The sequence below is a fragment of the Pseudovibrio exalbescens genome, assembly GCF_028737195.1.
Lineage (GTDB): Bacteria > Pseudomonadota > Alphaproteobacteria > Rhizobiales > Stappiaceae > Pseudovibrio > Pseudovibrio zosterae.
In genome coordinates, this window is record NZ_JAQZAJ010000010.1 from 1 (window position 1) to 57,671 (window position 57,671).

At 55.1% G+C, this 57,671-nt stretch carries 50 protein-coding genes (1 of these 50 running past the window's edge); 24 read left to right on the forward strand and 26 right to left on the reverse strand.

The genetic code is table 11. The annotated features are described in order from the left end of the window. Window positions 1-576 (forward strand): energy transducer TonB (locus PUV47_RS19260; RefSeq protein ID WP_274220231.1); only part of this gene is annotated, 576 nt, incomplete at its 5' end. Between the two features lie 18 nt (window positions 577-594). On the opposite strand, the gene rirA is transcribed toward PUV47_RS19260, so the two are convergent. Next, window positions 595-1,065, reverse strand: a complete 471-nt coding sequence (gene rirA, locus PUV47_RS19265; RefSeq protein ID WP_274220232.1) for an iron-responsive transcriptional regulator RirA — start codon at window positions 1,063-1,065, stop codon at window positions 595-597. A 209-nt stretch (window positions 1,066-1,274) separates the two neighbouring features. Beyond that, window positions 1,275-2,483: a zinc metallochaperone GTPase ZigA gene (zigA, locus tag PUV47_RS19270; RefSeq protein WP_274220233.1), complete on the reverse strand. Its 1,209-nt coding sequence runs from the start codon at window positions 2,481-2,483 to the stop codon at window positions 1,275-1,277. Between the two features lie 230 nt (window positions 2,484-2,713). On the opposite strand from zigA, the gene PUV47_RS19275 reads away from it, so the two are divergent. From PUV47_RS19275 to PUV47_RS19285, 3 genes are all read left to right on the forward strand, one after another. After that, window positions 2,714-3,607, forward strand: a complete 894-nt coding sequence (locus PUV47_RS19275; protein WP_274220234.1) for an aldo/keto reductase — start codon at window positions 2,714-2,716, stop codon at window positions 3,605-3,607. A gap of 375 nt (window positions 3,608-3,982) precedes the next feature. Continuing rightward, window positions 3,983-5,368: a cytochrome ubiquinol oxidase subunit I gene (locus PUV47_RS19280; RefSeq protein ID WP_274220235.1), complete on the forward strand. Its 1,386-nt coding sequence runs from the start codon at window positions 3,983-3,985 to the stop codon at window positions 5,366-5,368. An 8-nt stretch (window positions 5,369-5,376) separates the two neighbouring features. After that, window positions 5,377-6,384 (forward strand): cytochrome d ubiquinol oxidase subunit II, encoded by a 1,008-nt coding sequence (locus PUV47_RS19285; protein ID WP_274220289.1) that lies wholly within the window; start codon window positions 5,377-5,379, stop codon window positions 6,382-6,384. Between the two features lie 61 nt (window positions 6,385-6,445). Here the strand turns inward: PUV47_RS19285 and PUV47_RS19290 are convergent, their stop codons facing one another. The 9 genes from PUV47_RS19290 to PUV47_RS19330 form a co-directional block, all read right to left on the reverse strand. Further along, window positions 6,446-6,778 (reverse strand): GYD domain-containing protein, encoded by a 333-nt coding sequence (locus PUV47_RS19290; RefSeq protein ID WP_274220236.1) that lies wholly within the window; start codon window positions 6,776-6,778, stop codon window positions 6,446-6,448. Beyond that, window positions 6,778-7,212 (reverse strand): OsmC family protein, encoded by a 435-nt coding sequence (locus PUV47_RS19295; RefSeq protein ID WP_274220237.1) that lies wholly within the window; start codon window positions 7,210-7,212, stop codon window positions 6,778-6,780. Before PUV47_RS19295 ends, PUV47_RS19290 begins: the two co-directional genes overlap by 1 nt. 18 nt (window positions 7,213-7,230) lie before the next feature. After that, window positions 7,231-8,520, reverse strand: coding sequence for a TRAP transporter large permease (locus PUV47_RS19300; RefSeq protein ID WP_274220238.1), 1,290 nt, complete (start codon window positions 8,518-8,520; stop codon window positions 7,231-7,233). 31 nt (window positions 8,521-8,551) lie between these two features. Continuing rightward, entirely contained in the window at window positions 8,552-9,067 is a 516-nt protein-coding gene (locus PUV47_RS19305; protein WP_274220239.1) for a TRAP transporter small permease, read from the reverse strand. Window positions 9,068-9,092: 25 nt separating this feature from the next. Beyond that, entirely contained in the window at window positions 9,093-10,100 is a 1,008-nt protein-coding gene (gene dctP / locus PUV47_RS19310) for a TRAP transporter substrate-binding protein DctP (RefSeq protein ID WP_274220240.1), read from the reverse strand. 280 nt (window positions 10,101-10,380) lie between these two features. Further along, a complete protein-coding gene (locus PUV47_RS19315) occupies window positions 10,381-11,559 on the reverse strand; it encodes an NAD(P)/FAD-dependent oxidoreductase (protein ID WP_274220241.1) in 1,179 nt (392 codons plus the stop codon). Between the two features lie 109 nt (window positions 11,560-11,668). After that, window positions 11,669-12,757, reverse strand: coding sequence for a TRAP transporter substrate-binding protein (locus tag PUV47_RS19320; protein ID WP_274220242.1), 1,089 nt, complete (start codon window positions 12,755-12,757; stop codon window positions 11,669-11,671). A gap of 90 nt (window positions 12,758-12,847) precedes the next feature. Further along, the gene (locus tag PUV47_RS19325; RefSeq protein WP_274220243.1) at window positions 12,848-13,426 is read right to left on the reverse strand and encodes a TetR/AcrR family transcriptional regulator; all 579 of its coding nucleotides are present in this window, start codon (window positions 13,424-13,426) and stop codon (window positions 12,848-12,850) included. Window positions 13,427-14,022: 596 nt separating this feature from the next. Beyond that, window positions 14,023-15,231, reverse strand: coding sequence for a TIGR03862 family flavoprotein (locus tag PUV47_RS19330; RefSeq protein WP_274220244.1), 1,209 nt, complete (start codon window positions 15,229-15,231; stop codon window positions 14,023-14,025). Between the two features lie 499 nt (window positions 15,232-15,730). Here PUV47_RS19330 and PUV47_RS19335 point away from each other — a divergent pair, with 499 nt between their 5' ends. Then, window positions 15,731-16,735, forward strand: a complete 1,005-nt coding sequence (locus PUV47_RS19335; RefSeq protein ID WP_274220245.1) for a crotonase/enoyl-CoA hydratase family protein — start codon at window positions 15,731-15,733, stop codon at window positions 16,733-16,735. 9 nt (window positions 16,736-16,744) lie between these two features. Here the strand turns inward: PUV47_RS19335 and PUV47_RS19340 are convergent, their stop codons facing one another. Then, window positions 16,745-19,348: a hybrid sensor histidine kinase/response regulator gene (locus PUV47_RS19340; RefSeq protein WP_274220246.1), complete on the reverse strand. Its 2,604-nt coding sequence runs from the start codon at window positions 19,346-19,348 to the stop codon at window positions 16,745-16,747. A gap of 23 nt (window positions 19,349-19,371) precedes the next feature. Further along, on the reverse strand, window positions 19,372-21,522 hold the full coding sequence (locus PUV47_RS19345; protein WP_274220247.1) for a GGDEF/EAL domain-containing response regulator: 2,151 nt from the start codon (window positions 21,520-21,522) through the stop codon (window positions 19,372-19,374). A gap of 416 nt (window positions 21,523-21,938) precedes the next feature. Here PUV47_RS19345 and PUV47_RS19350 point away from each other — a divergent pair, with 416 nt between their 5' ends. After that, window positions 21,939-23,021, forward strand: coding sequence for a glycosyltransferase family 4 protein (locus PUV47_RS19350; protein WP_274220248.1), 1,083 nt, complete (start codon window positions 21,939-21,941; stop codon window positions 23,019-23,021). On the opposite strand, the gene PUV47_RS19355 is transcribed toward PUV47_RS19350, so the two are convergent. The 7 genes from PUV47_RS19355 to PUV47_RS19385 form a co-directional block, all read right to left on the reverse strand. Then, window positions 23,002-23,946, reverse strand: a complete 945-nt coding sequence (locus PUV47_RS19355; protein ID WP_274220249.1) for a glycosyltransferase family 2 protein — start codon at window positions 23,944-23,946, stop codon at window positions 23,002-23,004. The genes PUV47_RS19350 and PUV47_RS19355 overlap by 20 nt on opposite strands. Continuing rightward, window positions 23,831-24,733, reverse strand: a complete 903-nt coding sequence (locus PUV47_RS19360) for a glycosyltransferase family 2 protein (protein ID WP_274220250.1) — start codon at window positions 24,731-24,733, stop codon at window positions 23,831-23,833. The genes PUV47_RS19355 and PUV47_RS19360 overlap by 116 nt, the downstream gene beginning before the upstream one ends. 157 nt (window positions 24,734-24,890) lie before the next feature. Further along, window positions 24,891-26,027, reverse strand: a complete 1,137-nt coding sequence (locus tag PUV47_RS19365) for an ABC transporter ATP-binding protein (RefSeq protein WP_274220251.1) — start codon at window positions 26,025-26,027, stop codon at window positions 24,891-24,893. Window positions 26,028-26,045: 18 nt separating this feature from the next. Then, a complete protein-coding gene (locus tag PUV47_RS19370; protein ID WP_274220252.1) occupies window positions 26,046-27,710 on the reverse strand; it encodes an alpha-glucosidase family protein in 1,665 nt (554 codons plus the stop codon). A 5-nt stretch (window positions 27,711-27,715) separates the two neighbouring features. After that, window positions 27,716-28,555 carry a carbohydrate ABC transporter permease gene (locus tag PUV47_RS19375; RefSeq protein ID WP_274220253.1) on the reverse strand — a complete coding sequence of 280 codons (840 nt, stop codon included), beginning with the start codon at window positions 28,553-28,555 and terminating at the stop codon, window positions 27,716-27,718. Continuing rightward, window positions 28,555-29,517, reverse strand: coding sequence for a carbohydrate ABC transporter permease (locus PUV47_RS19380; protein WP_274220254.1), 963 nt, complete (start codon window positions 29,515-29,517; stop codon window positions 28,555-28,557). The genes PUV47_RS19375 and PUV47_RS19380 overlap by 1 nt, the downstream gene beginning before the upstream one ends. A gap of 114 nt (window positions 29,518-29,631) precedes the next feature. Further along, window positions 29,632-30,897, reverse strand: coding sequence for an ABC transporter substrate-binding protein (locus PUV47_RS19385; protein WP_274220255.1), 1,266 nt, complete (start codon window positions 30,895-30,897; stop codon window positions 29,632-29,634). A 497-nt stretch (window positions 30,898-31,394) separates the two neighbouring features. Between PUV47_RS19385 and PUV47_RS19390 the strand changes: the two genes are divergently transcribed. The 9 genes from PUV47_RS19390 to PUV47_RS19430 all read left to right on the forward strand — a co-directional run bounded on the left by PUV47_RS19390 (window position 31,395) and on the right by PUV47_RS19430 (window position 41,265). Continuing rightward, entirely contained in the window at window positions 31,395-32,414 is a 1,020-nt protein-coding gene (locus PUV47_RS19390) for a LacI family DNA-binding transcriptional regulator (protein WP_274220256.1), read from the forward strand. Between the two features lie 279 nt (window positions 32,415-32,693). Continuing rightward, the gene (locus tag PUV47_RS19395) at window positions 32,694-33,860 is read left to right on the forward strand and encodes an acetyl-CoA acetyltransferase (RefSeq protein WP_274220257.1); all 1,167 of its coding nucleotides are present in this window, start codon (window positions 32,694-32,696) and stop codon (window positions 33,858-33,860) included. Between the two features lie 298 nt (window positions 33,861-34,158). Next, entirely contained in the window at window positions 34,159-35,622 is a 1,464-nt protein-coding gene (gene cysG / locus PUV47_RS19400) for a siroheme synthase CysG (RefSeq protein ID WP_274220258.1), read from the forward strand. An 11-nt stretch (window positions 35,623-35,633) separates the two neighbouring features. After that, the gene (locus tag PUV47_RS19405) at window positions 35,634-35,939 is read left to right on the forward strand and encodes a DUF2849 domain-containing protein (protein WP_274220259.1); all 306 of its coding nucleotides are present in this window, start codon (window positions 35,634-35,636) and stop codon (window positions 35,937-35,939) included. Window positions 35,940-35,951: 12 nt separating this feature from the next. Next, a complete protein-coding gene (locus PUV47_RS19410) occupies window positions 35,952-37,610 on the forward strand; it encodes a nitrite/sulfite reductase (protein ID WP_274220260.1) in 1,659 nt (552 codons plus the stop codon). Next, window positions 37,597-38,355: a phosphoadenylyl-sulfate reductase gene (locus PUV47_RS19415; RefSeq protein ID WP_274220261.1), complete on the forward strand. Its 759-nt coding sequence runs from the start codon at window positions 37,597-37,599 to the stop codon at window positions 38,353-38,355. The genes PUV47_RS19410 and PUV47_RS19415 overlap by 14 nt, the downstream gene beginning before the upstream one ends. Before the next feature lie 7 nt (window positions 38,356-38,362). Next, complete coding sequence (locus PUV47_RS19420) at window positions 38,363-38,878, forward strand: DUF934 domain-containing protein (RefSeq protein WP_274220262.1); 516 nt, start codon at window positions 38,363-38,365, stop codon at window positions 38,876-38,878. Window positions 38,879-39,017: 139 nt separating this feature from the next. Continuing rightward, window positions 39,018-40,493, forward strand: coding sequence for an aldehyde dehydrogenase family protein (locus tag PUV47_RS19425; protein WP_274220263.1), 1,476 nt, complete (start codon window positions 39,018-39,020; stop codon window positions 40,491-40,493). A 19-nt stretch (window positions 40,494-40,512) separates the two neighbouring features. Further along, window positions 40,513-41,265: an SDR family oxidoreductase gene (locus tag PUV47_RS19430; RefSeq protein WP_274220264.1), complete on the forward strand. Its 753-nt coding sequence runs from the start codon at window positions 40,513-40,515 to the stop codon at window positions 41,263-41,265. 7 nt (window positions 41,266-41,272) lie between these two features. Here the strand turns inward: PUV47_RS19430 and PUV47_RS19435 are convergent, their stop codons facing one another. Beyond that, window positions 41,273-42,535, reverse strand: coding sequence for a diguanylate cyclase (locus PUV47_RS19435; protein ID WP_274220265.1), 1,263 nt, complete (start codon window positions 42,533-42,535; stop codon window positions 41,273-41,275). Window positions 42,536-42,799: 264 nt separating this feature from the next. Next, the gene (locus PUV47_RS19440) at window positions 42,800-44,200 is read right to left on the reverse strand and encodes a glutamine synthetase family protein (protein WP_274220266.1); all 1,401 of its coding nucleotides are present in this window, start codon (window positions 44,198-44,200) and stop codon (window positions 42,800-42,802) included. 493 nt (window positions 44,201-44,693) lie between these two features. Between PUV47_RS19440 and PUV47_RS19445 the strand changes: the two genes are divergently transcribed. The 7 genes from PUV47_RS19445 (at window position 44,694) to PUV47_RS19475 (ending at window position 51,787) form a co-directional block, all read left to right on the forward strand. Continuing rightward, window positions 44,694-45,743: a polyamine ABC transporter substrate-binding protein gene (locus PUV47_RS19445; RefSeq protein WP_274220267.1), complete on the forward strand. Its 1,050-nt coding sequence runs from the start codon at window positions 44,694-44,696 to the stop codon at window positions 45,741-45,743. A gap of 232 nt (window positions 45,744-45,975) precedes the next feature. Continuing rightward, window positions 45,976-47,067, forward strand: coding sequence for a polyamine ABC transporter substrate-binding protein (locus tag PUV47_RS19450; protein WP_274220268.1), 1,092 nt, complete (start codon window positions 45,976-45,978; stop codon window positions 47,065-47,067). A gap of 109 nt (window positions 47,068-47,176) precedes the next feature. Further along, window positions 47,177-48,328, forward strand: coding sequence for an ABC transporter ATP-binding protein (locus PUV47_RS19455; protein ID WP_274220269.1), 1,152 nt, complete (start codon window positions 47,177-47,179; stop codon window positions 48,326-48,328). Window positions 48,329-48,342: 14 nt separating this feature from the next. After that, window positions 48,343-49,272 (forward strand): ABC transporter permease subunit, encoded by a 930-nt coding sequence (locus PUV47_RS19460; protein WP_274220270.1) that lies wholly within the window; start codon window positions 48,343-48,345, stop codon window positions 49,270-49,272. Then, window positions 49,272-50,099, forward strand: coding sequence for an ABC transporter permease (locus PUV47_RS19465; RefSeq protein WP_274220271.1), 828 nt, complete (start codon window positions 49,272-49,274; stop codon window positions 50,097-50,099). The genes PUV47_RS19460 and PUV47_RS19465 overlap by 1 nt, the downstream gene beginning before the upstream one ends. A gap of 351 nt (window positions 50,100-50,450) precedes the next feature. Then, a complete protein-coding gene (locus PUV47_RS19470; RefSeq protein WP_274220272.1) occupies window positions 50,451-51,146 on the forward strand; it encodes a CoA transferase subunit A in 696 nt (231 codons plus the stop codon). A gap of 11 nt (window positions 51,147-51,157) precedes the next feature. Next, window positions 51,158-51,787, forward strand: coding sequence for a CoA transferase subunit B (locus tag PUV47_RS19475; RefSeq protein WP_274220273.1), 630 nt, complete (start codon window positions 51,158-51,160; stop codon window positions 51,785-51,787). A 683-nt stretch (window positions 51,788-52,470) separates the two neighbouring features. On the opposite strand, the gene PUV47_RS19480 is transcribed toward PUV47_RS19475, so the two are convergent. Together PUV47_RS19480 and PUV47_RS19485 are read right to left on the reverse strand one after the other, a co-directional pair. Continuing rightward, on the reverse strand, window positions 52,471-53,031 hold the full coding sequence (locus PUV47_RS19480; protein ID WP_274220274.1) for a DUF805 domain-containing protein: 561 nt from the start codon (window positions 53,029-53,031) through the stop codon (window positions 52,471-52,473). A 5-nt stretch (window positions 53,032-53,036) separates the two neighbouring features. After that, window positions 53,037-53,228 (reverse strand): hypothetical protein, encoded by a 192-nt coding sequence (locus PUV47_RS19485; RefSeq protein WP_274220275.1) that lies wholly within the window; start codon window positions 53,226-53,228, stop codon window positions 53,037-53,039. A gap of 614 nt (window positions 53,229-53,842) precedes the next feature. On the opposite strand from PUV47_RS19485, the gene PUV47_RS19490 reads away from it, so the two are divergent. Both PUV47_RS19490 and PUV47_RS19495 read left to right on the forward strand, forming a co-directional pair. Beyond that, window positions 53,843-54,217: a RidA family protein gene (locus PUV47_RS19490; RefSeq protein ID WP_274220276.1), complete on the forward strand. Its 375-nt coding sequence runs from the start codon at window positions 53,843-53,845 to the stop codon at window positions 54,215-54,217. 77 nt (window positions 54,218-54,294) lie between these two features. Beyond that, entirely contained in the window at window positions 54,295-54,921 is a 627-nt protein-coding gene (locus tag PUV47_RS19495; protein ID WP_274220277.1) for a LysE family translocator, read from the forward strand. A 141-nt stretch (window positions 54,922-55,062) separates the two neighbouring features. Here the strand turns inward: PUV47_RS19495 and PUV47_RS19500 are convergent, their stop codons facing one another. Continuing rightward, window positions 55,063-56,817 carry an ABC transporter permease gene (locus PUV47_RS19500; protein ID WP_274220278.1) on the reverse strand — a complete coding sequence of 585 codons (1,755 nt, stop codon included), beginning with the start codon at window positions 56,815-56,817 and terminating at the stop codon, window positions 55,063-55,065. Between the two features lie 7 nt (window positions 56,818-56,824). Next, window positions 56,825-57,671, reverse strand: partial view of a Fe(3+) ABC transporter substrate-binding protein gene (locus PUV47_RS19505; protein WP_274220279.1) — the 3' portion only. The gene runs 185 nt beyond the window's last position; 847 of the gene's 1,032 nt are visible here — the last part of the coding sequence; its start codon lies off the right edge, out of view; its stop codon occupies window positions 56,825-56,827.

Here is a 57,671-nt window from a genome sequence, read left to right on the forward strand (position 1 = left end):
GAGCCAGAGCCAGAGCCAGAGCCAGAGCCAGAGCCAGAGCCAGAGCCAGAGCCAGAGCTAGATGTCCAAGTCACAGAGCAGGAGGCGCCAGTCGAGATAGTGCAGGCGGTGCCGCGTCCTGCACCTCCGCGCCCGGAAAAGCCGGTTGAGCGTCGTTCTCAGGCTGCCAAGCAGGCGGGGGCCGAGTTCAACTCACGCCGTGGGTCGATCAGCTCTCAGGCTTCGGAAAACACGGGAACCGTGTCAGGACGGGGCGATGTGAGTTCTGAAGAAGGCAACGCGGCCCGAGAAAACTATCTGGGCAAGGTGGTGCGCAAGCTCTACCGTGAAGCGCAACGCAGCTATCCGTCGTCAGCACGCCGCAAGCGCATTGAAGGCGCGCCGCAAGTGTCCTTCGTGATTGGCCAGAGCGGCCAGATTCAAAGCTTGCGCATCTCAAAGAGCAGTGGCCACAAAGAGTTGGATGAAGCCGCTTTGAAAGCTGTCAGGCGGGCAGCGCCATTCGCCAGATTGCCAAGCGTCATGGGCAGAAAAGCCCTGCCAATCCGGGTGCCTATCAGATTTTCTTTGAGGTGAGGATCGTAGAACGGCTGCTCAGGCGTGAGCAGCCGCGCTCGGTTGCAGCGCGATATCTTCCATTTGCAGAAGATAGCGAATGTTGGAGCGGTTTTCTGCCAGCTCAGCGATCGTGCATTTGTCCAAAACAGCCAAAAAGGCTTGAAGGGCTTCGTGCAGAACACTGTTAAACCCGCAGTGATTGACCAAGGGGCAATCCTGCCGACCGCTGTCAAAACACTCTGCCAATACAAAAGACTCTTCAGTTGCTCGTACGACCTGACCGACAGTGATTTCCTCGGCTGGGCGTGGCAAGACAATACCACCATTCCGGCCGCGAATGGTCTTCATGAGGTCGGCATCCACCAGCACCTTCATGATTTTGAAGAGGTGTGTCTCCGACATGGAGTAGGCGGCTGCAATGTCAGCGACTTTGCTTGGCTTGTCCGGATTAGCCGCGCAGTACATAAGAGCGCGCACCGCGTAATTGGTCTGTTGCGTCAGTCTCATAGTTAAATCTATGTGCCCTCAATGAGGTATCGTCAACATAAAAGTTGCAGGTGAAACTCAACAATAGACGATTGCTAGTTTAGAGTCATTAAAAAAATGGGCTAGAACGGCCCTGTGTGCAACTATTTAATTTCGAGGCAGAGCGTAAAGGCCAATCTCATTCGCCGTCAGGCCTTGCCACCAAGGCCTGAGGCTATCTCGAATGGATGCTAGGCAGCTTGTCGGTCCCAAGAAGGGAATGGGTCAGGCAGATCGGTCCAGAGATCGGGGGTGAATGCGGCTGATGACACAAGGCAGGCGTCGAGTGTGGCTCTGATGCGGGCCTCATCCATGGGGTCACATCCGATGAATACCAGTTCCTGTCGGCGGTCGCCCCACATCGGATCCCAGTTCGCTTCCATGGTCTTGCGGAATTCCGGGTTTTCTGGCCAGTACTCTTTCGGAGCGGCTGCCCACCAGAGCCCGCATTTCTCAGTGCGCACCAACGCACCTGCTTGGCTCAGTTCGCCTACATACTGTGGCCGCGTTGCTAACCAGAAGAACCCTTTGGCCCGCACAACGCCGGGCCATGAAGTGTTGATGAAACGCTGCAGTTTGGCAGGTTCAAATGGTCTCCGCGCGCGATAAACAAAGGAGCGGATGCCGTACTCTTCTGTTTCCGGAACATGGTCCTTAAATCCATAGAGCTCCTTGTACCAAAGCGGATGCTCATGGGCTTTGTCAAAATTGAAACGGCTGGTTCCAAGGACCTCGGTTATCGGTACCTGCGCAAAGTCTGCTTCAATAATATGAGCTGAAGGGTTCAGGGATGCGATGATTTTGCGCGCCGCATCCAGATTACCCGGGCCAGCTGAAGAGACCTTGTTGAGTACGATCGTATCCGCGAATTCCATCTGATCAACCAGAAGGTCGACCAGTGTTCGCTCATCGTGATCTCCCAAGGATTCACCGCGGTCTTGCAGAAAGTCGGCAGAACTGAAGTCTTTGAGCAAACTGGCCGCATCCACAACTGTAACCATGCTATCCAAGACAGAGACATCAGAAAGGCTCTGGCCATCTTCATCAACGAAGTCGAAGGTCGCAGCCACAGGCAGCGGCTCAGAAATGCCCGTGGATTCGATCAGCAAATGATCAAAGCGACCCGCTTCGGCCAGCATTCGAACTTCTTGCAACAGGTCATCGCGCAAGGTGCAGCAGATGCAACCGTTTGTCATCTCAACCAGTTTTTCGTCGGTTCGGGACAGATTGGCGCCGCCTTCCCGCACCAAGCTGGCATCAATGTTCACCTCGCTCATGTCGTTTACAATGACCGCAACGCGTATGCCCTCTCTATTGTTGAGGATATGATTGAGGAGGGTTGTCTTGCCTGCTCCAAGGAACCCGGAGAGAACGGTTACCGGTAATTTATCTGGCTTCACGTCTGCGCTCCACTTCGTAGGTGTGATACGTAATAACATTACGATATAAAGACCATGCCATTCACCCCTGTCAATCCAAACTGTGAAGAAGTGGGCCTGATTGCTCTGTGTAACGCCCGTCACATACCGGTGATCGGGCTTTTGTTATGAGCTAGCCTCCCTAAACTGAAGCCATGATCAATGGCGGATTGCCGCACATCTGTCTCACTCACCCGCATAGGATGAAATGCATGGAACGTATTGAGTTGAAGGAAGGCTTGGGTTTGAGCCGGCGTGTCTATGGCATGTGGCGACTGGGAGACGACGCGGACCGAAGTCCCGCACATGTGCAAAGGAAGATCGAGTTATGTCTCGAACAGGGCATCACCACATTCGATCAGGCCGATATCTATGGAGACTATGAAAGCGAGCAGGTTTTCGGTGAAGCGCTCAAAGCGTCCCCCTCTTTGCGCAAAGAGATGGAGATCGTCACAAAGTGCGATATCAAGCTGCTGAGCAGCAAATATCCTGAACGCCGTGTCAAATACTACGACACCTCAGCAGAGCACATCCGTGCTGCCGTCGACACCTCTTTAGAGCGCATGAAGACAGATTATGTGGATGTGCTGCTGATCCACCGTCCTGACCCGCTCATGGACCACAGGGAGACGGGAGCCGTTCTTGACGAACTCATTGCATCCGGCAAGATCCGCGCTGCGGGTGTTTCGAACTTCAAGCTGCACGATTGGACGCTGCTCCAGTCTGCCATGTCCAACAAGCTGGTCACAAACCAGATCGAAGCCAGTCTTGTTTGCACCGAGCCGTTTGTGAATGGCGATATCGCCTATCTCCAAGAGCGCGGCATTCCTCCAATGGCATGGTCACCTCTTGGTGGAGGGCGGTTGGTGCCAGGCCAAGCAACGCCGTTGGGCCGGGCCCTTGCTCGTGTGGGGGCGGAGTTTGGCGTTGATGCCAGCGCTGTTGCGGTTGCATGGCTTTTGAAACACCCAGCAAACATTTTGCCTGTGCTTGGCACCAATGCGCTGGATCGCATTGCCAAGATCTCCGATGCCCTGAAAGTGGAGATGGACCGGGAAACGTGGTTCGAACTCTACACACTTGCGAACGGCTACGACGTTCCTTGAAACCGGCGCTCGCTAGGCAGGTTGGAGCAGGTCAGGGGTTGGCCTGCTTTGGCCCCGCGAACTGGAGTGCTCCTGATCAAAACTTGAAACTGGTTTAGCTAGATCAGACGAGCCAATTTATTGATATATTACATGGCCTTGGCAATGTGTGGGGCTTAACGATACCGGCCTGACCGCAAAGCCTCCGCCAAAGTGCCCTAGGGGATTCAAAGGTGAAGCAGAATGCTCTGCGGTGCCTTGTCGCAGAACTCTGTTTCGGTTCGGAATGCTACCTATAATCATTCTCAAAAGCACATAACCCAAGACGGGAAACAATGGTAATGCCGACGCTAGAAATCGGCAGTTTCGCGTCACAACAGTGTTTGAGGAAGGTACATGGACACCCTGATCCTCTCGCGTATTCAGTTTGGCGCGAACATCTCGTTTCACATCTTGTTCCCGACCATCACAATTGCGCTCGGCTGGCTGCTGCTGTTCTTCAAGCTGCGGTTCAACTCGACGCAAGATGGCAAGTGGATGGAGGCCTATCAGTTTTGGGTCAAAATCTTCGCCTTGACCTTTGCGCTGGGCGTGGTGTCAGGCATTACGATGTCGTTTCAGTTCGGCACCAACTGGCCTGGCTTTATGGAGAAGGTCGGAAACATCGCGGGGCCATTGCTTGCCTACGAAATCCTGACGGCTTTCTTTCTGGAAGCTGTGTTTCTGGGCATAATGCTCTTCGGCTTTTCAAAGGTTCCGAATTGGCTGCATACCGGAGCAACCGTCTTGGTGGCTTTCGGAACGACCATGTCTGCATTCTGGATCTTGGTGCTGAACAGTTGGATGCACACACCCGCAGGCTTCGAGTTGCGCGACGGCGTTGTACACGCAACTGACTGGATGGCCATCATCTTCAACCCTTCCATGCCATACCGTCTAGGTCACAAACTTCTGGCCTCTGGTTTGACTGTTGCGTTCCTGGTCGCAGGTATCTCCGCATTCCGCATGCTCATAGGTGATCGCGGCGCGTCCGTACGGGCCACGTTCAAAACCGCTGTTGTTCTTGCTGCCGTTCTTATGCCGCTTCAGATTTTGATGGGCGATAAGCATGGCTTGAACACCCTTGAGTATCAGCCGCAGAAGGTCGCGGCCATGGAAGGCAATTGGGAAACGCAAGGAAACGTACCTCTGGTACTCTTCGCAATTCCGGATGAAGAGACCCGGGAGAACCATTTTGAGGTTGCAATTCCAAACGTTGCTTCGCTCATTCTCACGCACTCGTTTGACGGTGTCGTGCCGGGTCTTAATGACTTCGTGGCTGAGGACGGTACGAAGATGCATCCTCCGGTCGCTCCTGTGTTCTACAGCTTCCGCATCATGGTAGGCATCGGCTTCCTGATGTTGGCGGTCAGTTGGGCGGCGGTCTTCTTCATGCTGCGCAAGCGCCGCGGCGTTGAAGGTGTTCCCAAGCTCATGCTCTGGGGTTTCCTTGGCATGACCTTCTCAGGTTGGGTTGCAACACTGGCCGGTTGGTACACAACCGAGATTGGGCGCCAGCCTTGGCTCGTGGAAGGTGTGCTCACCACCGCAGCCGCAGTTGGGAACGTGCCGCCGTCAATGGTTCTTAGCTCGTTGATCGGTTACTTGGTCATCTATGCGGTGCTTCTGGTCGCCTACATCAGCGTGATCTTCTATCTGGCCCGCAAGGCGTCCAATAAAACCGGCGAAACCCTCTGGGCGCAGCTGAAGCCAACCGCCCCAATCAACCAGCCTGCGGAGTAGTGCCCATGATGATCTTTGGCGACCCGACCATCTCATTGCCCATCATCTTTGCGGTGCTATTGGGTTTCTCCATCTTGGTCTACGTGGTCTTGGATGGCTTTGACCTCGGAGTGGGCTTGCTAAGCCCACTCACTCAAGAAGTGCATCGGGACAAAATGATTGCATCCATTGGACCGTTCTGGGATGCAAACGAAACCTGGCTGGTTCTCGCTGTGGGTTTGTTGCTTGTCGCGTTCCCCGCCGCCCATGGCACTATTCTCACTGCACTCTATGCCCCGGTGTTCATCCTGTTGCTGGGGTTGACCTTGCGTGGCGTGGCCTTTGAGTTTCGGGCCAAGGCGCCTGCTCACAAGAAGAAGGCGTGGGACGCAGCCTTTTTTGCCGGCAGTTTGATGGCCTCTTTGTCCCAAGGCTTCATGTTGGGCCTTTACATCATGGGCCTTCAATTCACTCAGGTGTCGCTGGCGTTCGCGTGCTTGACCGCGGTGTTTCTCACCGTTGGATACAGTTTCATCGGTGCGACTTGGCTCATCATGAAAACAGCGGGGGAGCTGCAGCTGAAAGCAATCCGCTGGGCGCGTCAAGGTTTGTGGGGCGTTGGCTTGGGGCTGATTGCAATCTCGTTTGCAACTCCTTTCGCGAGCGAGCGTATCTTCTCAAAGTGGCTGGAGTTTCCGGAGGCAATCTTGCTAGCACCGCTTCCGCTCATGTCGCTGGCGCTTCTTGCCATGTTGTGGCTTGCCCTGCAGCGTCTGCCAACCAGTAATGACAGTTGGGCTTGGGCACCATTTGCGTTTGCCACCACGTTGTTTTTCTTGGCTTTCTGTGGGCTGGCATATTCCTTCTACCCTTATGTCGTCCCAGAGAAGCTGACCATCTATGAAGCTGCTGCTGCACCTGAAAGCCTCTTCATAATCTTGGTGGGTGCCTGCGTGGTGATGCCGATCATCTTTGCCTACTCGGCACTGTCCTTCTTCATTTTCCGGGGCAAGGCAACCGAGCTAAGATACGATTGATGCAATAAAAAAGCGCGGAGACAGGCTCTCCGCGCTTTTACCGGGTGTTCGGTTTGCCGGTCTATTCCCCGTCACCAAATTTCTGATAGGCGTGCTTGCCCGCAAGGCGCATTGCTTCCACCCCATCTTCAAAACTCATAAGTGGTGTGCATTCGAATGCCCGAAGCCCGCCGCCCGCCATGCACATCATCTCAAAGGCCTTCATGGTCACATTATCGGGCATCTCAATGATCGCTGTTGAGTTGAACTTCCCGAAACTCAACCATGACCCAACAAAACGGCCGCCCATTTGTTCAACCAGCGGAATCATTGTCGAAAGACGGTTCTCGGGTTTGTCGACCAACGCTTTCATGGAGTCTGCGGTAAAGGCAACTTGGATCAGATAGTGCGCCATTATTCGCCTCCCTTGTCGGCATCGCGGTGCAGAGAAAGTGTTATCTCCGCATTGAGTGTGTTGCTTACCGTACACATTTCCTTGGCGAGATTCAAAAGGCCAAGGGCGACCTCGTCATCCTCGATGCCGTCCAGTGCGACCGTCACGTCAAACCTGCCGAACCGGCTTGGCAGGTCTTCAGCCTTGGCCGCATTCACGGTGATGTCGATGTTCCCCGGTTCCAGCTTCTTTTGCTTTGCAGCCATTTCCAACGAAACACCAACACATGAGCCGAGCGCAGCCATGATCAGGTCGTAGGGCGCGCTTACCTCGGCCGTTGCTGGCGCGCCGCTCAGTGAGACATTGCCAGCATCCGTGGTTGTCGTATAAGAACCGTCGCCATTTGAACTGAGTGTCAGTGGGCCAAAGGACTTCGGTTTGATTTTGATTGCCATTTGGCTTCAAGCCTCCGGTTAGAAGAAGTGCGCCGGCAACACCAGCGCGATTTGTGGGAACAGGGTCAAGATTACCAGGGCCATCAGGAAGATCAGCCAATACGGTATGGCCGAGATCGCTGCGGAGCCCAGTGGAACTTCATTTTTCGTCAGAGAAGAAAGAACGGAGAGGTTCAGGCCTACCGGTGGAGTAATCTGCCCGATTTCGATCATGATCGTTATCATCACGCCAAGCCAGATCGGATGGAAGCCAAGGCCTGTCAGCAGTGGGAACACGATGGGTAGGGTCATGATCATCAAGGACAAGCCGTCGAAAATGCACCCAAGGAGGAGATAGACAAGGACCACCAGCAGTAGGATGCCGTACTTGTTGAGGCCACTGCTGGTCGCCAGCTCCAGAATGTCCTGAGGCACGCCCAGAAGAGCAACGGACTGCGCCAGAATGGTTGCGCCAATGAGCACCAAGCCGATTGCTGCATAAAGCTGAACAGCTCGATAAAGCGCTTCCCATAGCTTGCCCAATGTGAAATCGCCCCAAATGAAGGCGATGAGGATTGCCGCACCTACACCCACAGCAGCAGCTTCAGTCGGAGTAGCCCAGCCGAATGTGATACTTCCCATGATTGCAAAGATCAGCAGCAGGATCGGCCAGATGCGCAATGTCCCGATGAGAATCTGCAATGGCGATAGACGCAGCTCCTCGCGGGGATAAAGGGATGGATTGTGCAGGCAGCGCAGCAAGATGTATCCCATAAACATCAGGGAGACGAGCAGTCCGGGCAAAATGCCAGCGACAAACAGCTGTCCAATCGAGGTCTCTGTGAGGGCGCCAAAGATGAGGAAAGACAAGCTGGGCGGGATGAGGAGCCCCAGTGTGCCACCTCCGGCCAGACTGCCAACAACCATGTGCTTGTTGTAGCCGCGTCGCGTCATCTCGGGATAGGCAACAGAGCCAATCGCCGCTGCCGTTGACAGGCTTGATCCGCTGACTGCGCCAAACAGAGTGCACACAGCAATATTGGTGTGCAGCAAGCCGCCCGGAACCTTTGTGAAGGCAGGGCTGAGTGCCGAATAGACCCGTTCGCTCAAGCCGCTGCGCAGCAGGATTTCCCCCAAAACGATGAACAGAGGAATTGCGCTCAGCGTGAAGGAGTTAAACACGTTCCATACAGCATCCAGAGCAAGAGAGGTGGCTCCACCCACGAAGAAGTGCAGAATGATCAGGCCGGTTAGACCCAGTGCCGCACCAAGAGCCGCCCCCGTAGCCGCGCTCAGGGTAAGGGCCGAAAACAGTGTTGTCCAAAACATGCGGTTTGGTCTCGTCTCGGTTGAGACGCCTTTATTGTTGCTGCGAAGTCGAAGTGCTTTTCAAGAGCAGATTAAAAAACTGAACCGTCAAAATCAGAGCGGTCAGACTGAACGAGACCGGTACCACCATCATCCATGGCACCATGGGAATGTGGGTGGCCTCGGTTTTCAGATCCAGACGAATGGCAAACTCCATCCATGGAATGGCTTCCCAGATCAGCCAGCAGAAGAAGCTTAAGGCCACGATGGCAGACAGCGCACCCATGACTGCTCGTCCCCGCTCCGTCAAACGGTTCACCACGAGGGTCACCTGAATGTGGCTGTTGCGGGAGGTCACGAGAGGGAGCGCACACATCATGGTTACGCATAGCAGCAAACCCACCAGTTCCTCGGCGAAGAACAAAGGCGAGTTTGCAACTCGGCGCATGATGACGCTGACGCAGATTATGATGGTGATCGCAGCTGCGGCAATGGCGGAAATACAAGCAAGAAAGCGGGCCAGATAGTCCAGCCCGCATTCCAGCTTCTCAAGTGTTTTGATGATCACGAGGATCTAACCCCTTAGCCCAAAATCAGTCGCGGCCCAAAGCTTCAAGAACACGGATGCGGTACTCAGGTGCCTTGCCTCCGGCTTCCTCAGTAATTTCCTTCCAGGTTTCGGAAACTGTTTCAAGAAACAGTGCCCGGTCTTCCTCTGGGAAATCCTCAAGGAAGGTCACACCCTGTTCCCCAAGCTTTTCGCGGGCCGCGAGTTCACGCTCATAGTCGCTGGAGTATTCGTTGGTCCGCTCCCAAAGGTCATCTGCGGCTTTTGTCAATGCAGCCTTTTCTTCGTCAGAAAGGGCATTCCATTTGCGCGTTGACATGCCCAGTGTGTAAGGACCTGCGGCGATTGGGTACAGATAAGCGGCATATCCCGCCGTCTCCTGCAACGAGGCTGTGTGGGCGTACAAAGCGGGGTAGAGAGCGCAGTCAACAACGCCCGTTTTCATTGAGATGTACATCTCATTCTGATTGATGATCTGTGCAGAGACCCCAAGCTTTGTGAAGGTCATCACCTGATCGCGGGTCCAAACACGCAGCTTTTTGCTGCGAAGGTCCGCAAGGGTGCGTACAGGGTCATCGCGGCAGAACACGGAGGCATAGAGCATCGGGATGGCGAGGTTGCCGACCGTTTTAACGCCCCACTCGTCGAACTCGCTTTCAAAAATGTCCTGCACAACTGGCAGCGACGCATTCAGTTCCTCAACATTGCCAATGGAGCCCTGCACGAGAACAGCACTCAGCGCTGGCGCATCGCGGCCAAGGTAGTTCGCCCAAAGCAGGCTCATGTCAACCACACCCTTCGGCAGGGTGCGAAGCAAGTCAGCGTTTTCAAGTGTCATGGAGCCGCCGTTGAACAGGCGGATGGAGAGCTCGCCATTGGAGTACTCTTCCACGTCCTTGGCAAACTTGATGAGTTCCTGCGTTTCCGGACGGCTTTCCGGAAGCGGATTGTTAAAGCGAAGCTCTTTGGCGTTTGCCGAAAAAGCGATGAGACCTGCCGCTGCGGCGGCAAAAAGATACCCGCGTACACGCATTTTAGTTTTCTCTCCAACCCCTTTAGAAACCTGACTCGCCTAACGTAAGTCTATGACAATAAATAAATTTTGCCCAAGAGCGGCTAGCACGATCGAGTATTCTTAGTATAGTTTTTTTCAGCTATTGGGTACGCATGGCATTCTAAAAACTCAGGCGATTATAGTTTCCTTTTCTATTTGGTAACTTGCAAATAAAACTAGATGCTAAAATGGGAATTGAGCGGGTATGATATTCTAGATGGTGGCCTTTTGGTGTGCTGAGCTGAGAAAAGTTTTCTTCTCAGACGAACTGGCCTGCCGCATGTCCGGAGGACCATGCCCACTGGAAATTGAAGCCACCAAGGTGGCCGGTAATGTCCACCACTTCGCCGATGAAGAACAGGCCGGGCACGTCTTTAGCCTCCATGGTTTTGGAGGAAAGGGCCTTCGTGTTCACACCGCCCAGTGTCACTTCTGCAGTGCGATACCCTTCGGTGCCGATGGGCTTTACCCGCCAATTGTGAATGGCCTCCGCTACTTTATTGAACACCTTGTCAGACTGGTCGGCCAAGCGGCCTGTAAAGCCGTGATGATCGCCGATGAATGTTGCAAGGCGTTTGGGCAGCACATCGCCCAATAGGGTGCGGATGTCTTGTTTAGGGCTGTTCTGGCGACCGAGCTTGAGGGTTTCAAGCACATTGCCATCAGGCAGCATGTTGACGCCAATTTCCTGCCCTTCTTGCCAGTATGAGGAGATTTGCAGGATGGATGGACCGGAAAGGCCGCGATGGGTAAAGAGCATTCCCTCCCGAAACCTTGTCTTGCCGAAAGAGACCACCGCATCAACTGCAATGCCAGCAAGCTCACTGGTACGCTGTTTGAGCGCTTCGTCAAAGGTGAGAGGCACCAAGGCGGCCCGAGGTGTCACAAGCGGCAGGTCGAAGCGTTTGGCAAGGTCATAGCCAAAGCTGGTTGCCCCGATCTTGGGGATTGACGGACCACCCGTTGCAACCACCAAGGATTGGCAGCGTAACGCACCCTTGTCCGTGGCTACGCTGAAAAGTTCATCGGGTTTGTTGATTTCGCCGATCTTGGTGGAGAGTTGCACCTTCACACCCGCTCGTTCGCATTCTGACAGCAGCATGGAGATGATGTCTTTGGCGCTGGTATCGCAAAACAATTGACCCAGTGTCTTCTCGTGCCATGGGATGCGGTAGGAATCGACCAGCGCAATAAAGTCTTGCTGGGTGTAACGCTTCAGTGCGGAAACGCAAAACCTCGGGTTCTCGCCCAAGAAGTTGGCTGGCGAGGTGTGCAGGTTGGTGAAGTTGCAACGCCCGCCGCCTGAAATGCGAATTTTCTCTGCTGGCTTGCTGGAATGGTCAAGCACCAGCGTCTTGCGGCCGCGTTTTCCGGCCTCAATGGCACACATCAGGCCAGCAGCACCGGCACCCAGAACGATCACGTCAAAGTCTTGCATCCGCGCGTTATGACAGGTTTTGCAAACAGGTCAAACGCAAATACTGAGCTCTAAACAAGCTGGAGGAAGAAACCGCATCTCCCTCCAGCTGTCCTGAGCAGGCGATGTTTTAGACACCCCATACCGTGGCGCGGTCAGTGTACAGGCGGCCTTCCATGCCTTTGGTGTAAAGGGCGCAGGCTTTCATGTATTCCAGATAGGCCTCGTGGATCTTCAGGGACATGGCATCATTGCCAGGGTAGTCGGCAATCACCTCTTTTGCGGCTGCGCCAAGAGCGCTGACCACATCATCAGGGAACGCAGAAATGATGGCACCTTGTTCTATCAGGGCTGGCAGCAACTTGGTGTTGTTGTACCGAAACTCTGAGGTGGTGGATTCTGCTTGTGCAGTTGCCGCATTGTCCAACACCGTTTTCAAATGCGGGCTCATGTTTTCATATAGATTCTGGTTCACGATCATCTCAAGGCCCGGCCCTGGCTCGTGAAAAGCTGGCAGATAGTAGTAGGGGGCAACCTTCGCAAAGCCCAGTGCCATGTCATTCCATGGTCCCACGAACTCTGCAGCATCAACCACACCAGACTGCAGTGCGGAGTAGATTTCCGGCGGTGGCGTCAGGACCGTGGTCACGCCCAGTTTTCGCATGATGTCGCCGCCAAGGCCTGCAATGCGCATCTTCAGGCCCACCAGATCGTCTAGGGTGGTAATCTCCTTCTTGAACCAACCAGCTGCCTGCACGCCAGAGGACCCTGCATAGAACGGCTTTACGCCGTGCGGCGCGTATGCTTCGTCCCAGAGCGCTTGGCCCCCGCCGAAGCGAACCCATGCGGACAGCTCTTCCGCGTCGAGGCCGTAAGGCATGGAAGTGAAGTACATGGTGGAGCGCACCTGTCCCACCTGGTAGTAGGGCGCATTGTGGCCAATATCTGCAGCGCCACTGGCGACGGCTGAGAAAACTTCGAATGGGGGCACAAGTTCCCCACCGCCGTAGTAGGTGATTTCAATCTTGCCGTCGGACAGTGCTTCAATGCGTTTGGCAAGTTGTTCGGCAGAGGTGCCTACACCCGGAAAGCCTTTTGGGAAGGCACCCACCAGCTTCAGTTTTAGCGTGGCATTGGCAAGTGCCGGTGCGGTGAGGCTCCCTGCACCCAACACAGCACCGGTTGCGCCTGCAGTTTTCAGAAAGTCGCGACGTTTCATGGTCTCCCCCCACGTTGATCTCTGACGGCCTTAATGGCCTTGAGGGGAGAGTAGCACAGCCTTCGAAAACTGCGAGATTATACCTATAACCTATAGGGGTTTTTCGGGAAGCTCGTTGACTTCCAAGATCGTCAAAAGCGTGTCCAGATGCTCCAGGATCTCCGCCGTGTCGAACTCGATGATGTTGAAAATCTGCATGCAACGTATGCCTTCCGTTGAGAAAAACACGAGTGCTGCAAGCTCGGGATTGTCAGAGTCTTTCAGAATTCGTTCGTAGAGATCCCGATTGTACTGTCGCACCGGGTCGAGCATCGATGGATCTTCACCAATCGCTGCAAGGATGCCAAAGTTGGGTTTGTGCCCCTTGGAGAGCTTTGCTTTCAGGCCCATCAAGTGGGCCCGGATCAGCTTGTTTGGCAGTTGGTCCTTGGCAACGACCTGTTCCGCCTCGCTGACGCGCTGTTTTAGTTCCTCTGTGAAATGAGAGACCATTGCAGCAATCAATGCATTTTTGGAGGGAAAGTTGTAAAGCAGGCCGCCTTTTGAAATCCCGGCGCGTTTTGCTACCTCTTCCAGAGAAAAGACCCCGTTTCCTTGTTCAGAAACCAGCTCGATGGCAGCATCCAGTATCATACGGCGGGTATTTTGTGTTCTTGGTGGGCGCCCCACGTAAATCTCCGACAGCTATGGTGAATCGACTTCTTCACGATAACGAGGTCCATGAACCACTGTAAACACAACAGTTCGAAGCGAAGCTGGATAACAAAGCGCAGGGGGCAAAATGGTGTGCACACTAGTTTCCTAGAGGAAGTGGGATATCAGCCGTTCAGGCGCATAATATCATCGGCGATCTGCCGCAAATTTCACTGGCTCTGATCATGGCCTACGAAAGTCGATGCGACACTTTGGAGGCTCTGGACACATTTTAGCCTCATTATTTGCACGCAAAAGCCCAGATTTAAATTTAGCCATGTAACTGTCTTCGGGAAATTGCTTCGGCCTTACTTTAAGGACGGGGCCAGTCCCGTTGATAATAATTCAGCGCGGCAACGCGTCATCAATAACAGTCCCAAAAAAGGGGCGGGCCGGCTCGATCGGCGCAAAATGAGGCTTGAAGGAAGTGGTTCTCCTTCGTTGTCTCGCTGCGGGCAAGAGTTGCCCTCCACACAGCAGATCACATGCCTCCCAAGTGATCTGCCTTGTTCGCAGACCATGGCACCGGAAACTCCCGTCCGGTGCTTTTTCTTTTTCCGGATCGGCTTATCTCACTGTGTTCTCAAATAGGCTTCTATGCCAGACGCAGCAGCCGCTGCGGTGGCGAATACACCTTGCAGCAAGTAGCCACCGGTCGGTGCTTCCCAGTTCAACATTTCTCCACATGCGAACACGCCAGGCTTCTTTTTCAGCATGAAGGCGGCGTTGATCTCATCAAAATGAAGACCTCCTCCGGATGAGATCGCGCGATCTATCGGGCGAGGGGCCGCGAGTGTCAGCGGTAACGCCTTTATGCGCTTGGCAAGCAGGTGTGGGTCTGATGGCACCTCTCCCGCTTCGCGCAGTAGCGCTACAGCCAAAGATGAAAGATTGACCGACTTTCGCAAATGGTTTGAAAAGCTGTTTTTCCCGCGCGGCTTTTGCAGTTTTGCGACTATAGCGCCTTCGGTCAGGTCTGGCTTCAGGTCCAGCAACAGCTCCGTTTTGCCGCTCAGCGAAATAGCTTCCCTGATCTCGGCGGAAAGCGCATAGATACCGCCTCCTTCAACACCAGTAGCGTCAATCATGATCTCGCCGGTGATCCTCCGCCTCTGATGGGTCAGGCCGATCTTTTTCAAGGGATGACCAGAGAACTTTGCTTGAAAATACTCGGAGAATTGAACCTCAAAGCCGCAATTGGACGGAACGAGCGGCGCGCTCTGAATCCCTTCTCTGGCGAAAGGCTCCAGCCAGTCCCCTTTTGAGCCGAGGCGCGCCCAAGAGCCACCGCCCAATGCCAGTAGCGTCGCGTCGCTGGAAACAACATGTTCAGTGCCATCAGAGTCGGTCGCTAGAAATGAGCTACCTTCAGCAAAACTTTTCCAAGTCCAACCAAGTTTGAAGTTCACACCCTGCGCGTTGAGGCGTCTTAGCCACAAACGCAACAAGGGAGAGGCCTTGAAACTGACGGGAAATACCCGACCACTTGATCCAATAAACGTCTCCTCGCCAAGCTCAGTACACCACTGCTGTAGCGCAGCCGGAGGGAAAGCTTCAATCGAATGAAGCAGTTGAGGCTCCTGCGGCCGGTAGCGGGTGAGGAACTGCTCCAACGGTTCGCTGTGGGTAATGTTCAAGCCGCCGCGTCCGGCAAGCAAAAACTTACGAGCGACAGATGGCATGCGGTCATAGACCACGACGTTAAAGCCTTTGGCGCTCAGTTGCTCGGCAGCAAACAGGCCGCCGGGACCCGCTCCGATGATGGATATGGTTTGTGGCACAGGTCACTCATCTTCTCAGGAGGTTGTCTTGGCCTACTGCGCTAGTTTGTTTTGGATGGAAAATCAACAGCGTGTGAGGCGTATGAACTGGCAAAGCCTAAAGGCAAACGAAGAAGATCCTACCGTTTTTTACGAGGCAGCCAGTTTCTCCTGCAACTTACCCGAGATGTTTGTGATGAAGTTGTATGCATATTGCAAAAAATCTAGTCAGAAAAGTGTCCTATAATGAGAAAATTAGACCTTTGGTCAAATTCAACTCAAAAGTAAAGCTATATTTTTTGATGTTATGGTTAATGGATATTAATAGTATCACTCGACATGGTGAACAAATTCTTTATACTTACTGGAAAATTGGATGAGTTATTTAGTAGTGTGCTGCATCCAGATACATGAGCAACAGCGAAGGTGTTGAGCGGGGACCGTGACATGCGGATGTGTTCAGCAACATTTCGGGCATCAGAAGTTTAGTGGTGTTTGACGCGAAACAGTGAGGGCGTTGATGTCTGATAAAGTTGAATGGAAAACAATAGAAACCGGTGCGAACTTTGCCAGTGCGTCTGGCCTGACCGCTTCGGGAAAAACGGAAACGGAGTTTTCCCGTCAGGAGAACGCTTCCGTGGCCGAAGTTTCACTCTCCAAGAAGTTCGCGTCGGTCCATCTCGAAAGCCTGGACCTTGAGTATGACGAGGATACCAAGGCGCTTTGGGTGTTTATGAAGGGCCGCGGTCGCCCTTGTTTCTCACCGGAGTTGCTCGGTGATCTGGCGGGCGCTCAAGTGGTCATCAAGCGATTGTATGAGACCTACAAGCGCGCAATGCCAGAGCCAATTCGCTACAACGTAATCGCATCCCGGAACCCTCACATTTACAACCTGGGTGGCGATCTCGGTCTTTTCATTGATCTCATCAAGAGGGGAGATCGCTCTGCCCTTGAAAAGTATGCCGTTGACTGCATCGATGTGGTCTATGGCAATGCTGTATCGCTTGATCTGCCGTACATCACGATTGGTCTTGTACAGGGTGATGCACTTGGTGGCGGGTTTGAAACGGCTCTGTCCTGCGATGTTATCATCGCAGAGCGACAGGCAAAGTTCGGCCTTCCGGAAGTACTGTTCAACCTGTTCCCGGGAATGGGGGCCTACAGCTTTTTGTGCCGAAAGGTTGATGGCCATCGCGCAGAAGAGATGATGTTGAGTGGCCGTCTTTACAGCGCCGAAGAGCTACAGGAGCTGGGCCTCGTCGACCTCGTGGTAGACGAGGGGCAGGGCGTCGCCGCCACGCAGGATTACATCCAGAAAAACGGGCGCAAATACAATGCCCACTCCGCGATCTATCGCAGTGGCCGCGCCGTTCAAGCGATTACCTACAAAGAGCTGCGGCAAGTGGTCGACATCTGGGTTGAAGCCGCCATGCAGTTGTCGCCCTCAGACCTTCGCAAGATGGAGCGTCTCACCAAGGCGCAAAATCGTTTCGAAAGCGGTGGCCGTGGGACTCTGGCGCTTTAAAACGCCAGCTTAGCTGCCGAGCCGGATGGCTTCCAGATCTTCCGGCTGGGCAACGCTAACAACGTAAGCGCTCAGCCCGTCTCTTGCCTGGTCCAGCGCCTTGGTCAGTTTTGACAGGTTGCCCGCGCCGTTTTCCAGCAGGTCTTGAGCGCGCGCGGTTTCCCAGCTCTGGCACAGGCGTGAAACCTCAAGCGCGCCAATGTTGGCAGAGGCCGAGTTCATGGCGTGGGCCTTGTCACGTATCTTGGTGACATCGCCCGCCTCCACGGCCTTGCAAATCTCGCTGTAGAGAACGCGTGCATCCTCCAGATAGTCACTGATAAGGCCGACAACGAACTCTTCGCCGCCCAGATTGGCGAGGTTGTCGAGGCAGGCGTAGTCTATCGTGGCGCCTTTAAGGGCCATTTTCTTGCCCAAGGGAGCCACGTTGACTGACTGCGCATCTTGGCGTTCCGGACCGGATGGCGCAACGGTTCTGCGACCAAACTCCGTTACTGTCCTGTCGATCATCTTGAGAAGGACATCCGGTTCGATAGGCTTGGTTGCGCAGGCGTTTGCTCCCGCCTCTATGGCGTTCCGTGCCGCCGCTGGTGTTGCGTCGGCTGTAAGGGCAATGATTGGAATGTGGTCCTCACCATGCTCCGTCAAGCGGTGCAGTTTGATGGCTTCAATCCCATTCACCACAGGCATGTTCAAATCCATGATCGCCAGATCATACAGACCTTCTTCCAGCGCATCCAACGCTTGCTCACCATCGCTGACGATGTGGCATTTGTGACCGCCGCGTTCCAAGATCTTTTCGATCACACGCTGATTGGTCTTGTTGTCTTCAGCAATCAACAAAGACAACGCCTTGTGCTGTTGGTGGACCCGGTCTTCAAGCTTTGTTGGCGCTGCTTGTGAAGGCAACCGGGCACCTGCAATCTGCATCACTCTGAAGAGTTCATCATCCAGCTTGTCGTAGTGCAGGATTGTCCGGCAGCGGCTATAGACGCTTTCGGGATCTTCAAGCTCGCTGTCAGTTGTCTTGAGCAGCACCATGTGAGTGTCAATCAATCGATCCGGGGACTGGATCGCGTGCCCTAGAACTTCAATCGGGCCGTAGACACAGCGTTCGTCGACGATCAGAATAGCTTCGCGCACGCCGAGTGTCGTAAGCTCGCCCAGCATCGCCACGGCATTGCTTGGCGTGTCAACGGTGCGCACTTTCAAGCCAAGGCTTTCGAGGCGCTTGCCCATTACATCCAAGGTCTGCGGATCCTCGGAGACAACGAAGGTAACTGCCTCGGCAAAGTTGAGGCGTTCACTGCGGGTGTAAACAGCGCGTTGAACCGGCACTTCTAACCGGAAAGTGCTGCCCGAGCCGACCTCACTATGCACCGAAACCGAGCCGCCCATACCTTCGATAACTTGCTTGACGATGGTCAGCCCCAGCCCCGTCCCGCCAAATCGATCTACAATGGTTTCATCGGCTTGGGTAAAGCGCTCAAAAATCCGGTCTTGTGCTTCTTTGGAAATGCCAATGCCGGTGTCCGCTACCTCCAACACCAGCTTTGCGCTGCCGTCTTGGGCGGTCCTTTGGAATGCCCGCACCGCAATGTACCCGGAATGGGTGAATTTCACAGCATTGCCGGTCAGGTTGATCAGGACTTCCTGCAGATGACGGCTGTCGCCAATCAGTTCCGGTTCTACTTCCGGGCTGATGAACTGACAGAAGCGTAGTCGCTTTGAGTGTGCCTGACTGCCAACAATCTGCGCCGTGTCACTGAACAGGGTATCAACGCTGAACAGGTTGGTCTTGATGTCCAGCGCCCCTGCTTCAATGCGGGAGAAGTCGAGAATGCCATCAATAAGCGATAGAAGGGAGCGGGCAGAGCTTTTGATGGTGGTCGTCATGTCCCGCTGCTCACCATCCAGCTTTGTATCTTTCAGCATGTCGCCCATGCCGATGATGGCGTTGAGCGGCGTGCGCAATTCATGGCTCACAGCGGTAAGGAACTGTGTCTTTGCCTGACTGGCCGCTTCCGCCGCGCGTTTCGCTTCTGACAGGTCGCGGATCAGCTTGGCCGAATAAATTGGAACAATGATGAGGCACGCCAGCAATCCCCAGCCGAGCTGCGCCTGCTCGCGCCAATAGGGCGTGGTCAGCACAAAAGAGAACCCGATGACGGAGATCACACAGGAGATCACAAGGTACTTGATGCCAAACCGGAAACCATTGCCGAAGATCACCCAAAGATAGATGGGGAACGTGATCGCCACGAACTGGCCGCCCGCATACATTGCGAAAGTCAGCATGCCCAAATCCATGAGCATGGCAAACAAACGGCGCATGAAGTTTGGCTTCTTTGCCCGCACAACGAAGAAGAACAGCACAGCGGTACCGATGGCAAATGCAGCGAGGATCTTAGTGATCAGCGCATGGCCATCTATGAGGTAGCGAGCATCGGAAAGCGCATAGGGAAGCAACACCATCGCTATGATCACGCGGTTGAGGCTCATCTCCGTCTCACCGCCGGTCATAGTGTTGGAGCGCTTGAAGGCAGCGCCAAGGTTCCGTAACCCTTCGCCCATAGCTGTAACTACGGTGTCCAGGGTTTTGTTCAGTCGCATGGGCGAACGTCCGTCTGTGGTTGTCAGGTGCTTGCTACAAGCCAGCGGTGTTTTGTCTGGACCAGATCACGGAACTCATCAGCTGGCATCGGTCTGCCATAGTAATAGCCCTGGCCATACCGACATCCCGCCTCGCGCAGATATGCGGCCTGCTCTGGCGTCTCGATGCCTTCGGCAACCACGTCCAGTTCCAAACTCTTGCCCAGTCCGATAATCGCGTTTGCAATCGCCGCATCGTTCGGATCCGTTTCCAGATTCTGAATGAAACAGCGATCAATTTTCAAACCGTTAATGGAGAACCGGCTAAGGTATGAAAGTGATGAATACCCAGTGCCGAAGTCGTCAATAAACACGCGGGTGCCCAGATCCTGTATCTGCTTCAGGTCCTTTGCGACTGCCTCCGAGCCGTGCATCACGATGTGTTCGGTAATCTCGATTTCCAACCCATCAGCTTTCAGCCCGGTGTCGTTCAGTGCATCGGTGACCAGTTGCGGCACGTCGCCTTTTCGAAACTGGGTCGGAGACAAGTTCACTGCAACGCGCAGGTCGTCGTACCCCATTTCATGCCAGCGCTGGGCTTCTTGGCACGCAGCGGTGATCACCCATTCGCTGATCGGAATGATCAGCCCGGTTTCTTCGGCAAGAGGCAAAAAGACAAGCGGCGAAACCACGCCATGTCCTGGACGATTCCAGCGCAACAGCGCTTCCGCCCCCACAATGCTGTTATCGTTCAGCCGAACCTGAGGCTGGTAGTAGAGTTCGAACTGGTTGCCAAGGATGGCTTGGCGGAGCTCGCCCTCCAGCGCCATACTCTCGCGTGCATCATGGTCCATTGTGGTTGAGAACAGGCGATAAACGTTGCCGCCTTCGGCTTTGGCTTGATACATCGCCATGTCAGCGTGGCGCAAAAGTTCTTCGCTTCCAACGCCATCTTCCGGGTAGCGCGTAATGCCGATACTGGCCCCGGTTCGAAGCTCTTGCCCGTCGATGTAGAAGGGTTCTTCCAGCGTTTCAACAATGCGGCGCGCCAGTGCCAGAGTGTCATCCGAGCCGCGAATGTCAGTCTGCAGGATCGCAAACTCATCCCCGCCAAGGCGGGCGACGAGATCCGTTTGTTTCACGCAGCTTTGGAGGCGTTCACCCACCATCTCGAGCAACCGGTCGCCAGATCGGTGCCCCAGCGCATCGTTGATTGGCTTGAAGCGGTCCAGATCCAGAAAATGAAGCGCAAACGTCTTGCCGTTCTTCCGGCAGGCATTGATCTGCTCTTCAATTCTTAGGGTCAGCAACGTCCGATTTGGCAGGTCTGTAAGGCTGTCGTGGTGTGCAATATGCAGCAAATGCGCTTCTGCGCGCTTGCGATCTGTGATCTCCGTCGATGTGGTGACAACGTGCGTGGTGTTGCCATAGGGGTCCAAGAGCGGGCTTTTGGTCACCAGAAAGTAACGGATGTGGCCCTGAGGATCTGTAATCTCAACCTCATATGGGGGTAGGGCGCGCCCGGTAGAAAAAATCTTGGCGTCGAGTCGCTTGTTGCGCTCATGGGCTGTTTCTTGCAGTTCATTGTAAAAGTCCAAGCCGACCCACTCGTGGGAAGGCTTGTTCATGAACGCGCCCCAAGCGGCATTGGCAAAAGCGCAGCGGCCGGAGGTATCTACGGCGGTGACCATGGACGGCAAGCTGTCAATCACCTGGCCCAGCCGCTCGATTGAGCTACGCAGCTCTTCCTCATGCTGACGCTCGACGTTGATCAGCTCGCGCTCCAGCGTGGAAGCACGAGATTTCGCAGCGATCTGCTCTTTTCGCAGTGCCAACAGGTTGCGTGCGCGGCTCAGAAACTCGTTGTGGTCAACTGGACTCTGCAGAAAATCCGTGGCTCCCGCTTCAAGTGCCTTGATGCGAAAGGTGCGGTCAGAAAACGCCGTGATAACCATGATTGGGACATCCTGACAGTCCTCAATCGCTCTGATGTGAGTGGTCAGGTCTGCCCCGTCCATCTCCGGCATGCTGTAATCTGTGACAACCAGATCCGGGACCTGCTGCTCCATAAACCCAAGTGCTTCGGATGGCGATGCAAAGCAATGGGTTTTTACATCTCCCGCGACCGCTAATGCCAGCCGGTTCAAGATGTTACGGTTAATAGCACGGTCATCGATGATAACGATGATCGACATACACCTCACCAAATTTTTTTGTTGGGAAGACGCTACGGCAGCATTTTAATCTGCTTCTAACTGCGCCCTCCTTGGAAACTCAAGTACGGCTTTTGAAGCTAGATGAAAACTCTTAATGAATATAAAAGTGATATATAAAAGTTTATCTAGTGCTATCCAGAGTATGTCTCCGGCGTTCATCCATAATACTCAACGCTACCCACAAAGTATTGGGTCTATGAAATTACTTTATCGATTTGTATGGATTTGTACCCCGAGATTAAATGGATATAAAATATTGAAATAATTAAGTAAAATATTTATCTGGCAAGTAATTGCTATATGTTCATGCTGCACATTTAGAGGGCATTGCGGGGCTTTCACTTGAAACAAAAAATGCAGGCGAAAGTGCCCTTTACGTAATTGGGAGGTTGCTGTTGAGAGTTGCGGTGGTGCTGCCACGTCATATGAACTTTAGTTCAACGGGTGCCACCTCGATTGATTTGTGCGCCCATGATCTGGGGGTCTTCAGTCGCTTCAGGCAATCCATCTGCTTTTTCGGCTGCGAGGTAACCAGTCCTTTCTCGGGGGTTGAGTTCCGTGCTGTTGGGGCTGGTCACCAGGTTGATCGTTTTCATTTGAACACAGCGCTGCGCGAGTTTCGGCCGAACATCATCGTCGTTCATCAGCATTTGAGAACTGCAGCAAAGACTGCGCGGGACCTGCGAGATACCAAACTACTACTTTTCCGTCATGGCCGAACACGTGAAGACAGCTCACTGCGACGCTTCTTGAACCAGCGGGACTATAATGTTCTGGCTGGCACCGTTTGGGTGAGCCAAACTGCGCGCGCTCACTTTCTGAAACAGTATCCGCAATGCAAGGCTTCAAGCTGGGTCATCCATAATGGCATCGACTGTGATCTCTGGAGACCGGCCAGAAAACAGCACCGTGTGCTGTTTGTCGGGCGGGCACGACAAGACAAGGGCGTGTTCGATGCCCTACGCGCTTTTGAAAGGGCAAACCTCCAAGATTGGGAAATGGAGTTCGTACTGGCCGTAACCAACTACGAGGAGCGGCAAACCTTCAATCGTTTGAAGGAGCTTGCTGCTGAAATGGAAGCGGCTACACCAACCTTCCACGTAAACCTGAGTGCAGAGCAAGTCCGCGCCAAAACAGCTTCAGCAACCATTTCACTTGTGCCCTCGATTGTGCAGGAAGGTTTTGGCCGTACCGCCATTGAAGCGCTGGCCTGCGGAAACGCGTTGGTTGCCACGCGTTCTGGCGGATTGGTCGAGGCGGCTGGGGACGCGGCGCTGTTCGTCCCCCCTGAAGCACCGGAGGATTTGGCTCGGGCATTGAATGAGCTGGTGGCTGATCCGGAGCGCATGAGGAGGCTTGGTGAGGACGGCCGACGGCATGTCATGCAAAATTTTGATATTCGCGCTGTGGCGCAAAAGTTTGATGGCCTCTTAGAGCAAGTGGTGGCCGGGGAGACTGCTACAGAGCCAGCGCTTTGAGCGTTTCTTGAAAGTTTCGGTGTGACAAGGCAGATCGCACAAGAGATTGTTTGGCAAGGCCTATTTCCGCGCCCGCTTTCTTGCAGCGCGCAAGCATGTGGCGGGCAACACGCGGAGACAGCTGCGTTTCCGGTCGGCTTAGTGCCGCCATCACTTCCGAGGCCAGAAATAGACCCAGCTCCTTTGGAAGTTCACTGAATTCGGCAATCCCGGCGCGCTTTCGCAGGGCGTTCAGAAGCACCGCATCTGCGATCTGGCGGTACTTCCTGTTGGGATCTTGTGTCACTTGACCAGAATGGATGCGGTAAGCGGTCAACATCTCTGGTAACGACGCCAGTTCGCCAATCTCACGGAGGCGCAAGTAAAGGTCATAGTCTTCCGCGCCATCATAAAGGCTGCGATAACCGCCAACCCTCATCACAGCCTCGCGGCGGAACATGATTGAGGGATGATAGAGGCAGTTTTTCTCCCATAGCCGGTGCGCAATGGCCTCGGGTGTCGTGGGTGAAGTCATGCCGCCGAGCGGTGCGCCAGCTTCGTCGATGCGGCTCACATCACTCCCGCACAACACCCAGCTTGGATTGCCTTCCAAAGCGGCAAGTTGCTTGCCAAGCCGTGTGGGGTCGGCCAAGTCATCCGCATCAAGACGCGCTACAAAAGGGCTGCTGATTTGCTGCAAACCTTTGTTTAATGCAGCAGAAATTCCTTTGGCTGGCCCGTCAATCATCTGTAGGCGGCGCATCTTGCGTTGAAACGCGGTTACAACTTGCGCTGTCCGGTCGCTCGATCCGTCATTGACAACAAGAACCTCAAATCTCCGAAATGTCTGCGTTTTCAAGCTTTCTAGCGTTTGCGCCAGAGTGGCTTCGGCGTTTCGGGCCGGAATGAGGACGGTTACCGGATGAGCGGAGTTGGATGTTGTCATGGTGGGCTCCCGTTTCAGCCAGAAGCTCGGCTTCATAAGCTTTTGCTATGCGCAGGAAGCGGGAGAACGCATAGGTCATCGAGCTGACAATGCCCCACCATCCGTAGCGCCAATACCCGCGAAGGAAATAGGCTTTGAAAAACGCCATCGGCATCTCGGTAAAAAGGCGGAGTTTTTGGAGGCGTCTACCGCTGCTGCGCAGATCCTTGACCTGCGCATTGGAGTACCGGTTCATTTTCTCAACCTGAAACGCGATTGAGCGGATGCTTCGGTGCTCAACACAGTGCTTCAAAAGGCCCAGAGAAACACCCTCTGGTGGACGCACCGTGTCATGCACAGATGATGCTGAGAACCGGCCTGCATCCACACGGTAAAGGCGGATCTGTCGATGGCTGTAGGCATGCGCTGCGGGCCTCTGCTCGTGGGCCCAAACGTCCTTGATGTCGACGCGCCAAAAGTCAAAGCGCGCAATGTTTCCGCTCGCGAATAGCCCTTTGATCTCATCGCGAAGAGCAGGCGAAATGGCCTCGTCTGCATCAAGGTTCAAGATCCAGCTGTTGCGGCATTTGTCTTCGCCAAAGCGCTTCTGCAGGCCATAACCCGGCCACGGGTTGTAAATGACCTGTGCGCCATGTTGCTCTGCCACCGTCACGGTTTCATCATCTGACCCGCTGTCGATGACGATAACCTCATCCACCCAGTCAGCAACGCTCTGAATGCAAGTACCGATGCGATCAGCTTCATTGCAGGCGATGATGAACACGGAAACTGGCAGCTTGTTCGACATCCCCCCTCCACAGCACAGGTTCCCCTCTGTTCAGTGGTAGCGGGTTTCGGGAACCGGGCCTATTTCCGGATTGTTGCCCCCGAATTTCAAGTGTCAGCTGATGCTCAAGAAAAAGGGGCCCGTGTGGGGCCCCATCAACGTTCTGCTTTTTGTGCCTTCAGGCCAGTTCAGATGTCACCATTGTCGCGGTACTGTTGCCCATGTCCGCATTGTGACCTCGCATGAGTGCTTTGCCATCTTTCCGGAAGACATGACACAAGGTGCCGGGCACATTAAGCCTCACGCTTTGACCGTTCTTGATCTGGGTATCGCCTTTGCCTTGTACGGTGACAAGATTGCGATTGGCATCGCGCACGTAGAGGAAATGGCTCTCCCCAAGGGACTCGATTACCTCCACGTTGCCTGCCAGAACGCCCTCGCTGCCAACGGTGATGTGTTCTGGACGAATGCCAATTTGAACCTGATCTCCCACGCTCACGCCATCGGTATGGACGCTGGCCAGAACAGATGTCCCGCCGGGAAGAGCCACCTCAAGTCCCTGATCTTGAATGCTGACCACTCGAGAGTCGATGAAGTTCATTTTCGGCGAGCCGATAAAGCCGCCCACAAACGCGTTCTGCGGTCGGTGATAGAGCTCCAGCGGCGTCCCAACCTGTTCAACCCGGCCAGCATTCAGCACCACGATCCGGTCCGCGAGGGTCATCGCCTCGGTCTGGTCGTGGGTCACGTAGACCATGGTGGCGTTCATCTCGCGGTGCAGCTTGGCAATCTCGATACGCATCTGCACGCGGAGCGCGGCATCAAGATTGGACAGGGGTTCATCAAACAAGAACACCTTCGGGTTGCGCACAATCGCCCGGCCGATGGCAACACGCTGGCGCTGGCCGCCAGAAAGTTGTTTCGGCTTGCGTTCAAGCAGGGGCGTCAGTTCCAGAATTTCAGCAGTATCACGAACCTTCTTTTCAATTTCAGCGCGGGAAACTTTCGAAAGCTCAAGTCCAAAAGCCATGTTCTCAAACACGCTCATATGCGGGTAAAGCGCATAGGACTGGAACACCATGGCAATCTTGCGCTCTTTGGGAGAACGCTGATTGACCAGCTGCTCGTCGATGAAAAGTTCACCGTCGCTGATGTCTTCGAGACCGGCAATCAGCCGCAAGAGAGTGGATTTGCCGCAACCCGAAGGTCCAACGAACACAATGAACTCGCCTTGCTTGATATCCAGATCCACGCCGTGAATGACGCGTGTGGGACCGAAGTCCTTATAGACCCCTTTAAGGGTTACATCTGCCATCGTCGGTTCCTCCCCCAATCAGGCGTCGAGTTTCAGGAAGCCAGCTTGCCATGCTGGAAGGGTAATGACTTTGCCGTCCATGGCAAACTCAAAACCATGCCCCTCGAGCGCTTCCGTCACGCCTTGCCCGGTCAGACTTATTGTTTTTTCCTGGTCGCTCAGATTGAACACACAAAGCACGCTGTCCTCGCCAAGTGTCCGGGTAAAACCAAGCACATCTGACTCCAATTGCAGGAACTTCATGTCGCCTTTGATCAAGGCAGGGTGTTGGCGGCGCCATTTCAAGAAAGTACGTGCCCTGTTCAAAGCAGAGGCAGGGTCGTTCTCCTGAACGCTCACGGCGTTCGCCAAGTGGCGCGCATCAACTGGCAACCAGGGCTTGCCAGTGGAGAAGCCACCATTGGGAGCGGTTGTCTCCCACGCCATCGGCGTGCGGCACCCATCGCGGCCCTTGAAATTCGGCCAGAACTCAATGCCATAAGGGTCCTGCAGGTCTTCAAAGGCCACGTTCGCCTCCTCAAAGCCCAGCTCCTCGCCTTGATAGAGGCAAGGGCTGCCACGAAGGGAGGCCACCACAGCCAGCAAAACCGAGCTGGCTTCACGCTTTTCGAAACCAGCACCCAAACGGGAGACCACGCGGATCACGTCGTGGTTGGACATGGCCCAACTCGCCCATCCATCGTTGATGGTCGCTTCCAGGTTGCTCACCTTTTCGCGAATGTGTGCAGCGGTCTGGTCTCCTGCAAGAAGGTCAAAGCTGTAGGCCATGTGCAGGCGGTCATGCCCGGCTGTGTAGTCGGCGATGATCTGGTGAGGGTCTTCATCCGCGCCAATCTCACCCACCATTGTCGTGTCTTGATATTCGTCCATCACCGCACGCAGTTTCGTCAAGAACGCTATGTTCTCTGGGCGGGTCTTGTCATAGACGTGAACCTGATAGCCATAAGGGTTGGTTTTGGGCGTAGAAACAGATTCTTCTTCTGGCTTGCGCCCCGGATTGCTGCGCAGTTCCTTGTCGTGGAAGTAGAAGTTTGCAGTATCTAGGCGGAAGCCATCCACGCCAATGTCCAGCCAGAAGCGGGCGGCATTCAGCACGGCCTCCTGAACTTCTTCATTGTGGAAGTTCAGGTCTGGCTGAGAGCGCAGGAAATTGTGCAGGTAGTATTGGTTGCGGCGCGTATCCCACTGCCAGGAAGAACCGCCAAACACGGAGAGCCAGTTGTTGGGTGGATTGCCGTCATCTTTCGCATCGGCCCACACGTACCAGTCTGCTTTCGGGTTGGTGCGGTCCTGCCGGCTCTCCTTGAACCATGCATGCTGGTCAGATGTGTGCGAAATCACCAGGTCGATCAGCACACGCAGCCCCTGTGAGTGCGCCTTCTCAACCAGTTCCTTGAAGTCGTCCAATGTACCAAACATTGGATCGACGTCCTCGTAATCGGAAACGTCATAACCAAAGTCATCCATGGGCGACTTCATGAAAGGCGAGATCCAGATTGCATCTGCACCAAGCTCAGCGATGTACGGAAGCTTTGTGGTTATGCCCGGAAGGTCGCCAATGCCGTCACCATTGCTGTCGAGGTAGGAGCGTGGGTAGATCTGGTAGATCACGGCACCACGCCACCAGTCAGGATCAGCTGCGAGGACTGCGGGATTTTTGTTGCTAGAGGTTGAAGCAGTCATTTTTTTTACCCTTTGACAGCACCAGCGGTCAGGCCGGCGACGATTTTTCTTTGGAACACGAGAACAAGCACAACGATCGGCACAGTCACGATCACGGAGGCAGCCATGATGTTGCCCCAAGGCAGTTCAAACTCACTGGCCCCAGACATCAGCGCGATGGCCACTGGCACCGTGCGAACTTCATTGGAGAGCGTAAAGGTCAGCGCGAACAGGAACTCATTCCATGCCGCGATAAAAGCGAGAAGCCCTGTGGTTACCAATGCAGGCCACATCAGGGGCAGGAACACCCGCCGCACGATGACCCATGATGATGCGCCATCGACAAGAGCGGCTTCTTCCAGCTCCTTGGGCAGCTCACGCATGAACGTGGTCAGCACCCACACGGTGAACGGCAACGTCAGCACCGTGTTCGGAATGATCAGGCCGAGCAGGGAGTTATAAACGCCAAGCGCGCGGATCAATTCGAACATCCCGGAGAGAATGGCAACCTGCGGGAACATGGAGACCGACAGGATGGTCATCAGCAACAGGCCGCGCCCACGGAAAGAGATGCGGGCCAGCGCGTAGGAGGCGGTTACTGCGATAAACAGCGACAGGCACACCACGGCGGTGGCGACAAGCACAGAGTTCAAGATATTGGTGCCGAACGGTCCTTCCGTGAACACGGAAACGTAGTTCCCCAATGTACCAATCTCGGGAAGGATGGAAGAGCTGAACAGCGCCGTTCCTTCTCGGAAAGACGACAGTATCGCGTAGTAGAACGGAAAGACCGAGAGGATCACGACACAGGCGATCAGGGCATACAGAACAGTCTGCTGGATGATGCGTTTGGTGCGCTGGTTCATCACCGTGGATCCTCCGAGAGTTTCACGTTGCCAGCCATGAGCGTAAGCGTGGTCATGACGGCGACGATCAGGAACAAGAGGGTTGCGGCAGCCGACCCGTATCCAACTTCCTGGAAATCCACCAGCTGTTGCCGGGCATAAACCGACATGGACATGGTGTCTGAGGAATTGGAAGTCAGCACGTAGATCAGATCGAAGATGCGAAGCGCATCAAGGGCGCGGAACACGATGGCCACCATCAGGGCTGGCTTGATCAGCGGCAGTGTGACCTTGAAGAAAACACGCACCGGATGGACGCCATCCACCCGCGCCGCCTCGTAGATGTCGCCCGGCAGCATCTGCAGGCCAGCAAGGATCAACAGCGCCATGAAAGGTGTGGTCTTCCAGACGTCCACCATGATCACCGCCCACATTGCCGTATCCGGGTCAGCGGTCCAGGCGATGGGCTGAGAGATCAAGCCAATGGTCAGGAGAATTTCATTGAGCACGCCAAACTGGTCGTGCAGCATCCAGCCCCACATTTGCGCGGAAACAACCGTTGGGATTGCCCATGGGATCAGCACGGCAGCGCGCACAAATCCACGGCCTTTGAACTCGGCATTCAGCACCAGTGCGATGAACAGGCCGAATATGGTTTCAAGACTTACGGACACCACGGTGAACCAAAGCGTGTTCCAGACGGCGTTCCACCAATCTGGGTCAACGAGCACGCCATAGGCCTCGCCATCAAACGTCACATAGTAGTTCTCAAGGCCGATAAAGGTCGTTTGGGAAAGGTCGGTTAGGTTGGCGTCGGTAAAGCCGAGCCAGATCGTACGCAACAGCGGCCAGCCAGCAACCACAGCCAGTACGATCAGCATGGGAGATAGAAACAGCCAGGCCGAGCGGATGCGGGCGGACGTAAGATCGGATTTTTGCATCCTCTTATTGCCAGCGCCATTTGCGGACAGAGCAAGAGTCATCTGTCAAACCCTCAAGAGAGAATTGGGTGCTCTGATGCCGGTCACTTGCAGCACCGGAGGCGGATCCCGCCGCAACACGTTGGTTGCGGCGGGTGCTCAGTCACTGAGATGAGCCTACCAGCTTCTGCGCTTGATGCGCTTCAGGTCGCGCTCAAGGTCTTCGAGGGAGGTCGCAGCGTCCTTCTTGCCACTCAGTACTTCATGAACGGCGTTGTAGAAGGCGTTGGAAACCTTGTTGTAGTTGGCACCGGTGGCGCGGGATGGACGGGCCACTGCATTGGTGAAGGTATCCTGCAGCTGACCGATAAATGGTGTCGCCGCCAGAATTTCCTCATCCGTGTAAAGAGAAGAGATTGTTGGGTTGTAGGACCCTTCAATTGCGCGACGTTTTTGCTCTTCCTTGCGGGTCAGCCACATGACGAGGTCAGCCGCTGCATCCGGGCTTTCGGTATACTTGGAGACAGCCAGCTGCCAGCCACCCAATGCGCCGGTTTGCTTTCCTTCTTCACCGCCCTTAGGCAGAGCCATCACGCCGACCTTGCCCTTGATCGGGGAGTCGTCGCTTTGGGACAGTGCCCAAGCATAAGGCCAGTTGCGCATGAAGACAGCGTTGCCAGACTGGAACACGCCGCGGGAATCCTCTTCCTGATAGTTCAACACACCTTCAGGTGCGATGGTTCCAACCCAGCTCGCCGCCATTGTCAGTGCTTCTGCGGCCTGGGGGTTGTTGATGGTGATGTCCCCTTCGGCAGATACGATAGAGCCACCGTTGAAGCTGTCGACCCATTCGATTGCGTCACAGGTCAGGCCTTCATATGCCTTCGCCTGAAAAACGAAGCCCCACATTTTCTCGTTGCCAGCTTCGCGCTCGGCATCTTGGATTTTTTGTGCTGTCGAGGTCAGCTCCTGCCAGGTGGCTGGCTTGTCCTCGCCATACTTTTCAAGCAAGTCTTTTCGGTAGTAAAGCAGGCCCGCGTCGGTGTAGGACGGCATGGCCACCAGCTTGCCCTTGTAGGTGTTGTTTTCGATGATCGCCGGGAAGTGATCTGTTTCCGCGCCATTCGTGTATGGCGAAAGATCGAGCAGATGGCTGCCAAGAATACCCGGCCAGATCACGTCAACCTCGAACACGTCGATGTCGCTGGAGCCTGAGCCCAGGATCTGTTGATACAGAGCCAGCTGATCGTTGGTGGAAGTTGGAACGGAAATTACATTCACGGTGTGGCCGGTTTTTTCTTCCCACTCAGCAACAGCTTCCTTGCAGAGCTGCTGGCCTTTGCCAACCGTGCCGCACGCGATGTTGAGTTCGGCAGCAGAAACAGAGCCTGCGGCCGCAAAAGTAAGAACAGCGCCTGCGAGAAGTGTTTGACGTAATGTCATTGGGACGTCCTCCATTTCGTCCTTGGCGCAGAGCAATCGGAAAATCCCCCATCCGAACTCTGCTGTACCCATCTCCCCGAAATTTGAGGAGAGCGAAAAGCGCTGATTTAATCTGGTCATATCCAAAGCGCTTTGGGTGCTTAGCGTGGCTCAGAGATTTCACAGTGTCAACCGTCAAAAAATGAAAAAATATCACTGATTGGCATGTTGCATGGCAGAAATGCAGAGTTTTCGCGCTCTACCTGTCTTTGGTAGGCTCTACTACCTATGGCGTGATCAGGTAGGGGTGAGGCGTATTGGCTCGCCTTGTGCATCAGGTTCAAGGTTGCATATCCAAAGCGCTTTGGTAAACTCGTTTGCCTTGATATGCCCATTCGGCTATTCAGCAAATAACCTTTGCCGGGTCATGAGGTGGTTCGCTGAACCCAACTATTTGAAAGAAATGAAAAAGTGCAGCTTGGGATCTCGGATACACCGCAGCATTTCTGGAGGGAAAGATGAATCTTAAAGCGCTCTCCGAGCATTTGGGCCTTTCCCAAACAACGGTAAGCAGAGCCTTGAATGGTTATTCGGACGTAGCCCAGGAAACCCGTGAGCGCGTTGCAAGAGCAGCGCAGGAGCTGGGTTATCGTCCCAATGCCAATGCAAAGCGTCTGGCGACCGGTCGTTCTTCCATCATCGGTGTCTCGTTTCCAACCGGGCGCAATATGCTGGTTGACCCACACTTTATCGACTTTCTCGCGGGGCTGTCTCATCAGGCGTCTGAGCTGGACCATGACATTCTCATTTCCGCAATCAAGAACGACCCCGGTGAAGCCTACAAACGTATGGCAAACAAAGGCACTGTCGACGCCATGGTGCTGCTGGGCCTCTATCTCAACAACGAGATTCTGGAGTTGATGCATAGCCTGAAGCTGCCCTTCATTGTGCACGGCCGCATCCCCTCAGACGCCAGTTATGCCTACATGGATATCGACAATCATGGCGCGTTGTATCAGGCTACCAAGCTCATGCTGCAGCTGGGGCACAAGCGCATTGCAAATCTTGATGGGCCTGTAAACCAGTCGTTCTCCAGAGACCGGGCAAAAGGGTGGAGTGATGCACTGGGTGAGGCGGGCATAAAGCCTTGCGTGGAATACTTGTGCCACGGCAACATGACAGACGAGAACGGTTATCTGTTTGCAAAACAGGTTCTTGCCTTGGAGGAGCCGCCCACCGCGCTCATTTGTTCTAGTGTCATCATGGCCGCTGGCGCCTATCGCGCTTGCGCAGAGTTGGGCTTGAAGGTTGGTGAGGACGTGTCGATCATGGCTCATGACGATGATCTACCGATGTATTTCCCGGAGAAAATGGATCCGCCGCTCACTGTAACACGCTCGCCCATTCGTGCCGCGGGGGTTGAGATTGCCAAAATGGCCGTAGACCTGATCAACGGAGCCCCCATCGAGAGCTGTCAGAAGGTTTGGCCAGTGGATCTTATTTTCCGAAGCTCAACAGCCCCGCCCAAGAGCGCCTGAGACCGGTTTGATCTTGGACGCAAAGATATTTCACAGGCAGGCGATTAGGAAAACAATCTCCCGGCACTCCTAGCTTTGCGTCTTGGTTAAGAACAGGCTTTTCTCCCAAAGCGCCGTTAGAGTCTCTCTGCATTGAATGGGAGGGACGTTCGGCACCGCACACCTGAGCAGTTTTAAACCTACGTATTATTGCGCCTGCGAGGAAGGGGTGAAACCATCCCGCCATACCGCAGCGGTCCATGGGAGTTCAGGGGTGCTGCCGACAATTTCAGGGAGAACATGATGGCCGCTATCATTGGCTGGTCCCACTCGCCGTTTGGCAAGTTGGCTGACGAAACCGTCGAAACGCTCATTACCAAGGTTGCAACCGAGGCAATTGCAGATGCGGGTCTGCAGCCAGAGGACATCGATGAGATTGTTCTCGGTCACTTCAATGCCGGTTTTTCCGCGCAGGATTTTACAGCAAGTCTGGTTCTGCAGGCCAGCGACAAGCTGCGCTTCAAGCCAACCACCCGAGTTGAGAACGCCTGTGCCACCGGTTCTGCTGCCGTGCATCAAGGTGTGAGAGCCATTGCTGCCAAACAGGCGAAGTTCGTTCTCGTGGTTGGGGTGGAGCAGATGACCACCACACCAGGGCCTGAAATCGGTAAAAATCTTCTCAAAGCCTCCTATTTGCCAGAGGATGGCGATACGCCAGCGGGCTTTGCAGGCGTCTTTGGCAAGATTGCTGGAATGTATTTCCAAAAGTACGGCGATCAAAGCGAGGCGCTCGCCCATATTGCAGCTAAGAACCACAAGAACGGCGTTGAGAACCCCTATGCGCAGATGCGCAAGGATTTGGGCGTGGAGTTCTGCCTCAACGAATCTGAGAAGAACCCATTCGTGGCCGGTCCTTTGAAACGTACCGACTGCTCCCTTGTGTCTGATGGTGCAGCGGCCCTCGTCCTCACCGACACCACGACAGCGCTTGCTGCTAAAAAAGCTGTCGCCTTCCGCGGAATGGCTCATGTTCAGGACTTTCTGCCCATGTCCAAGCGCGACATCCTGAAGTTTGAAGGATGCTCAGAGGGCTGGCGCAAGGCGCTTGGTTCCGCTGGCCTTTCCTTGGAAGACCTTGATTTTGTTGAGACCCACGATTGTTTCACAATCGCCGAGCTTATTGAGTATGAGGCCATGGGATTGGTGCCAGAAGGACAAGGCGCAACGGCCATACTTGAAGGTTGGACCCAGAAGGACGGCAAGCTTCCAGTCAACCCGTCAGGTGGGTTGAAGGCCAAAGGTCATCCAATTGGCGCAACGGGCGTGTCCATGCATGCACTCACTGCCATGCAGCTCACCGGTACTGCGGGCGGCATCCAGGTGGAAGGTGCGGAGATCGGCGGCATCTTCAACATGGGCGGTGCAGCAGTTGCAAACTACGTCTCGATTATGCAGCGTATGAAATAACCTTCTCTTTTGGGCCTGCATGGTAGGCGCAAACCACTGCAATTCCGGCACTCAAAAGAATGAGAGCACTAAACGGGCCCGCAATCGCGCTGGGCCCGTTTTCCTTTATGTCCGATTGAGGGCAGTGCGTTTTCCTCAAAGCCAGCTTGTTGGATTCATTTCGCCGTGCTGTGCCATGCGGCGCAATGAAAATCCTTTTCTAACATCGTTCGCGCCTTTGAAACGACATGCCCCGCCAAAAATCGCGGAAACCCGTAGTCTCCCAGCAAATGGAAATCATGCACCCTAGGAGAGCGGGATGCGGGCTGACACAAACAAAACAGTTGCCAATGAGCGCAAGCTTGCGGTCTTCCCAACCTTTCAAAAGGTGGCGGGCCGGACCGTCGTTATCGTCGGTTCAGGGGGCGAAGCGGCACCAAAGGTAAGACTGCTGGCCCAAACTCAGGCCAACATCCTCATCATTGCCGAGGAGGAGCCAGAGGAAGAACTCTTGGCTGCCGCAGCCGGTGCTGGTGCAGAAGTACGCCGGGAACGGTTCCGTCCAGAACATGTGAGGGGCGCTGCGCTCGTCTTTGGGGCCTCTGGTGACGAGGACAAGGACCGTGCCGTGGTTGAAGCCGGTCGTGCTGCGGGCATTCCTTCCAACGCTGTTGACCGGCCAGAGCTTTGCGACTTTTACGTTGGCGCTCTGGTGAACCGGGCACCCGTAGCTGTCGCGATCACCTCAACCGGCGTTGGGCCGGTCTATGCCCGCCACATCCGCGCAGCCATCGAAGCCATGCTGCCCATGGAAGCGGGCCGTCTTGCAAGGCTGGCCGAGAACCTTCGTGACGTGGTCTCCACAGTCATCAAGTCTGGGCGTTTGCGCCGTCGCTTCTGGGCGCAGTTCTTCTCTGGCAGTATTGCAGCCAACGTCTTCAAGGGCGATGAGCAAAAAGCACGACTGCAGATCCAGCGTCTCCTGAGCGATGTTCAGGACGAAGCTGGCTATGTATGGCTCGTGGGCGCAGGGCCGGGTGCTGAAGACCTTCTCACCCTGCGCGCCCAGCGGGTGCTTCAGGAAGCGGATGTGATTTTCTACGACGCTTTGGTGCCAGAAGCCGTGGTGTCCATGGGCCGCAGAGATGCAGAGCGCATCAGCGTTGGCAAGCGCAAGGGGCAGCACTCGGTTTCACAAAAAGAGATCAATGCACATCTTGTGGAAGCTGCCAGGCAGGGCAAGCGCGTTGTGCGTCTCAAGGCTGGCGATCCGCTCATCTTCGGCCGGGCAGGGGAAGAAATGGAAGCGCTCCGCGAAGCCCAGATCGACTTTGAGGTGGTGCCCGGTGTCACCGCCGCGTTCGCAGCCGCTGCTTCCACCCAATTGCCGCTCACGCTTCGTGGTGTTGCGTCTTCTCTGGTCTTTGCGACTGGGCACGATCAGGACGGCAAGACCTTGCCGAGGTGGGCGCAGTTGGCGCTGTCCGGCAGCACCACGGCCGTTTACATGGGCCGAACTGTTGCGGGCAAGATTGCAGCCCGCCTTCTGGCTGCTGGCCTGAAATCAAGCACACCGGTCATGGCCGTGGAAAATGCCGCCCATCCGGACGAGCGCGTTTTTGCAGGCACCCTTCGCGAGATGACCGACCTCGCAGCACGGGATGATATCGCAGGCCCTGTTCTCATCGTGATTGGCGATGTGGTGGCCCATGCTGATTTGTCTTCCGCGCTGCCGCTTGGTCAGACCGAAAATCAGGAATTGCTGGCCTCTGCGGCCGCTTGAGGAGACCCCCTATGAAAATCATAACCGCAAATCGCCTTTTAGACGGTGAAGTGGTCTGGCTTGGTCCGCAGGACACATGGGTGGAGGCGGTGGGCGAGGCCCGCGTTTTTGAGGACACCGAAGAGCTGAAAGCCGTACTCGGTTCCGAAGTGGTTTCTGAAGAACGTCAGGAAGTCGTGGGCGTTTACGAGATCGACGTGGAGCCAAAGGACGGCAGCATTGTCCCAACCAAACTAAGAGAAGCCATTCGCGCGTTAGGCCCCACAACGCACCCTGCATTTGGCAAACAGGCAAGGGCAGGCGGCCGAGCCGCGTAAGGAGCACCAAGAATGTACCGTTACGACGAGTTTGATCAGGAATTTGTGAATGAGCGTGTGGCCCAGTTCAAGGATCAGGTGCGCCGCCGTCTTTCCGGCGACCTGACCGAGGAACAGTTCAAGCCGCTGCGTCTCATGAACGGCCTCTATCTGCAGCTCCACGCTTACATGCTCAGGGTGGCCATTCCTTATGGCACTTTGAACTCAAAGCAGATGCGCAAGCTGGCCCATGTGGCGCGCACCTACGACCGTGGCTATGGTCACTTCACGACGCGTCAAAACATCCAGTTCAACTGGCCCACTCTGTCTGACACGCCAAAAATCCTGGAGGAACTGGCCGAGGTGCAAATGCACGCCATCCAGACCTCCGGCAACTGCATCAGAAACGTGACCTCTGATCAATTCGCAGGTGCGGCGGATGATGAGTTCGCTGACCCGCGCGTTTATGCAGAAATCCTGCGCCAGTGGTCTTCGTTGCACCCGGAGTTCCTGTTCCTGCCGCGCAAGTTCAAGATCGCGATCACCGGTGCACCACAGGACCGCGCCGCCGTTCAGGTTCACGACATTGGCCTTCAGCTGACACAAAATGAGCAGGGCGAAGTCGGCTTCGTTGTGTTTGTGGGTGGCGGTCTTGGGCGCACGCCGATGGTAGGCCGCAAGGTGCGTGACTTTGTGCCGGAGAAGGACCTTCTGTCTTACTGCGAGGCAATCCTGCGCGTTTACAACCGCTATGGTCGGCGCGACAACAAGTACAAAGCGCGCATCAAGATCCTGATGCATGAAACCGGTCTGGACGACTTGAAGCAGGAAATCGAAACCGAGTTCGAAGCCGTGAAGCACACCTTCCTCGATCTGCCGAGGGAAGAGGTTGACCGCATCAACGCATATTTTGCCCCGCCTGAGTTTGCGGCTCTGCCTGCGGTCAGCGACGTGTTTGAGGCTGAAAAGGCGACAAACCCCGCCTTCGCGAACTTCGCCAAGCGAAATTTGAACGGGCACCGGGCACCGGGCTATACCAGCGTGACGATTTCGCTGAAGCCAATCGGTGGCGCCCCAGGTGACGCAACCGACGAGCAGATGGAAGTGGTGGCGGATCTGGCCGAGCGCTTCGGTTCAGATGAAATCCGCGTCTCTCACGAGCAAAACCTTGTGCTGCCGCATGTAAAGCTGGACGATCTGCCCACAGTCTTCAAGATTCTGCAGGCCAACGGGTTGGGCACGGCAAACGCTGGGCTTGTTACCGATATGATTGCCTGCCCGGGCATGGATTATTGTGCGCTGGCCAATGCCCGTTCCATTCCGATCGCTCAGGAGATTTCAGAGCGGTTCGAAGACATCAAGCGCCAGCAAGACATTGGTGATTTGAAGATCAAAATCTCGGGCTGCATCAATGCCTGTGGCCACCACCACGTTGGGCACATCGGGATTTTGGGGGTGGACCGGAAGGGTGAAGAACTCTACCAGATCACACTGGGCGGCTCAGCAGATGAAAACACATCCATCGGCAAGATCATTGGTCGCGGTTTCCCCGCTGACGAGATCGCAGATGCCGTGGAGAAGGTCGTGGAAGCTTACCTTCAGCACCGGGAAAGTGCTGAAGAGCCGTTCATCGAAACCTATCGCAGACTGGGGGACGCTCCCTTCAAGGAGGCACTTTATGGCACAGCCTAATGTTGCCGAGGCTCACAGCAAGGAAGAAGTGCTCGCTGTTGAGGCCGCAAGCTACGATCGTCGGTTCGGGGGGCGTGGGGCCAAGGAGATATTGCGTATCGCGATCAACGACCTGTTCAAGGGACAGATTACGTTGGTGTCCAGCTTCGGCGCGGATTCCTCTGTGCTCTTGCACCTCGTCTCTGAGATTGATCGCGATATCCCGGTCGTATTTGTCGACACAGGCAAGCTGTTTGGCGAAACGAAGCGCTACCGCGACGAGCTGATCGAGAAGCTCGGCCTGCGCAACGTGGTTTCTGTCAAACCGGCCCCGGAAGATCTGGCGGTCTATGATCCCAAGGGCAACCTCTGGCTCAGTGACAACGATCAGTGCTGCCACATCCGCAAGGTTCTGCCGCTGAAGCGTGCGTTGAGTGACTTTGATGCCTGGATATCCGGGCGCAAGCGTCACCAGTCGGCAACCCGCTCCAGCCTGCCCTTTTTTGAGGTGGATGAAGGACGCATCAAGGTCAATCCACTGGCGGATTGGACCGCGACCGAGATCCTGCAATATGCCAAGGACCACGACTTGCCACCGCATCCACTGGTTGCAGAAGGGTATCCATCCATCGGCTGCATGCCGTGCACCGATAAGGTCGCGCCGGGTGAAGATCCGCGCTCTGGCCGTTGGCGTGGCATGAACAAGATCGAGTGTGGCATCCACTTGCCATCACATGGCCAACAGGTTGATGGCAGCGGAATTTGAGGGTGACATGGCTGTAGACGTCTATAAGAACGGAACGATCCAAGAAGATCACTGGGAATATCTGCTGGACGAAGATCCTGTGCCAGAACACGGTCAGTGGATCGTGCCACTGGAGCGTTTCCTTGAAGATGCTGATGCCTTTAAGTCGGATGGCCTGCGCCTCGGCGTCGTGATCCGTGCAGGAGAGGATGTCAATCGCCTGGCGGGCCTGCTTGACAGGCTTGAGTTGGTGGCAGTTGAGTTTCCCTCTTTTGCAGATGGACGTGGCTTTTCAGCTGCACGCCTTCTGGCTGAACGCTATGAGTTCTCAGGTGAAATTCGCGCCGTCGGTCCGTTCATTCTGGACCAGATCGGTTTCATGCAGCGTTGTGGCATCAACGCCTTCGCGCTGGATAATCCGAAGCTGCGAAAGGACTTGGAGGCAGGCAACCTGAACACCGTGGACGTGTTTACACAACCTGTTGGGACCCGGCAGGAAGCCCCGGCAGGCACCCGTCCATGGATCCGCCGCATCGCGACCTAGCTAAAACACCCCTCGATTTTAAAAGCCCTTGCCCGCAAACCGCGGCAAGGGCTTTGCTGTTCGTTGCCCTTCTTGAAAGCTTCCTCTAAGGTTAATCACATATCTTTGAGTTTTCGCGGCAATTGGGGAGGGTGCTGTGATGGCCTTCAAGACACTCGACACCAACGAGCAATTGGCAGCCTGCAAGGCACTGATCAATGGGGCAGCCTGTGATGGCTCATCCGGCGAGATGTTGGAGGTTGTCTGTCCGTCCGATGGCAAGCCCTTTGCAACCATTCCGCGTTGCACCGGGGCTGATGTGGGCCGCGCCGTAACGGCTGCCCGGCAGGCCTATGAGGTGGAGATTTGGGCCAAGCTTACTGCCGCAGAACGCGGTCGCATGTTGCTTGGCCTGTCCAAGCTGATTGCCGAAAACCAAGACAACCTTGCTGCAATTGAATCCCGCGACACCGGAAAGCCGCTCACGCAAGGGCGGGCTGATGTGGCTGCCGCCATTCGCTATTTCGAGTTTTACGGCGGGGCAGCTGACAAGATCAGCGGCGAAACCTTGCCGGTGGCGGATGGGTTCCTCGCCATGACGCTGCGAGAGCCCCACGGTGTGGTCGGTGCCGTCATTCCATGGAACTACCCCATCCAAATTTTTTCCCGTGTGGCCGGGGCCGCCTTGGCCATGGGAAACGCACTGGTCATCAAACCTGCTGAGCATGCGTGCCTTTCAGTGCTTAGGGTGGCTGAGTTGGCCCATGAAGCTGGGCTACCGAAAGGCATTTTAAACGTTGTTACCGGGTTTGGAGACGAAGTCGGCGCGGCTCTTGCGCACCATCCGGGCATCGATTTCATCACCTTCACAGGCTCACCGCAGGTCGGTACCACCATTCAGGCTGCTGCCGCACGCAATCATATTGGCTGCACGCTGGAGCTGGGCGGCAAGTCACCGCAGATCCTGTTTGAAGATGCTGATCTGGACAAGGCGTTGCCAACGGTGCGCAACGCCATCATTCAGAACGGTGGGCAGACCTGCTCCGCTGGCAGCCGGGTTCTGGTGCAAGAGACCATCTACGAAGAAGTCGTGGAGCGTTTGCGCAACAAGTTCCGCGCATTGGTGGCAGGGCCCCATGATCAGGATCTGGACATCGGTCCTTTGATCAACGCGGCGCAAGCCCGCCGGGTCGCAGCGTTCTGCGAGCGCGCCAAGAATGAGCGCATCCCTCTGATTGCCGAGGGGACGATTGCGCCGGATACGCCGGAGGCCGGGTTCTACACCACGCCCAAGCTGTTTGGTCCCGTGCCCACGACCAGCGCACTGGCGCAGGAAGAAATCTTTGGGCCCGTTCTGGCCGTGATCCCATTCAAGGACGATGAAGAGGCCATTCGTATCGCCAATGACACGCCCTATGGTCTTGTGGCTGGCGTTTGGACACGAGATGGTGCTCGGGCCATCAGGGTCGCCCGCCGCGTGCGCTCTGGTCAGGTCTTCATCAATGCCTATGGCGCAGGTGGCGGGGTGGAGCTGCCGTTCGGGGGCGTCAAGAAATCGGGTCATGGCCGCGAGAAGGGTTTTGAGGCGCTGCGGGAGTTTTCAGTGCTCAAAACCGTGATCATCAATCACGGCTGATTATAAAACGGGAGGAAGCATGTCAGGCAGACTGGCGGGAAAGTGCGCGGTCGTCACCGGCGCTGGATCCGGTTTTGGTGAGGGCATAGCAAAGCGATTTGCCGAAGAGGGCGCAACCGTCATCATCGCGGATTTAAACACAGAAGCCGCGCAACGTGTGGCCGGAGAGATTGGCAAGGACGCTGTTGCGGTAACCGCAGACGTCACCTTGGCAACCGATGTTGAGGCCATGCTCAATGCTGCTGTCTCCGCGGCAGGCAAGCTGGACATCCTTGTAAACAACGCAGGCTATACTCATCGCAATGGATCACTTCTGGATGTGGATGAGGAGACTTTTGACCGCATCTTTGCGGTCAACGCCAAGGCCATCTATCTGGCGGCACTCAAGGCGGTGCCGCTGATGGAAAAAAATGGTGGCGGCAGCATCATCACCACAGCCTCCACTGCAGGCCTGCGCCCGCGTCCCGGCCTCACCTGGTACAACGCTTCCAAAGGATGGGCCATCACCGCCACGAAGTCCATGGCGGTAGAGCTTGCGCCAAAGAACATCCGCGTCAATGCGCTGTGTCCGGTAGCCGGTCAAACCGGCATGCTTGGCCTGTTCATGGGAGAGGACACGCCGGAGAAGCGGGAGCAGTTCAAGGCCTCGATACCGCTTGGTCGCTTGTCTACGCCCCTCGACATCGCCAATGCGGCATTGTGGCTGGCCTCTGATGAAGCCGAGTTCATTACTGGGGTGGCGCTGGAAGTCGACGGAGGTCGCTGCGTCTAGAACAGCATTAGGCCGCGATAATGCGATTGCGGCCTGACTCTTTGGCCTCATAAAGACACCGATCCGCCGACCGCAATGCCTCAGATAAGGTCGCATCATTGCCCGAAGACAATCCAACGCTGATGGTGGAATTGAACAGCTGGTCATCATGCCCCGGCAGCGTGATCGGCATGGACGTTCTCAGCTCTGACAAAAACGCCCGGCAACTCGTTTCATCAAGTTCCGGAAAGGCCACGCAAAACTCATCCCCGCCAATGCGCACAGCAACAGCGCCTTTAGGCAGGAAGTCGCGAATACGGTCGGCAATGGCAATGATCAGCTGGTCGCCGGTTTCGTGGCCAAAGCGGTCGTTGATCTGCTTGAACTTGTCGATGTCAATCATCGCATAGCGAATGCTCTTGTTGGACTGCGCCAATACTCTGTGTTTTTGCTCAATCTGATCATGCAGATACCTGCGGTTGAACAGCCCTGTCATCGGGTCCTTGTTGGCCAGCTCGGTCAGCTCCTTGATGCGTTCAAGGCTTTCAAGGTTCTGTGAGATCCGCAGGATCAGCTCTTCCGGCGTGCAGCTTTTTGCGACGAAGTCGCTGGCACCGCTTTTCAGGAACTTCGCCGTCAGTTCGGCACTCGGGGTTGCCGAAATGCCCACAATGGCAAGATCGTGGAAATGGCGGAACTGGCGCACCTTTTTCAGCGTTTCAAACCCACTGATGTCGGGCAGGCCATGGTCCAGAATGAGCAACTGGATCTGCGGATTCTGACGGAGAACCTCAATCCCCTCCAGCCCGCAACAGGCGGTATGTACCTGAAGGCAATAGCGTTCCAAGCGCTCTTTGAGTATTGCCCGCTGGGTATGAGCGTCTTCAACAATAAGCACATGGGTGCGTTGGTTTTTTTCGATGCGCCGCACCAGATCCGCAAGATAGCTCAAGCTCGCTGGCGAGTCCTTTACCACGTAGTCGACAATGCCTTTGCTCAAGATGGAGCTTCGGGTCTTTTCGTCAAAACGAGCTGAAAACACAATCGTTGGAAGGCCTGCGCCAACAGCCAGATCAACAACTTCGCCATCCTGAGCATCTGGCAATGTCAAATCAACCAGAGCAAGAAAAGGATGGTAGTTTGGATCTTCGATTTTTTCTCTGGCCTCTGCATATGTGCGGGCAATCGTCACTTCAAATGAACCGGCTTTGCTTAGTTCACTTTGAATGATACGCGCAAAGAAGTTGGCATCTTCAACTAGCAATACCTGCTTCATCTGCGTCGTCTTCATAGCGACTACCTGACTTTGCATTTCAAGATCAAAGATTTAGAGGAGTTCAAGTGCGCGGCACCACAACTTAAGGTAATACAAGTTTTATTAAATAATCCATAAAATTCTTTTCAAATTGCGCAAAAAATTGTCGACGCTATCGGGCTATAGATGAAAAAAAGTAATCCTTTTTGATTGGTGGTAGGCTCTAAAAAGAAAACCCCTGTGAGTATAATTAAATACTCACAGGGGTTGTATAAAACTAAAGTTCAACGTTTAGAAATATTAAACGTTCAAAAGCAGGTATTCCCTTTCCCAAGGGCTAATTACTGACATGAAGATCTCATGTTCTTCCAGTTTTATTGCCCTGTAGGTAGAAACGAACTTTTCGCCGAAGATTTCAATGATGTCTTCGTTGTTCTCAAATGCCGCTACGGCGTCGAGAAGGGATCGCGGCAAGCTGCTAATCTGATTTGAGCTGTCGTCTGTTTTGGGGTCGCTCGGGTTGATTTGCTTCTTGATGCCCAGATAGCCTGCGGCCATTGTGGCTGCAATGGCGAGATAAGGGTTCGCATCCGATCCCGGCAACCTGTTCTCAATACGGCGTGCCGCCGGGTTGGAGTTCGGCATGCGCAGACCAACTGTCCGGTTGTCCTGACCCCAGTAAACGTTTGTAGGCGCGGTGCTGTTGCGCATGAAACGCCGATAGGAGTTCACGTAGGGGGCCATGATGGGCATCAAGGCGGGCAAGAAGGTTTGCAGCCCGCCCACAAAGTGGCGGAAGGTATCGGTCATCTCGCCATCAGCGTTGGAGAAGATGTTCTGCCCCGTTTCCTTGTCCTGTATGGACTGGTGAATGTGCATCGCAGAACCTGGCTGAGATGACATCGGCTTTGCCATGAAGGTGGCATACATTTCATGGCGCAGAGCGGCTTCGCGGATTGTGCGTTTGAAGAGAAAAACCTGGTCTGATAGCTCCAGCGGGTCGCCATGACGCAGATTGATCTCCATCTGCGCCGCCCCTTCCTCGTGGATCAGCGTGTCGATCTCAAGGCCCTGAGCCTCAGAGAGGTCGTAGATGTCGTCGATGAGCTCGTCAAACTCGTTGAGTGCCGAGATGGAATAGCTTTGTCGCCCAACTTCCGGCCGGCCAGAGCGGCCGATTGGCGGTTCCAAAGGGTAGTCTGGATCGGTGTTCGGCTTGATCAGATAGAACTCGACCTCCGGCGCAACGACAGCGTCCCAGCCCTCTCTCTCATACATAGAAATTATGTTTTTCAAGAGGTTGCGGGGGGCAACCACATAGGGGTCGCCATCCTTTGTGGTTGTGTCGTGGATGATCTGCGCTGTTGGGTCAGATTCCCATGGCACCACGGTCAGCGTGCGATAGTCCGGGTAGAACGCCAGATCCCCATCCGTTGGATGGTGTTGAAAGCGGTGGTCGTCCTCAGGGTAATCGCCAGAAATGGTCTGCGCGAAAATGGAGGAAGGCATGGTCAGTGTCGACCCTGCGAAGAACTTTTCAGTGGGCATCATCTTTCCACGGGCAACGCCAGCGATATCGGGCACAATGCACTCGATATCTTGCACATTACGTTCCCGGAGCCATGCGCGTGCTTCATGCACGTCACAGACGCCACGTTTGAGGGGATCTTCGGAGTCTGGGGTATGAGCCTTCTGGTCCATCTTGCTCTCATATGGCTGAGTGTGAGCCTAAGTTAATACTGCAAAGTTTGCGCCGCGCAAACAAAACCCGATGCCCAACGTTGGTAGTCATTGGCGCAGGGCGCGGAAAACTGCTGTCATTGCCGGGCGGACACTCTCATAAGTAACCGAGCCATGCAATATAATAAATTGAACGCAACCAAGTCCCTATAAATTTGCATTGATTGCGTTGATTCTCTGTAAATCCAATGATGTCTGCCGAGCACAATTGAATATAGAAAACTGTCTAACCTTTCACGTCAGTGCTTTCCATCATGGTTGGCACTCTAACTTGACGGCAAATTGCATTGGCTTTGACGAGAAATTGGTTGCAACTTCAAGATTTTTCATTTTTTACGCAAGTAAAGGTTGACGTCGGCGGTAATACCTAGAACTCTTGAGCCTCCCTAAAACCAGAAACTGGAGGAAGAACCCATTGAAAAACATAATCGCGATGGCTGCCACGAGTGTACTGATGACGGCCTCCCTGGTGCATGCACAAGAGCGCACTGTCTATGTTTACAATTGGTCAGACTACATCGACGAACAGATCCTTGAAGATTTTACCAAGGAAACAGGCATTGAAGTCGTTTATGACGTGTTCGACTCCAATGAGCTGCTAGAGACGAAGCTCCTCACCGGGGGAAGCGGTTATGACGTGGTGTCGCCGACAGCTTCTTTCCTCGCCCGCCAGATCGAAGCCGGCGTGTTCCAGAAACTTGATATGGCGCAGCTGCCCAACGCAAAGCACCTGTGGGATGTGGTTCTTGAGCGCACTGAAAAGTATGATCCGGGCAATGCCTATTCCATCAACTACATGTGGGGCACGACAGGTTTTGGCCTGAACAAGGCGAAAATCGCCGAGGTCTTCCCGGACGCGCCAACAGACAGCTGGTCCTTGCTGTTTGAACCGGAAAACATCGAGAAGGTGTCCGCCTGCGGTGTGTACATCCTCAATGCACCTGCAGAAATGTTCCCTGCAGCGCTGAACTATCTGGGGTATGACGCCAACTCCAAGGATACGGATGAGCTGCGTGAGGCCGGAGCGCTGCTTGAAAAGATGCGTCCGCATGTGCGCAAGTTCCATTCCTCCGAATACATCAATGCGCTTGCAAACGGTGACATCTGCGTAGCGGTAGGGTGGTCCGGTGACATTCTGCAAGCACGGGATCGAGCCGCAGAAGCTGGCAATGATGTGGCGGTCGATTATGTGGTGCCCAAGGAAGGGTCCATGATGTGGTTCGACCAGATGGCGATCCCGGCAGATGCACCCAACAAGGAAGAGGCTCACGCCTTCCTGAACTACCTGATGCGCCCGGATGTGATGGCCAAGGCTTCCAACTACATCTACTACGCAAACGGTGTTGAGGGATCTAAGGAATTTCTGCTCGATGAGATCAGGAATGACCCCGCAATCTACCCGGATGATGCGACCATCGAAAAGCTGTATACAACTACCGCCTATCCGGCAAATGTGCAGCGATTGGTCACTCGCCTATGGACACAAGTCACAACTGGGCAGTAAGGGAGGCCATCGGCTCGCACCGGATTCGGGAGCGGGCCGATTTTCGTATAATCCTGAATGAATAACCGGGTCTGTAACACATTGATTTATCAGATCGGGGGACTGGCGGCGCTGGTTAAAATGTTTCCGTCACAAGAAGGATACCGCATGGTTGTATTGCGTTGGTAGGCGTTGCCCGAGCTTTGGAAGCCTCGCCGCCTCACCACGTTTGTTCTCTATGGAGTGCTTGACAATGATAAAGAAGATCTTGCTCACGGGTGTTGCTGTGTTCGCCGTTGGCCTTGGTGCTGCCGCCGCTCAGGACCGTGTAGTCAACGTCTACAACTGGTCAGACTATGTGGACGATGAAGTCCTCAAGCAGTTTGAAGAAGAGACCGGTATCTCTGTCAATTACGATGTTTTTGACTCCAACGAAGTTCTGGAAACCAAACTTCTGACCGGCAGCACCGGTTATGACGTCGTTGCGCCAACCGCACAGTTCCTGAACCGCCAGGTCCAGGCAGGCGTGTTCCAGAAGCTGGATCGCGACAAGCTGCCAAACCTGAAGCACATGGACAAAACGCTGATGGAGCGCCTGTCCAAGCTGGATCCGGAAAACGCGTACTCCATTAACTACATGTGGGGCACCTCCGGTATGGGCATCAACCGTGAGAAAATCCTCGCGCTTGCGCCAGAGGCTCCGCTCAACAGCTGGGAGCTGCTCTTCAATCCGGAAATCCTGAAGCAGTTCTCCGAGTGCGGCGTGCACGTGATGGACGAGCCGGATGAAATGTTCCCGGCCGCGCTTCACTACCTCGGTATGGGCCCGGACTCCAACAATCCGGATGACATCCGTAAGGCGGGCGAGCTTCTCAAGTCTATCCGTCCATACGTGCTCAAGTTCCACAATTCGGAATTTGTGAACGCGTTGGCCAATGGCGACATCTGCCTGGCTTACGGCTGGTCCGGTGATGTGCTGCAAGCGTCCGACCGCGCCGCAGAAGCGGGCAATGGTGTGGAGCTGGAATACATCCTGCCTGTAGAAGGCGGTCAGATGTGGTTCGATCAGTTTGCGATCCCGGCTGATGCGCCTAATGCGGATGAAGCTCATGAGTTCCTCAACTTCATCATGCGTCCTGAGATTGCTGGCAAGCTGTCCAACTACGTCTACTACGCAAACGGTAATGCGGATTCTGTGCCTTTCATCGACGAAGAGGTCACCTCTAATCCGGGCATCTACCCGCCGCAGGAAGTAAAAGAGAAGCTTTACACTGTCACGGCAAAGCCGCTGAAGACACAGCGTGTCATGACCCGTGAATGGACCGCGATCAAGTCCGGTCAGTAAGCAGGTCTGAAGGCATTTTGGTCCCAGCAGGAGGCGGCGTGTCTGCCTCCTGCTGATTGCTCTGAACACTACCCTCCTCAGAGGGACTGGCAGGAAAAGGATTTCGGTCTTGGCTAAGAAACCGATTGGTCCAGTTCGCCGTGCTTTCGCGCCATGGGAAGACCCCAGCGCGATACCGTTTATCGAATTCAGGAATGTTACCAAGCGCTTTGGTGATTTTGTTGCGGTCGACAATCTGTCGCTGAGCATCTACGAGCGCGAGTTCCACGCGCTGCTCGGTGGGTCCGGCTGCGGCAAGACCACCATGATGCGCATGTTGGCGGGGTTTGAAACGCCAACCGAGGGGCAGATCTTTCTGGATGGTCAGGATCTGGCTGGCATTCCGCCCTATCGCCGTCCGGTAAACATGATGTTCCAGTCCTATGCACTGTTCCCGCATATGACGGTGGAAGCCAACATCGCGTTCGGCCTGAAGCAGGATGGCATGCCTGCGGCAGAGATCAGCTCCCGCGTTCAGGAAATGTTGCGTCTGGTAAAGCTTGAGCAGTTTGCAAAGCGCAAGCCTCATCAGCTCTCAGGCGGTCAGCGTCAGCGCGTGGCTTTGGCCCGCTCTCTTGCCAAACGGCCCAAGGTGCTGTTGCTGGATGAGCCGATGGCAGCGCTCGACAAGAAACTGCGCGAGGAAACCCAGCTCGAGCTGATGACCTTGCAGGAAGACCTGCGCATGACCTTCCTCATTGTGACCCACGATCAGGAAGAGGCCATGACTGTTGCCGACCGCATCTCCGTCATGGACCGTGGGCACATCCGTCAGGTGGCAACACCGGGTGAAATCTACGAGATGCCGAACTCCCGTTTCGTGGCTGAGTTCATTGGCGACATCAACCTGTTCCATGGCAAGGTCACGCAGAAGCAAAGCGAAGACGCCCAGCTGTACTGCGACCTCACCGATAGCACCATCAACATTCAAGGCGCAGGAGATGTGCGTGTTGGCGACGAGGTTACGTTTGCCATCCGTCCTGAAAAGGTCCGCATCTCGCTGGACAAGCCAGCAGAAAGCAATGCCAACGTCATTCAGGCCGAGGTGTGGGACATCGCCTACATGGGGGACGTCTCCATCTACCATATCAAACTGGCCGAGGATGAGTTCATTCGCTCCGTGGTCGCCAACACCACGCGTCTGGTGGAGCGGCCAATCACGTGGGACGACAAGATCTGGTTGTCCTGGGACCGAGATGCAGGCGTGATCCTGACCAACTGATGGGGGAATGCGTGATGGACCGCGAGGTATCCTCACAATCCTACAGCAAGAACAGGTTGGGGCGCTGGGCACTCATCATGGTGCCGTATGCATGGCTGCTCCTGTTCTTCCTTGCACCGTTTGTCATCGTCTTCAAGATATCGCTCTCTGAAGTCGTTGTGGCGATCCCGCCTTACAAGCCGGTTATTGACTGGGCGCAAGGTCTGGCCGGTTTCGTGGAAGCCGCTCAGCAATGGTCGCTGGACAATTACATCTGGCTCACCGAAGACGCCATTTATCTCAATGCGTATCTGTCGAGCCTCCAGATTGCTTTCATCGCAACGGTTATAACGCTGCTGGTGGGGTATCCCATTGCCTATGGCATGGCGCGCGCCCCAAAGGCATGGCAGCCAACCTTGCTGATGCTGATCATCCTGCCGTTTTGGACCAGCTTCCTGATCCGTGTGTATGCTTGGATCGGCATTTTGAAAAACGAAGGCTTGTTGAACCAGTTCCTCATGATGCTGGGAATCATTGATGATCCGCTGGTCATTTTGAACACCAACGCCGCCGTCTACATCGGTATCGTTTATTCGTACCTGCCGTTCATGGTGCTTCCGCTTTACTCCTCCCTTGAGAAGATGGATTCATCACTCATCGAGGCGGCGGAAGATTTGGGCTGTCCGCCCATGCAGGCCTTTTGGAAGGTGACCATACCGCTATCACTTCCCGGCATCATTGCGGGCTGCTTCCTCGTGTTCATTCCGGCGGTGGGCGAGTTCGTGATTCCGGACCTTCTTGGCGGATCGGAAACCCTGATGATTGGCAAAACCTTGTGGGTGGAGTTCTTCTCCAACCGTGATTGGCCTGTCGCTTCAGCGGTCGCTGTGGTGCTGTTGCTCATTCTGGTCATCCCGATTGTGCTGTTCCAGCGCCAGCAGGAAAAGCAGAAGGAGGCGCAATAATGGAACACCGCAAGCCTTCTTGGTTCAATATCACCTCGCTGGTTTTGGGCTTTTCGTTCCTCTACCTGCCAATCGTGATCCTGGTGATCTACTCGTTCAATGCCTCACGTCTGGTGACGGTGTGGGGTGGCTTCTCAACCAAATGGTATGTGAGCCTTCTCAGTAACGAGCAGATGCTGGACGCGGCATGGGTCACCCTGCGCATTGGGGTGACCTCGGCAACGCTGGCGACGGTGCTCGGCACAATCGCGGCAATGGTGCTGGCTCGTCAGGGCCGCTTCTTCGGACGCACCCTGTTTTCCGGCATGATTTACGCGCCGCTGGTAATGCCAGAAGTCATCCTTGGCCTCTCACTTTTGCTGCTGTTTGTGTCACTGGATCAGGCCCGAGGGTTCTGGACCATCATGATCGCACACACCACCTTCGCCATGTGTTACGTGGCTGTGGTCGTGCAGTCGCGCCTTGCTGGCTTTGACCGTTCATTGGAAGAGGCAGCCATGGACTTGGGGTGCCCACCGGTGAAGACCTTTTTCACCATCACCTTGCCGCAGATCCTGCCCGGTGTCGCTGCGGGCTGGATGCTGGCCTTTACCCTGTCACTGGACGATCTGGTGATTGCAAGCTTCACAACGGGGCCGGGGGCAACAACCCTGCCAATGAAGATTTACAGTCAGGTCCGATTGGGTGTGACGCCAGAAATCAACGCGATCTGTACAATCCTTGTTGCGATTGTCACCGTTGGCGTGATCACAGCGTCGTTGATCAGCAAACGTCAGCAAGTGCAACGGGAGCGGGATGAACGCATGGCCATTGCCAATCAGTACTGACTGAGCCAAGCTAAACCAGTGATCTCATAAAAAAGCCGGGGGCTACCTCCGGCTTTTTTGTTGGCCAGAGCGTGCTCTCGGTTTGCAGACTTTAGTCGTGAGTGTGCGCCGCAAAAATCCTGCGTATAGTATTTTTATCTAGATTCATCGGTTCGAGGCTTGGCACCTGCGTAAAACATAGGTATCAAGACTTACTCTGGTCAGCGCACCTATGGCTTTGCATAGGACGGGAGGCGTGCCAGCGAGCGCCGTTGAATCCGGCGCAAAAGGTTTTTGGTTGCGGCAATGAATTTGCTTGCGCGTTGATGCGCAAAAGGAAACTTCAGAACCGCACAATCCTGGGAGATCATAATGAACAAAGTTTTCCCAACAGCAACTGCTGCTTTGGAAGGACTTACCTTCGACGGCATGACCGTTATGGCCGGTGGCTTTGGCCTCTGCGGTATTCCTGAAAACTTGATTATTGCACTGCGAGATACCGGCGTAAAAGACGTAACGGCAATCTCCAACAATGCTGGTGTGGACGATTTCGGCCTTGGCCTGTTGCTGCAAACCCGCCAGATCAAGAAGATGGTTTCATCCTACGTGGGTGAAAACGAAACCTTCGCCAAACAGTATTTGAGCGGTGAACTGGAACTGGAGTTCAACCCGCAAGGCACGCTGGCTGAGCGCATCCGTGCTGGCGGTGCTGGCATTCCTGGCTTCTACACCAAGACGGGTGTCGGCACCCTGATCGCAGAAGGCAAGGAGCACAAGGACTTCAACGGCGAGACCTACATCCTTGAAACCGGACTGACTGCAGATCTGTCCATCGTAAAGGCCTGGAAGGGCGACACGGAAGGAAACCTGATCTTCCGCAAGACCGCTCGCAACTTCAACCCGATGATCGCCACAGCAGGCAAGGTCACGGTGGTTGAAGTGGAAGAACTGGTTGAGACCGGCGAGCTGGATCCAGATCAGATCCACACTCCTGGCATCTTTGTCGATCGCATCGTCAAGGGTACCTTTGAGAAGCGCATCGAACAGCGCACCATTCGTGAAGCGTAAGGGAGGCGCACATGGCTTGGACACGTGATGAAATGGCCGCCCGCGCGGCAAAAGAGCTGGAAGACGGCTTCTACGTCAACCTCGGCATCGGCATCCCAACTCTGGTTTCCAACTACATTCCAGAGGGAATTGATGTGGCTCTTCAGTCTGAAAACGGCATGCTCGGCATGGGCCCGTTCCCAACTGAGGATGAGATCGACGCCGATCTGATCAACGCTGGCAAGCAAACCATTACCGAGCTTGACCGCACCAGCTACTTCTCTTCGGCAGACAGCTTCGCCATGATCCGTGGGGGGCACATCGATCTATCCATCCTCGGAGCGATGGAAGTTTCCGAAAACGGCGATCTTGCCAACTGGATGATCCCCGGCAAACTCGTCAAGGGCATGGGCGGAGCCATGGATCTTGTGGCAGGCGTCAAGCGCGTTGTGGTCATCATGGACCATGCCAGCAAGAAGGGTGATCCAAAGCTGCTTAAAGCCTGCACACTGCCGCTTACCGGCGTGAAATGCGTTGACCGCATCATCACAAACCTTGGTGTTTTTGACGTGGTTGAGGGCGGCCTCATGGTGGTTGAAATGGCGCCAGATGTGACCTTGGATGACATCAAGGCGCAAACCGAGGCCACTTTGGTCGATTGATCGCACCTGAAATGAATGGAGGGCGGCACCTGTGCCGCCTTCTTCAAAAGCGACAGCCAAAACCCAGACCGACCCAACTCTCCCCCGTCATCCCGGACAAGTTGAGCGGCAAGCGCAGCGCAGATCCGGGATCCAGCACCACGGTAGCTGAGTTATCGCGAACAGCTATAGAATTGCCGTTCCGTGTTCAGCGACATTGCAGTTTCCGACGAAGGCTTCATTTACATGACCAGTGCTGAAGATGGGCAGTGTCCTTACTGGATCCCGGCTCGGGGGCCGGGATGACGCGCAGAGCGGAGGCCCCAATTGGGACTTTTCCCTCCGCTGAGTTGTATCAGCAGGTGAGGAGCCGCGCTGCCACAAAGAAAGTTGGTGGAGGTTTGTGCTCGGTAACGCAAGCTGTTTTGGGGCGCCAACGTTAGTGAGAGCTCCAGACCCATCTAACTCTCCTATGTCATCCCGGACAAGTTGAGCGGCAAGCGAAACGCCGATCCGGGATCCAGCACCACGCTGAGTGACCCTTCGTGCGCTGCAGCACGCTGCTGTGATTACGCTTGAGGCGATGGCTTTGCCGTGGTGTTTTGGATCCCACATCGAGTGCGGGATCACGCCAGAGGGATAAGAGCAAATGGAGCTTTATTTGCTTTGGGAATGGGGACGCCAGAAGATCCCCGTTTGCTCAATCAAGCAGGTAACGAATTATGCTCTTGGAACAGCGTTTTGGTTGGATCTGAGCCAAATTGATTTTCACCCTTTTCACCTGCAACAAACCCGAGGCCCATCGTGAACAGGAGGCCAATAATAGGTATCAGGGCGATGAGTGAAAGCCAGCCTGTTGCCCCGATATCCCGCAGTCTTTGTGATACGATCGCCAAGTAACTCACTAGAGCAGCTGAGGCGGTCGCAGTGAAGGTCATTACCATTAAGGCTTGTTGTTCCTCTGTCTCGATAAAGTCCAGCAAACCCAGTGGAAACACAAATAGAACAAGCCAAAAAAGTAGTGCAAGCCAGTAGGGTTGGCGGGCCCTTCTTCCCTTAAAAGAAAACAACTGCTCCAATGGGGCATTGTGTTGTGTTAGCCGTATTTTGGGGTCGGGACCGTATTTGTTTGGTCCTCGCTCGCCGGGAGCCAGTCCGATCACCAAGGCAAAGACAACGTTTACTAGTGGTATCAAAGACACGACCGCAATCCAGCCTGATAGCTTTATGTCATGTAATCGCTGCACAGACACAGCCAAGTTCATGATCGTTATGACAAAAGTGTTAGTAGGACGAAGGGAAGGATCACAGACGGAGCTTCATCACCATACTGCGCAAGGATCTCTTCGGCTGTAGCCAAAAATGATATGCCAATAAACATGAACAGCACAACCTGCCAATAGCTTTTTCGGTCACGGCGGTGTTGAAAGGTGAAAAGGTCTTGGAAGACAGGTTTCGACATGACTAATGATCTCATTGCAATTTACGGTAGCAAAATTGAACACTAGGTTGCCCACGTGAGCCATGCAAGCGCCTAGACGGTGATCCCCAATTGAAACATTGAGTGCCGTTAGTTGTAACATTTCCCAAGTGCCATGCTCCCGGTACCCGACACCTGTGCCGTGGACATTAGGCATCCAGCATTGGTGATAGGTTAGATGCCTCACTGGATCCCGGCTCGGGGGCCGGGAGGGGCTCAGAGCGGAGGCCCCAAGTGGGACTTTAACCTCCGCTGAGTTGCACAGGCAGGTGAGGAGCCGCGCTGCAACAACGAAAGTTGGTGGCGGTTTGTGCTCTGTAGCGCAAGCCGGCTTGAGGTCGCCAACGCTAGTGAGACCTCCAGACTCACCTAACTCTCCCACGTCATCCCGGACCAGCGCAGCGCAGATCCGGGATCCAGCATAAAATGGTCGCGCGTCAGTGCGTGCCACTCAACCCCCCCCCCAGTCGAGCTCCCAGCCGGCACCAGTAGGTGCTTCTCGCATTGCGTCACAGGCAGGTCGTGAAGTAAGCTGGTTTCACGGCCTAACTGCCGGACTTTTCATGTGATTCCGACGAGCTGGGGGGGCTCTCGCCATGACGCTACAACGAAAGACCTATCCATTTCTGCCCGATGCGGTGGGCCCCTACGCCCATGCCGTCAAGCATGGCACCGCGCTGTATCTCTCCGGTCTTACGGCCTATGGGACAAAGGCGCAATCAGGGACCACTCAGGAGCAGGCAGAGGAAATCCTTCATCAGATCGCGTCAATCGCTGTGGCAGAGGGTACGGACCTTCGAAACCTGATCAAGGTCACCATTTTCGTCACCGACATGTCCACGCTTGGCAACCTGCGACAGCTCTTGTCACAGGCCTATGGGTGTCACTTGCCCGCAAGCTCGCTGGTGGAGGTCAAAGGCTTGGTACATCCGGACCTGAAGATTGAGATGGAAGCAATTCTGGCGACGTGAAAACAAAAACGGACGCGCTCTTGTTTCTTTCCAAGTCATAAACCAAGATCAGCCAACCAAGAAAACCGGAGCGGCCTGTGATCCCGATTGAAACTCTCTCGGCCTTTGTAGCTGTTGTTATAGTGCTCGCGTTGACACCGGGGCCGGATAATCTCTTCGTGCTCACCCAGTCTGCCGTTTCCGGCCGTCTGTCGGGCATTGCCGTTACCTTCGGCTTGAGCACGGGCGTCATCTTTCACACCATCGCTGTGGCGCTTGGTGTCGCGGCCATCTTCCAGACGTCAGCTCTGGCGTTTTCCTTGCTGAAATACGCTGGGGCCGCCTACCTGCTTTATCTCGCATGGGGCGCCTTTCGCGCCAAGGCCGCGCCCATTGGCGTAGGCGGCGGGCCAAAGCTCAGCTACTGGGCGCTTTATCGTCGCGGCGTGATCATGAACATCACGAATCCCAAGGTCTCAATCTTCTTTCTGTCGTTCCTGCCCCAGTTCGTGAACCCACAAGCGGGCCCGCTGTTTCCGCAGTTCATTCAACTGGGTTTCGTGTTCATCCTCTGCACCATTCTGGTGTTCGGCGGCATTGCCGTGCTGGCGGGGACGATCGGTGAGAAGCTGGGCAAATCCGCAAGTGCTCAGTCCATCATGAACAAGATTGCAGGCACCGTGTTTGTCGGCCTTGCGCTGAAGCTCGCCACAACCACCCGTTAGGCGTGAAGGCAACCATCAGCGTTCCGCGCGGCGTGGACCAGTGGTCCTGCACTGCCACGGCAGTCGCGCTGACCATCTGACGGGTGGAAGGCCTTGCAAGTGAACCAGCCAGCCCATCGGCCGGGAGAAAGCGCCTGAAGGTCAGGCGCTCTCTGGTGCAACAACCGCTGGTGCCAACGCCGCGGAACGCGTGTTTTGTTTCTGGCGGAAGGTCTTCACCGTGGTGCGGGCAAGCAGCACAACAGGCACCACACCCACCAGAACGATGAGGAGGGCAGGCAAGGCAGCATCCTCGAACGCTTCGCGGGAAGCGGCGGTAAACACGGTTGTAGCCAACGTGTCGAAGTTGAAGGGCCGCAGCAACAAGGTCGCGGGCAACTCCTTCATGCATTCCACAAAGGCCAGCAGCATGGCGGAGGAAAGAACTGGCTTCATCAGCGGCATATGCACTTTGGCCAGTGTCCCGAGAGCGCTCTGCCCCAACGTGCGCGAGGCCATATCCAGATGCGGGGAGATCTTGCCGAAACCGCTGTCGATCTGGCCATAAGACACCGCAAGAAACCGCACCACATAAGCGTAGATCAACGCAGTGCCGGACCCAAGCAGGATCAGGCCGGTGGAAATGCCAAACAGATCACGCAGGCTGTTTGCCACAGCGTTGTCGAGCGCGGCCACCGGAAACAGAATACCAACGGCCAGAATGGTGCCTGGAACGGCATAGCCGATGGAGGCCAAGCGTCCCATGTTGGTTGTCAAGGGCGATGGGTTCAGGCGGCGTGTGTAGGCCAGGGCAAGGCTCACAGCGATGGAGACGACAGCCGCAATGGCCGAGAGCCAGAGTGTATTGTTTGCCGCCTGCCAAAGGTCCGGGTTGAAGAACTCTTCACGCCGGCGCAGCGCTTTGCTGAGCAGCAGCAGGGCAGGGAAAACAAAGCCAAACAGGATCGGCAGCGCGCAGGCCAGCACCGCCATCCAGCCGCGAAGGCCTTTCAAGGCATAGCTCGGCAGGGCTCGTGTTTCACTTCCGTTAGATTGGTAAAACCGCTGTCGGCGGCGCGCATAGTGTTCCAGCCAGATCAGGCCGAAAACAATCAGCAGCATCACGCTCGCCAGCTGAGCTGCGCCGGTCAGGCTGGACCGGTTCAGCCACGTTTCATAAACCGAGAAGGTGAGGGTCTTCACGCCAAAGAACGTCACCGTGCCGATGTCATTCAGGCACTCCATCAGCGCCAGCGTCACCCCCACGGCAATGGCCGGGCGCGCAAGCGGCAGGGCGACTTTGAGGAAAAGGCGCAGCGGACCCGCGCCAAGTGTCCGGGAGACGTCGAGTGTGCCAGCAGACTGAATCAGAAAGCTCGCGCGTGAAGTGAGGTAAACATAAGGGTAGAGCACGAAGCCCATCACGAAGATGGCACCACCCAGCGAGCGCACCTCTGGAAACCAGTAGTCTCGTGAGGTCTGGAAGCCAAAGAGCGACCGGAGGGTGGATTGAACAACGCCCGTATAATCGAGAATTTCAACGTATGAAAAGGCAATGATGTAAGTCGGCACAGCCAACGGCAAAAGCAGCGCCAGATCAAAGAAGCGCCGCCCCGGAAACCGGCACATGGTCACCAGCCACGCTGTCCCAACACCCACCACAAGGGTCAGCGCCCCTACGCCCACAAGCAGGAGGATGGTGGTCCACACAGCGCCGGGCAGGACCGTTTCAATCAAGTGTCGCCAGTTGTCTCCGGCGGATCCCAGCGCAAGGTAAAGCACAGTCAGAACAGGAAGAACTGACAGCACAGTGAGGGCGATGGTTCCAAACGCGAGAACCCGCTCCCCTCGCGAAAGGGGGGCGGGCGCCGCGAACACATGCTGTTTATGTTGTGTTGTTTCAGCGTGTACCGTCATTCAGGCCTCAGCTGGCAGGTCCTTCGTCAAAGCCGACGCGGTCAACCAGCTCACTGGCAGTCTTGCGGTTCTTGGCAATAACATCGAGAGAAATCGGGTCAGCCTTGAAGTCACCCCAAGCCTTCACGCGGTCAGAAGCCTCTGCGCCTTTAATAACCGGGTACTCGAAGTTCTCTGCAGCGTAGATCTGCTGTGCTTCAGCGGAGGAAAGGAACTCCATCAGCTTCAGAGCGTTTTCGGCATTTGGTGCGTGCTTGGCCATCACCACACCGGAGATGTTCACGTGGGTGCCGCGCTCTTCAGTGTTCGGGAACAGAATGCGGACAGACTTTGCCCATTCCTTCTGCTCTGGGTCCTTCTCGTTGGTTTCCATCTTGCCCATGTAGTAGGTGTTGCCAAGAGCGATGTCACACTCACCAGCATAGATGGACTTTACCTGTGCGCGGTCGTTGCCGGTTGGCTTGCGTGCAAGGTTGTCGCGCACGGCTTCCAGCCACTTTTCGGTTTCTTCAGCGCCGTGGTGTGCAACCATGGAAGCGAACAGACCGATGGAGTAAACGTGCTGACCGGAACGGGTGCAGATGCGGCCCTTCCACTTCTCATCAGCCAGATCTTCATAGGTGATGTTCTCATCTTCTACACGGTCTTTGGAAGCGTAGATGATGCGGGCACGGGTGGTCAGACCAAACCAGTGGCCTTCCGGGTCGCGCAGGTTTTCAGGAATGTTGGCATTGATGATGTCATTGGAAACAGGCTGGGTCACACCCAGATCCTTTGCGCCCTGAAGGCGGCCAATGTCCACGGTCATCAGTACGTCCGCAGGGGAGTTCTCGCCCTCAGCCTGCATACGTTCA

Bases quoted from the DNA above. Each gene is read 5' to 3' on its own strand.
- rirA (WP_274220232.1), bottom strand. From the start codon at position 1,065: ATGAGACTGACGCAACAGACCAATTACGCGGTGCGCGCTCTTATGTAC.
- PUV47_RS19275 (WP_274220234.1), top strand. From the start codon at position 2,714: ATGGAACGTATTGAGTTGAAGGAAGGCTTGGGTTTGAGCCGGCGTGTC.
- PUV47_RS19280 (WP_274220235.1), top strand. From the start codon at position 3,983: ATGGACACCCTGATCCTCTCGCGTATTCAGTTTGGCGCGAACATCTCG.
- PUV47_RS19285 (WP_274220289.1), top strand. From the start codon at position 5,377: ATGATCTTTGGCGACCCGACCATCTCATTGCCCATCATCTTTGCGGTG.
- PUV47_RS19290 (WP_274220236.1), bottom strand. From the start codon at position 6,778: ATGGCGCACTATCTGATCCAAGTTGCCTTTACCGCAGACTCCATGAAA.
- PUV47_RS19295 (WP_274220237.1), bottom strand. From the start codon at position 7,212: ATGGCAATCAAAATCAAACCGAAGTCCTTTGGCCCACTGACACTCAGT.
- PUV47_RS19300 (WP_274220238.1), bottom strand. From the start codon at position 8,520: ATGTTTTGGACAACACTGTTTTCGGCCCTTACCCTGAGCGCGGCTACG.
- dctP (WP_274220240.1), bottom strand. From the start codon at position 10,100: ATGCGTGTACGCGGGTATCTTTTTGCCGCCGCAGCGGCAGGTCTCATC.
- PUV47_RS19315 (WP_274220241.1), bottom strand. From the start codon at position 11,559: ATGCAAGACTTTGACGTGATCGTTCTGGGTGCCGGTGCTGCTGGCCTG.
- PUV47_RS19320 (WP_274220242.1), bottom strand. From the start codon at position 12,757: ATGAAACGTCGCGACTTTCTGAAAACTGCAGGCGCAACCGGTGCTGTG.
- PUV47_RS19335 (WP_274220245.1), top strand. From the start codon at position 15,731: ATGTCTGATAAAGTTGAATGGAAAACAATAGAAACCGGTGCGAACTTT.
- PUV47_RS19340 (WP_274220246.1), bottom strand. From the start codon at position 19,348: ATGCGACTGAACAAAACCCTGGACACCGTAGTTACAGCTATGGGCGAA.
- PUV47_RS19345 (WP_274220247.1), bottom strand. From the start codon at position 21,522: ATGTCGATCATCGTTATCATCGATGACCGTGCTATTAACCGTAACATC.
- PUV47_RS19355 (WP_274220249.1), bottom strand. From the start codon at position 23,946: ATGACAACATCCAACTCCGCTCATCCGGTAACCGTCCTCATTCCGGCC.
- PUV47_RS19360 (WP_274220250.1), bottom strand. From the start codon at position 24,733: ATGTCGAACAAGCTGCCAGTTTCCGTGTTCATCATCGCCTGCAATGAA.
- PUV47_RS19365 (WP_274220251.1), bottom strand. From the start codon at position 26,027: ATGGCAGATGTAACCCTTAAAGGGGTCTATAAGGACTTCGGTCCCACA.
- PUV47_RS19370 (WP_274220252.1), bottom strand. From the start codon at position 27,710: ATGACTGCTTCAACCTCTAGCAACAAAAATCCCGCAGTCCTCGCAGCT.
- PUV47_RS19375 (WP_274220253.1), bottom strand. From the start codon at position 28,555: ATGAACCAGCGCACCAAACGCATCATCCAGCAGACTGTTCTGTATGCC.
- PUV47_RS19380 (WP_274220254.1), bottom strand. From the start codon at position 29,517: ATGACTCTTGCTCTGTCCGCAAATGGCGCTGGCAATAAGAGGATGCAA.
- PUV47_RS19385 (WP_274220255.1), bottom strand. From the start codon at position 30,897: ATGACATTACGTCAAACACTTCTCGCAGGCGCTGTTCTTACTTTTGCG.
- PUV47_RS19390 (WP_274220256.1), top strand. From the start codon at position 31,395: ATGAATCTTAAAGCGCTCTCCGAGCATTTGGGCCTTTCCCAAACAACG.
- PUV47_RS19395 (WP_274220257.1), top strand. From the start codon at position 32,694: ATGATGGCCGCTATCATTGGCTGGTCCCACTCGCCGTTTGGCAAGTTG.
- cysG (WP_274220258.1), top strand. From the start codon at position 34,159: ATGCGGGCTGACACAAACAAAACAGTTGCCAATGAGCGCAAGCTTGCG.
- PUV47_RS19405 (WP_274220259.1), top strand. From the start codon at position 35,634: ATGAAAATCATAACCGCAAATCGCCTTTTAGACGGTGAAGTGGTCTGG.
- PUV47_RS19410 (WP_274220260.1), top strand. From the start codon at position 35,952: ATGTACCGTTACGACGAGTTTGATCAGGAATTTGTGAATGAGCGTGTG.
- PUV47_RS19415 (WP_274220261.1), top strand. From the start codon at position 37,597: ATGGCACAGCCTAATGTTGCCGAGGCTCACAGCAAGGAAGAAGTGCTC.
- PUV47_RS19420 (WP_274220262.1), top strand. From the start codon at position 38,363: ATGGCTGTAGACGTCTATAAGAACGGAACGATCCAAGAAGATCACTGG.
- PUV47_RS19425 (WP_274220263.1), top strand. From the start codon at position 39,018: ATGGCCTTCAAGACACTCGACACCAACGAGCAATTGGCAGCCTGCAAG.
- PUV47_RS19430 (WP_274220264.1), top strand. From the start codon at position 40,513: ATGTCAGGCAGACTGGCGGGAAAGTGCGCGGTCGTCACCGGCGCTGGA.
- PUV47_RS19435 (WP_274220265.1), bottom strand. From the start codon at position 42,535: ATGAAGACGACGCAGATGAAGCAGGTATTGCTAGTTGAAGATGCCAAC.
- PUV47_RS19440 (WP_274220266.1), bottom strand. From the start codon at position 44,200: ATGGACCAGAAGGCTCATACCCCAGACTCCGAAGATCCCCTCAAACGT.
- PUV47_RS19445 (WP_274220267.1), top strand. From the start codon at position 44,694: ATGACGGCCTCCCTGGTGCATGCACAAGAGCGCACTGTCTATGTTTAC.
- PUV47_RS19450 (WP_274220268.1), top strand. From the start codon at position 45,976: ATGATAAAGAAGATCTTGCTCACGGGTGTTGCTGTGTTCGCCGTTGGC.
- PUV47_RS19460 (WP_274220270.1), top strand. From the start codon at position 48,343: ATGGACCGCGAGGTATCCTCACAATCCTACAGCAAGAACAGGTTGGGG.
- PUV47_RS19465 (WP_274220271.1), top strand. From the start codon at position 49,272: ATGGAACACCGCAAGCCTTCTTGGTTCAATATCACCTCGCTGGTTTTG.
- PUV47_RS19470 (WP_274220272.1), top strand. From the start codon at position 50,451: ATGAACAAAGTTTTCCCAACAGCAACTGCTGCTTTGGAAGGACTTACC.
- PUV47_RS19475 (WP_274220273.1), top strand. From the start codon at position 51,158: ATGGCTTGGACACGTGATGAAATGGCCGCCCGCGCGGCAAAAGAGCTG.
- PUV47_RS19480 (WP_274220274.1), bottom strand. From the start codon at position 53,031: ATGAACTTGGCTGTGTCTGTGCAGCGATTACATGACATAAAGCTATCA.
- PUV47_RS19485 (WP_274220275.1), bottom strand. From the start codon at position 53,228: ATGTCGAAACCTGTCTTCCAAGACCTTTTCACCTTTCAACACCGCCGT.
- PUV47_RS19490 (WP_274220276.1), top strand. From the start codon at position 53,843: ATGACGCTACAACGAAAGACCTATCCATTTCTGCCCGATGCGGTGGGC.
- PUV47_RS19500 (WP_274220278.1), bottom strand. From the start codon at position 56,817: ATGACGGTACACGCTGAAACAACACAACATAAACAGCATGTGTTCGCG.